Genomic DNA, 57671 nt, shown 5'->3' with positions numbered 1-57671 from the left:
GTAAAATTCCCTTGGGTGGTAAAGGTTAAATTATTACCTACTTGCAGGGCTTGATTTAAGGTAAAACTATCCGTGAGGTTGATTTCTGCATCGCCTTGGGTTTTGATTGTTCCTTCATGCTGTAAGGTTTTGGCGGTTAAGTTAAGCTGTTGCCCAGCTTCAATCGTACCATTTTGGTTATCGACCACTAAATGTCTATCAAGGGAGTCAATGTTGACAACTTGTCCTGCTAATAATTCACCAGATTGATTGTTGAGTTGTTGATTTACTGTTGTAGCAAGAGTATTCGTTGCGTAAATTCCCCCTTGTTGATTATTTAGTTCCGCTACATTGAGTTGAATATTTTTACCTTGTAATCCCTGAGTTGGTTTTGTACTGGTGGCAATGGTTTGCTGATTGTTAAGCTGTGTTGCAGTAATATTTAGTGTGTTTGTTGCAATAATTAAGGAGCCATTTTGCGCTGTGTTTTGATTATTTACCAAATTGGCGTTTAAATAAGTATCTCTTGCCAAAATTGTGCCAGCTTGGTTATTGATTTGTTCTGCTTGAATTAGAGCTTGTTGAGAGTTAAGTAACCCTTCATTATTGTTTAGAATTTCTGTATTTATGCTTAAATTTTTAGCAGAAATAATGGTACCTTGTGTATTCTCTATCTCTTTAGCATTAATATTAAAATTACCAGCAGTGCTAAATACTCCTCCTTGATTTTGTAGGTAGCGTAGCTTGAGCTTAAAGTCCGCAGTGCCATGTTGTTGCCATACTGCATTCTGTGTATTTAAATCTTGTTGTGCGGTTTGAATATGGTTTGCACTAAGCTGGCTATATTGGGTAGAAAGTGTTTTTGGGGTAGAAATTTTGAGATTTTCTACCGCACTTAATTGGCTTTTATTCGCATTGATATTACCCGTTTGCGCATTGACGACTATGTTATAAGCCTGATTTTTACTGTTGTCTAAATTAATGGATTGGGCGGTAACCGCTAATTCTCCACTGGCGATATTGTTACCAGCGAGTTGGGCTTGATTATTGGCTTGAATCACAATATCGGCACCTTGTGCTGAGGGTGTTTCTAATTGCTGAATTGCGCCATTGGTTGTTTGTGTAGTGGTTACGCCAGCCGCTAACAGAGAGGTTTGGCTAGTGCTTATATCTGTTGCTTTATAGTTAATTTTACCTTTGGCTATGCTTTCGCCACTTTGGCTTATATTTTGGGCTTGAGCATTGATTGCCCCAGTTTGGGCAATTAGGCTCCCTGTTTGATTGATATTCTCATTGGCATTTAACAGGATATCCTGAGTTTTATTTTCTATACGTCCTTGATTTTCAATAGATTGATGAGCGTTTAGGCTAATTTGTTGTTGAGCATTGATTATAGCTTGATTAACAATTTTTCCTTGTGAATCAATGGTTAATGTATCGGCACTTGCACCAATATGCCCAGCATTACGCACGCCCAAACCTTGTTCTGTTCCCACTAAATGAATTTTGCCTGCATACATACCACCAAGTTCGCTAACATCTAAGGCAAATACTGGGTTATTTTCATTGATATTTTCAGCAGAAATACGGGTAATTTGTAACTCATCATCAGCCTTTTCAAGATTGGCTTGTTTAATGGTATTTTTGCCCGTTACCACATTGAGTTTTTTATTTGTCCATATTCCAGCATTGATTTCCGTTTCTCGGGCAAGAATATCGGTATAATCTACTCGGCTATTATCTAAGCCTTTACCACTGACTTTAATTTTCCCTTTTTCTACTACAAAGCTATCGATTTGCCCCTCTTTAATTTGTGGTTTTCCTGTGGTCATTGTGGATCGAGAGGCGTTAATTGTGCCACACCCCTCACAATGTAAACCGTTAGGATTTGCAATAATCACTTCCGCTTTTCTACCTGCGACTTCAAGATAACCTTTGAGCTGGCTAGGATTATTTGAGGTTACTTCATTTAAAATTACTTTTGCTTCGCCTTTAGCAAGATAAGGATTACCTTGAATAAAGCCTGCTTGTTGAGTTTGTGTGGCTTTATGGCTATTGTTTAGAATTGCCCCTTTGTTATCTACATTAAAATCTTGATATTTATTATGGGAAAGCCCTTTGTTATTCGGTGTTTGAATATTAACTTGAGGAAGACCATTAGCGGTTTGTAACACAATAGGTTGTTGATTTCTTGGGGCATTAGGATCGGCTTTAATAATTAATGTATCAGCAAGTACAGGCGTAGAAAAGCTAACAAAACCTAAAGCACAGAATAAGTGTAAGCTCAGTGATGTTAATGTTGCAAAAATAGGCTTAAAATTGACCGCACTTTGTTTATTTGAGGTGGATTTATCTGATGATTTTGCCAGTTCTGATACCACCACTAAGCGTTGTAATGTTTTACTAAAAATTACTCGGAAACATTGTTTATTCATCATTTATCCCCTATATAAAAATAGACTCTAAGATTAAAATGTCATACCTATATTAAAGCCTGTAATGCTATTAGAGGCTCGAAATCCAGTAGGTTTGCTGATTGGACGACCAATAAAGAAGTCATAGTAAAAAAATTTCCAACCGCCTCGTATGCCGATAGCGGTGCCGATTAAATGATGTCCTAATCGCATTTCTTTATCACGCCCCATTACTCGACCACCGTCTAATGCCATATAAATCCATTGTCCTTTATTTGCCACATTCCAACTGATCTCATTACGCCATAGCCAGCCTCGTTCGCCAGAGAGCGTGAGTTCTCCATCAAATCCTCGTACGCTATAACGCCCACCGATACTAAAACGATCCTGTTGAATTAATGGGCGATTATTCCATTGTGCTGACCAAAATGTATTAAATGCCCAAGGTTGTTTACCAATGTTAAACGGCGTGTTTAGCTCAATAGAAGCGGTAATAATGCGTGGGCGAGATGTCCCTTCGCCCCAGTATTCTTCAGGTGCTTCAATAGAACGGCGAACCCCAGTTCCCCATTTAAAGCCAGTAGAAAGTTTTAATGTGCTTGCATTGATATATTCAGTATGTGTGAGATTAACTTGCCAACCTGCCATACGGCGGCGTTGTACATCAATTTCTGCTTTATCAATATAGTTTTGAGAGTGGCGTGACCAAAAACCGCCAGAAACGGTGGTTTTGCGTACCGCATCTCTATAGAGTAAATAAGACAGGTTTAGATTGGTATATTCGCTGCGACCTGAATAAAGGTAGTTATTATTGAAAGCGGCAAAGACTTCTTGATGATATTGATTTTTATAGAAAGAAGCAGAAAATGCCCAATAACCGAAAGGGATAGAATAATAAAAGCCATAATTTTGGCTTGCTCGTCTGCCATCATCATCGCTTTGACGTTTTAGGCTATGGGTAAAGCTGGTATAAAATAAATCATTGGCAGAAAAAATATTATCCCAAGAAAATACCGCCGTTCCTTGCCATTTACCTGTAGATTTAGAGCCTGAATCATCAAGGCTGAGATTTAAATGGAAAGGAAAGCCTTGTTGATAAGTGATTTTTATATCGCTTTCGCCTATTTGAGCTTGATCGTTTTCGGCAGGTAATATTTCAATATTGGCTTCTGCACTTGGTACCCGTTTTAGATTTTCTAAGGATTGTTCAATATCTCGTATATTTAGTAAATCCCCTTGTTTAAAGGTCGTCGCCGTTTTGGCTGTTAATTTGCTAAACCAAGGAATACGGCTAGCATCAGCGACCACTGTATGGCGAATTTTACCAGGAATAACAGTGAGATGAAGTGTGCCTTGGGTTAAATCTTGTTCTTCTGCGACAATGCGTGTGGTGATATAGCCTTTTTCAATGATCTTATTTTGTATTTGTTTCATCAATAGTGCTATTCCCTCACTACCAAAACAATGGGGTAATTTTAGCTTTAATTGCTGAGTCGTTTGATGTAATGCCCAATAAAATTGGCTAGATTGCGTTTGAGCATTCAAAGAATAATCAAGTAAAGTGATCTGATGAATAGGGTAACAAGGAGATTCATTTGACGGAAGAATAGAGGCTTTTTCGGTAGAGATATCCATTCGCACATCAGATTTCGCCTGAAATTGCTCTGATTGGTAATTTTGTTGTTCTTGTTGGCGTTGTTGTTGAATGGCATCAAGTTGATTTAATTCTCGACGCTGAGTTTCATTTATGGCATATAAATTAGAGGATATACCACATAATAGTAGAGCTAAAAGAAGAGATTTCATTATGCAAATGATCCAAAATAACGAATTGCTGACAAAAGTATAATAATGATAGATGTTGCTGTAAATATTTAAATAAAATTAATTATATAGTCGTCCCACTTTAAAATAATACAGCATTGGTATGCTCCGCCTCATTTTAAATTAAATCCACTATAAATATAGTATTAAACATAATAGAAATGATAAAAGAGCGGTCAAAAATTTTCTTATTTTTAACCGCTCTTTTTTAATAAATAACCACTTTAGATTTTACAAGCGCCACCAGCACAGCCGTCATCAGCAAGATCCTGTTGCTCATCATCAGCACCGTCTCTGGTGTTTTGATAATAAAGGGTTTTTAAACCGTATTTGTAAGCGGTTAATAAATCGCTTAATAAGCGTTTCATTGGAACTTTATCGCCGTCAAAGCGTTTTGGATCGTAATTGGTGTTAGCGGAAATGGCTTGATCCACAAATTTTTGCATAATGCCAACCAAATGAAGATAACCATCATTATTCGGTAAATCCCATAGTAATTCATAATTGTCGCCTAGTTGTTCATAGTCAGGCACAACCTGTTTAAGAATACCGTCTTTGGAGGCTTTAATGCTGATATGTCCTCGTGGTGGCTCAATACCGTTGGTGGCATTGGATATTTGTGATGACGTTTCTGACGGCATAAGAGCGGTTAATGTTGAATTGCGTAGTCCAAAGGTTTGGATTTGTTGGCGTAAGGTTTCCCAATCCAAATGGAGTGGTTCTTGGCTAAGGTTATCAATGTCTTTTTTATAAGTATCAATAGGAAGAATACCTTTTGCATAGGTGGTTTGCTGAAAATAGTCGCAAGGCCCTAATTCTTTAGCTAAGTTCATTGAGGCTTTGAGCAAATAATATTGGATTGCTTCAAAGGTGCGATGTGTTAGATCGTTGGCGGAGCCATCAGAATAACGCACGCCGTTTTTGGCGAGGTAATAAGCGTAGTTGATAACACCAATGCCTAATGAACGTCGTCCCATTGCGCCGTTTTTGGCGGCAATAATCGGATAATCTTGATAGTCTAGTAGGGCATCTAAGGCTCGTACCGCTAAATCTGCGAGTTCTTCCAATTCGGATAATTGTTCTATTTTGCCTAAATTAAAGGCGGATAATGTACAGAGTGCAATTTCGCCATTTTCATCGTGAATATGGTTTAGTGGCTTAGTGGGTAAAGCGATTTCTAGGCATAAATTAGATTGACGTATTGGGGCAACCGCAGGATCAAAAGGGGAGTGGGTGTTACAATGGTCTACATTTTGAATATAGATTCTGCCGGTTGAGGCACGTTCTTGCATCAATAACGAAAATAATTCCACCGCTTTGACTTGGCGTTTACGAATATGCGGATCTTGTTCATATTGTAGGTAAAGTTGCTCAAATTTAGCTTGATCCGCAAAAAAGGCTTCATATAATCCTGGGACATCAGAAGGGCTAAATAGGGTAATATTGCCGCCTTTGATTAAACGTTGATACATCATTTTATTGATTTGTACCCCATAATCCATATGGCGGACACGGTTTTCTTCCACACCACGATTATTTTTTAATACCATTAAACTTTCCGCTTCAAGATGCCAAATAGGGAAGTAAACAGTCGCCGCACCGCCTCGTACGCCACCTTGTGAACAGGATTTTACCGCCGTTTGGAAATGTTTATAAAAAGGGATACAACCTGTATGAAATGCCTCGCCATCACGAATTGGGCTACCTAAGGCACGGATTGCTCCGGCATTTATACCTATACCGGCACGTTGTGATACATATTTCACAATGGAAGCGGAGGTGGCGTTGATGGAGTCAAGACTATCGTCACATTCTATCAGTACACAAGAGCTGAATTGACGCGTAGGAGTGCGTACGCCCGCCATAATTGGGGTTGGCAAGGAAATTTTAAAGGTAGAAGTGGCATCATAAAAACGGCGAACATAGTCTAAACGTGTTTCTTTCGGATATTGAGAAAATAAACAAGCGGCGACTAATAAATATAAAAATTGTGCGGACTCATAGATTTCTCCCGTCACACGATTTTGCACCAAGTATTTGCCTTCTAATTGTTTTACTGCCGCATAGGAAAAGGTCATATCACGCCAATGATCAAGATAGCTGTTCATTTCGTCCCATTCCTCCGGGCTATAATCCTTTAATAAGGCTTGATCATATTTGCCTAAATGAACTAATTTTTTCACATGATCATATAAATGTGGTGGCTCAAATTGCCCATAGGCTTTTTTGCGTAAATGAAAAATGGCTAAGCGAGCGGCTAAATATTGATAATCAGGCGTTTCTTTACTGATTAAATCTGCGGCAGCTTTAATAATGGTTTCGTGAATATCTGAGGTGCGAATGCCTTCATAAAATTGGATATGGGAACGTAATTCTACTTGCGATACGGAAACATTATCTAAGCCTTCAGCTGCCCAAGTAATAACTCGATGGATTTTATCCAAGTTAATGGGTTCAAGTCGCCCATCACGTTTAGTAACCATTAATGCCTTATTCATTGTTATTTGACCTTTTGTGTTTGATGAAAAAAATACTAGATATAGGGGTTAAAAGAAATTGGGGTAACAAGATAATGGGTTGTAGAGGAAAATTCAAGTATAAAATTTAGAGAGGGAATATTGACTTTAACTAACTTATTCTTAGAGTTAATATTTTATTTGGGGTATGATAAATAAAGTGCGATGCTTTTTTATGCTCGTCTTATTTTAAAATCATACGGCGTTGGCACGCCTTGCTGTACTCTTTGTACTGTCTTCGGTATGTCGTTTAAATTGAAACAACTATACTTTATTCTGACTATAGAAAAGAAGAACCGCTCAGAGCAAAATGCCCTTGAGCGGTATTGAGATTATTGCACTAATAAATAAAAGTTAGTGCCATCACGCAAGATATTTAAAGCAATGGCAGAGGGTTTGCCGTCAAGGATTTTACGGAATTGCCCAATGTTTTCTATAGGATTGCGGTTAATGCCCACAATCACATCGCCTGCTCGCAAACCACGACGTTCAGCCATTGAACCATTTGCCACTTTGCTAATTTCTACCCCTTTAATGCCTTTACTATTATAGTTGCTTAATTCTGCACCTTCTAAGGCAGGGATAATGCTGGTGGCTGATGCCTGATTTTGTTCATCGGATTGTAAAACCACTTTTACTTCGTTTTCTTTGCCATCACGCAAATAGGTTAAACGAATTTCTTTACCAGCACCAGAGGTTGCCACTTTGGCTCTTAATTCTGCAAAACTACCAATACGTTGCCCATTAAAGCCAATGATCACATCGCCAGCTTTGATGCCTGCTTTCTCTGCTGCGGAACCACTGATAACTTCGCTGACAAAAGCCCCTTGTTTAGCGGTAACATTAAAGGCTTCCGCTAAATCAGCATTAAGCTCGCCACCTTTAATACCGAGCATACCACGGCGTACCTCACCAAATTCAATAATTTGTTGTACAAGGCTATGTGCCATATTGCTTGGAATGGCAAAAGCAATACCCGCATTACCGCCACTTGGCGAAATAATCGCTGTATTGATACCGATTAATTCTCCCTGTAAATTGATCAGAGGGCCACCTGAGTTACCACGATTTACCGCTGCATCGGTTTGAATATAATTTTCATAGGCAGAAGAATCCATGCCTGTTGAACGCCCTAAGGCTGAAACAATCCCTGAGGTTACGGTTTGTCCTAAACCAAAAGGGTTACCAATAGCCACTGTAAAATCGCCGACTTTTAATTTATCCGAATCAGCGAATTTAATGGCGGTAAGATTGGTCGGATTATCCACTTGAATTAATGCGACATCAGACATACTGTCAGTACCGATAACTTTTGCTTTGAATTCCCGCCCGTCTTCTAGTTTTACGGTAATTTTATCTGCGCCATCAATCACATGGTTATTAGTAATAATATAACCTTTGTCCGCATCAATAATCACACCAGAACCTAAGCCTTTAAACTGGCGAGGCGAACGGTCGCCAAATTGATCACCGAAGAAAAAGCGAAACTCTTCAGGAATATTACTGCGTTGATTAGATTTTTGTTGCCCTTCAACAGAAATGGAAACTACCGCAGGTAACACTTTTTCTAACATTGGGGCAAGGGTTGGGGTTTGTCCAAATTGTCCGAGAACAGGGACAGGGATACTTGCCTGACTTATTACTGGGGTTGCAATAACGCTTAATCCTAAAGCAATACTACTTAATACTAAATGTGTTTTCTTCATATTTTTTCCTAAATGATTAACATAATATGGCAAAAATGCCGATTAAGTTCGCAATAACTAAGACAAGAAAATTGTTGAAATGTTCATATTGGCGGATTTTTTTAAAAAATTTAATCAAATTTAGGAGAAAGAGCTTTAATAGATAAAGTGCGGTAGAAAATTAAAAAATTTTTTATTTTCCACCGCACTTTTTATGATGAATTAATTAGCAACAGGCTTTAACCGCTTGGGCGATTTGTTCGGCACAGTCTTGGGCGAGTTCGCCGTTTTCACATTCTACCATCACACGAATTAAAGGCTCGGTGCCTGATTTGCGTAATAATATGCGCCCTGTATTGGCTAAGCGTTGTTCCATTTGTTGGCTAATTTGTTTAACTTGCCCATGTTCTAATGGATTATGTTCGCCACTGAAACGCACATTAATAAGCACCTGTGGAAAGAGTTGAATGGCTTGAGTGAGTTCGTGTAGGGACAATTTTTGTTCTACCATCGCTTGTAATACCGCAAGGGAAGCTATGATGCCGTCGCCTGTGGTATTTTTATCGGCAATGATAATATGCCCAGAATTTTCACCGCCAAGTCCCCAGCCTTGTTCTTGCATTTTTTCTAATACATAGCGGTCGCCCACTTTGGCACGAATAAAGGGAATGGCGAGTTCTTTTAGGGCGAGTTCTAAACGCATATTGCTCATTAAGGTACCTACCACACCACCTTGTAATTTGCCTGCTCTCAGGGTTTCTCGTGCAATAATAAATAAAATTTGGTCGCCATCGACTTTGTTACCTTGGTGATCTACCATAATAATGCGATCGCCATCGCCGTCATAGGCAACGCCCACATCGGCTTTACATTCTCGTACTTTTTGTTGTAAGGCTTGAATATCGGTAGCACCGCATTTTTCGTTAATATTCATACCATTAGGGGCGGTGCCTAATTCAATCACTTCAGCGCCTAACTCTCGCATCACATTAGGGGCAATATGGTAAGTTGCTCCATTGGCACAATCCACCACAATTTTATAGCCCTCTAAGCTGAGATGAGCTGGAAAGGTGCTTTTGCAAAATTCAATATAGCGTCCTGCGGCATCATTAATTCGGCTTGCTCGCCCTAGTTGAGCGGAGTCCACACAATCCATAGGTTGTTCTAACATTGCCTCAATGGCAGATTCTAATTCATCAGGCAATTTTGTTCCTTGGGTGGAGAAAAATTTGATGCCATTATCATAGTAAGGATTATGCGAGGCGGAAATTACAATGCCAGCTTCCGCTCGAAACGTGCGAGTAAGGTAAGCAATAGCTGGGGTTGGCATTGGACCAACAAAGGCAGCGGATAAGCCAGCAGCGGCTAAGCCTGCTTCTAGGGCGGATTCCAACATATAGCCAGAAATGCGGGTATCTTTACCAATTAAGACTTGTCCTGTGCCTTGGGTGGCTAAGACTTTGCCTGCCGCCCAGCCTAATTTTAGGACAAAATCTGGCGTGATAGGTGCGTTGCCTACTTTGCCACGAATACCGTCTGTACCAAAATATTTACGTTCTTTCATAATATTTCCTTGTAAAAATGAGATTATTGATAGTCTTGGGTTGCTTGCCAAATTTTCAAAGCATCTGCGGTTTCAGCAACATCATGTACCCGTAGAATTTTTGCTCCATTTTGGGCAGCAATTAATGCTCCTGTTACACTAGCGATCAAACGTTGCTCAACGGGTTTATTTAATATGGCACCTAGCATAGATTTGCGTGATAAGCCGACTAATACTGGAAAGCCTAAGTCAGCGAATTCGGATAAATGGGCTAATAATTGATAGTTATGTTGTACATTTTTACCAAAACCAAAACCCGGATCAATCAGGATATGTTGAGGAGCAATACCCGCTTGGTAACATTGCTCAATTTTTTTTTGTAAAAATGACCGCACTTCTTGGACAACATCATTATATTGCGGAGCGGTTTGCATGGTGCGAGGTTGACCTTGCATATGCATAATGCAAACGGGTAAGTTGAGTTGAGCGGCTGTGTGTAGCGCATTGGGTTCGCTTAAGGCTCGAATATCATTGATCATATCCATACCCACTTCCGCCGCTTGTTGCATCACTTCCGCTTTTGAAGTATCCACAGAAATCCAGCAATCAAAGCGTTGATGAATGGCTTCCACCAACGGAATTACACGTTCGAGTTCTTGCTCTAAACTCACTTCTTCTGCCATTGGGCGAGTTGATTCGCCACCAATATCAATAATACTTGCTCCAGCGTTGAGCATTTTTTCGGCGTGATAGAGGGCTTTATCAAGTTGAAAAAATTGCCCACTATCAGAGAAAGAATCAGGGGTAAAATTGAGAATTCCCATAATTTGGGGGGTAGTGAGATCTAAGGTTTTTTCTCTTGCTTGTAATATCATAATTATCGTGTTATCTGGTTTAATGGGGCGATTATACTACAAGAGCATGGGGAAATAAAAAAGCCTTTTATAGTCGTCCCACTTTAAATTGAAACGACTATAATCTAAAAGGCTTTTTTGTTTAGGCTTTATTGGTGATTATCATCGTTGTTTTCAGGTTCAGCCTCTGTGCTATTTGGCTTAGCATTTTCAGAATTTTCAGCCTGAGTTTGCTTTTTCGGCTCTTCCCAACCTGGAGGAGGTGTTACCTCTTGACGTTTCATTAATTGCTCAATTTGTTCTTCTTCAATGGTTTCATATTTCATTAACGCATCTTTCATTGCGTGTAAAATATCCATATTATCCACTAAAAGCTGTCTTGAGCGTTCATAGTTTCTGGTAACTATTTTACGTACTTCCTCATCAATGGTATGAGCAGTTTCATCAGACATATGTTTGGCTTTTGCCATTGAACGTCCAAGGAACACTTCGCCCTCATCTTCTGAATAAAGAATAGGCCCCAATTTGTCAGAAAAGCCCCATTGTGTCACCATATTACGAGCGATATTGGTAGCGACTTTAATATCATTAGACGCCCCTGTTGAAATATTTTCCTCGCCGTAAATTAATTCTTCCGCTAAACGACCGGCATAAAGGGTAGAAAGTTTACTTTCTAATTGTTTTTGGCTCATGCTCACTTGATCGCCTTCAGGTAAGAAGAAGGTTACCCCTAAAGCACGACCACGAGGAATAATGGTTACCTTATGTACAGGATCATGTTCAGGAACAAGATAGCCAACAATAGCGTGCCCCGCTTCGTGATAAGCGGTGGATTCTTTTTGTTGTTCCGTCATCATCATGGTACGGCGTTCTGGGCCCATATTGATTTTGTCTTTTGCTTTTTCAAATTCAAGCATAGACACCACTTTTTTATTGGTACGAGCGGCAAAAAGGGCAGCCTCATTAACTAAATTCGCTAAATCTGCACCAGAATAGCCCGGTGTACCACGAGCAAGCACCATTGGGTCAACAGCAGGATCAATCGGCACTTTACGCATATGTACGCGTAAAATTTGTTCACGCCCACGCACATCAGGTAAACCAACAACGACTTGGCGGTCAAAACGTCCTGGACGTGTTAATGCCGGATCTAATACATCTGGGCGGTTAGTAGCAGCGATAACGATAACACCTTCTTTGCCCTCAAAGCCGTCCATTTCCACTAACATTTGGTTTAGGGTTTGTTCACGTTCATCATGTCCGCCACCAAGCCCAGCACCACGTTGACGACCTACGGCATCAATTTCATCAATAAAAATTAAGCAGGGTGCATTTTTCTTGGCTTGTTCAAACATATCACGCACACGAGAAGCCCCAACGCCCACAAACATTTCCACAAAGTCAGAACCAGAAATCGTGAAAAATGGCACTTTTGCCTCGCCAGCAATGGCTTTGGCAATTAAGGTTTTCCCTGTTCCTGGTGGGCCGACCATTAAAATACCTTTAGGAATTTTACCGCCTAATTTTTGGAATTTACCTGGGTCACGTAAGAAATCTACAATTTCACTGACTTCTTCTTTGGCTTCATCACAGCCTGCCACATCAGCAAAAGTCGTTTTTATTTGTTCTTTTGTCATCATTCTGGCTCGGCTTTTACCAAAGCTCATGGCTTTACCGCCACCGCCTTGCATTTGACGCATAAAGAATAACCAAACTCCAATTAATAACAGCATAGGGAACCAAGAAATAAAGATCTGAGATAATAATCCTCGTCTTTCTGGTGGCGTACCCTCTACTTTGACTTTTTTATTTAAAAGATCATTTAAAATATTTTCGTCAAGTAAAGGCATTACTGTCATATATTTGCTACCATCGGTTTTAGTAACAAAAATTTCATTATCATTAAAGCGTGCTTCTTTAACTTGGTTATTTCCCACATCTGAAACGAAAGTTGTATAATCAATGTTTCCTCCATTGGCATTGGAGTTAAACCCCTGATATGCGGTAATTAATATCACCGCCACAACTGTCCAGAGAATTAAATTTTTTACAATATCGTTCAAGGTTGACCTCATTTATTGGTTTTAGTTAATCAAGATGGTTGTATAAGCATAGATTACTATAATTTATAACCTGTTGCCACAATATATACTTCACGAGAACGCCCTCGTGAGGCTTCTGGTTTGCGAACTTTCACGTTGCTAAATAAAGAGCGGATTTCTTTCAAATACTGATCAAAACCTTCCCCTTGGAACACTTTCACCACAAAACTGCCTTTGGGGGCTAATACTTGGCGACACATATCAAGTGCAAGCTCTACTAAATACATCGCTCGTGGAATATCTACAGCAGGCATACCACTAAAATTAGGCGCCATATCGGACATGACAACATCCACTTTATCTTCGCCTACACGTTCTAATAGTGCATTCAATACATTTTCATCACGAAAATCGCCTTGTAAAAAATCCACGCCAACAATAGGATCCATTTCTAAAATATCACAAGCGATAACTCTCCCTTTAGCCCCAATTTGAGTGACCACATATTGGGACCAACCTCCGGGTGCAGCACCTAAATCTACCACCGTCATACCGGGTTTAAATAATCGATCCGTTTGCTGAATTTCATCAAGTTTGAAATAAGCACGAGAGCGTAATTTTTGCTTATGCGCTTTTTGTACAAAAGGATCTTTAAAGTGTTCATTTAGCCAACGGCTAGAACTTGCGGAACGTTTTCTGCCCATAAATTCTTATTTGCTTATTTTGTGTTTGAAAAATATGGGGCATTATACCTTTATTTCAATGGCTACGAGATAAATTTTTGACAATTAATTTAAAAGCACGCATTTAGCGTGCTTTCTTAAACAGAACAGACTACATCTTTTCTACGGTTTTAATCCCTAATAAATCTAATCCGAATTTTAAGGTTTTTTCCGTTAATGCTGCCAGTTTTAGACGACTGATTTTAACCCTTTCATCGGAATTATTTAAAATTGGGCAATGTTCATAGAATGAAGAAAAAATGCCTGCTAATTCATACAAATAAGCACATAAAATATGTGGCGATCCCTCTTTAGCAACCATTTGTACCGCTTCTTCAAATTGCAATAATTTAAGGGCTAATAAATGTTCTTTTTCCTCATTGAGTAAAATATTACCTTGTTGTAAGTCTTGTTCTGAAATTTGACTACGATTGAAAATAGAACGAATACGGGTATAGGCATATTGCATATAAGGGGCGGTATTGCCCTCAAAACTGAGCATATTATCCCAATCAAATACATAATCAGTGGTACGATTTTTAGAAAGATCGGCATATTTTACTGCTCCAATACCAACCGCCTCAATAACCGCTTGTTTTTCTTGTTCGGAGAGATTGGTTGATTTTTCATTAATTAATACGGAGGCGCGCTCTATGGCTTCATCAAGTAAATCAGCGAGTTTTACTGTGCCACCCGTACGCGTTTTAAAAGGCTTTCCATCTTTACCCAGCATCATACCAAAATTTTTATGTTCAAGACTAAAACTGTCAGGCACATAGCCTGCTTTACGGGTAATTAGCCAAGCCTGTTGCATATGTTGACTTTGTCTTGTATCCGAAAACACTAAAGCACGATCCGCTTTTAAGGTTTCATAACGGTATTTTGCGGCAGCAATATCGGTGGTGGTATAAAGAAATCCCCCATCTTTTTTCTGGACAATAACGCCCATAGGTTCGCCTTCTTTATTTTTAAATTCATCAAGATAGACAACCCAAGCACCATCATCTTCAACCGCCAAACCCTGCTGTTTTAAGTCCGCCACAATGTCAGGTAGCATTGGATTATAAAGGCTTTCGCCCATCACATCTTTACTGGTTAAGGTCACATTTAAACGATCGTAGTTATGTTGGTTTTGCTGCATCGTAATATCCACCAATTTACGCCACATAGCACGACAATAAGCATCGCCACTTTGCAGTTTTACCACATATTGACGAGATTTCTCGGCAAATTCGGCATCCTCATCATAATGCTTTTTCGCTTCACGATAAAAACTTTCAAGATCAGCTAATTCCATCGCTGAGGCTTGCTCATTTTCCATTTTCTCTAAATAAGCAATTAACATGCCAAATTGCGTTCCCCAATCGCCCACATGATTGGCACGGATAACATGATGTCCTAAAAACTCTAAAACACGAACAACAGAATCGCCAATAATGGTTGAACGCAAATGCCCAACGTGCATTTCTTTCGCCACATTTGGTGAAGAATAATCTACCACAATGGTTTGTTTAGCATCGCAAATAATGCCTAAGTTGTCTTTATCTAGTGCTTGTTGTGCTTGATGAGCTAACCAAGAATTGGCTAAGAAAATATTAATAAAGCCGGGACCTGCAATCTCTAATTTTTCAGCAATATCAGATAAATCAAGTTGTTGTAAAACCTGTTCCGCAACCTCTCGAGGATTTTTACCTAATTTTTTGGCTGCCGCCATAATGCCATTAGCTTGATAATCGCCAAATTGAGGCTTTGAGGATTGACGAACCAAAGCATCGGCGGATTGATCTGCCCCCGCTTTAATCATTGCTTGAGTAATTTTGTCTGATAGAATGGCTTGAATATTCACAACAATACCTTTGTTAATTTGATTAAACATCATAAAATGGCGATTATGATACTAAGGATTAAAGTGAGAGAAAAGAGAAGCCGATAAAAAATGCCAAATTTAAATAAAAATCATCCCTTGTTTGAACAAAATCCCCATTATCTTGAGAGATTTCAGCAATTTGAGCAAAAAATTTATCACCTAGCTCAACAAGCAAAGATTGTTTTAGCACAATATGAAATCGATCATCTTGCCATAAGAGTAAATCATTTATTAAATGCACAACAATGGCAACAGAGTCTAATAAAGTGCGGTCGGATTTTAAGTAAAAATTTTGTCAATGGGCGTCCCATCGTCCTGTTTGAATTAACGCAACCGCTGTTATTTGCGGAACAAAAAGTAAGCATTATTGAATTACCTTATCCTAAGGATAAACAATATCCGCAACAAGGCTGGGAACATATTGAAATCATTTTTCCTTTTTTGCCTAGAGAATCAACAGTTAATTGGTTAGAGCGGGTTGAAAAACAATTTTTATGGAACCAATCGTCACAATTAAAGGTCAAAATTTCTGAGCCTAAAGTAGAAGGAGAGCAATTAGCTAATCCTTCGGTTGCAGTAAGTTTAAAAGATAATACGGATAATCATTGCTGTATTAAGGTTCATCCTTATCATATTAAACAAATTATTGAGGTGTAATTATGAAAAAAATGACATTAGCATTAGCGGTACTTACATCAGTGAGTCTTGTGGGTTGTGCTAATACCGATATTTATAGCGGTAGCGTTTATGAAGGTAATCAGGCTAAAGAAACACGTTCAGTGAGCTATGGCACCATTGTAAGCGTTCGCCCAGTGAAAATACAGGCAGATAACCAAGGCATTATTGGTACCGTTGGTGGTGGTGCGTTAGGTGGCATTGCAGGTTCAACCATTGGCGGCGGAACAGGGCAAGCAATCGCAACAGCCGTAGGCGCCATTGCAGGTGCGGTGATTGGTAGCAAAGTAGAAGAAAAAGCCTCACAGGTAGATGCCCTTGAGCTAACAATTAGAAAGGACAATGGACAAGAAATTGTAGTTGTCCAAAAACAAGACCCAACCTTAACCGTTGGTCGTAAAGTACGTATTGTTGGCGGTTCAACGGTAAATGTGTCGGCGTTGTAAGGCTGGGATTTAATTAGGTAGGGGCTAAATTTTAGCCCCTAAATTTTATTATTTTAAGAGTGAGAAAACTCCCTCATAAACTCCTGTGCGGTTTCGACCATTTGTTTTGAGCCGATAAATAGAGGGACACGTTGGTGTAGTTCGGTGGGTTGAATATCTAAAATGCGTTGAAAACCGTCAGTGGCTAGGCCACCTGCTTGTTCGGCGAGAAATGCCATTGGATTGCCTTCATATAGTAAGCGTAGTTTCCCATTTGGGTAGTTGGTGGCATTAGGGTAGATATAAATGCCGCCTTTTAACATATTACGGTGGAAGTCAGATACCAAGGAGCCGATGTAGCGGGAAGTATAAGGACGTTGTGTGGCTTTATCTTCTTCTTGGCAGTATTTTATGTATTTTTTTACGCCCATAGGGAATTTTAAATACTGTCCTTCATTGATGGAGTAGATTTTGCCTTGTTCAGGAATTTTGATATTTTCGTGGGAGAGGCAGAATACACCTAAGGAGGGATCGTAGGTAAAGCCATTTACGCCGTTACCTGTGGTGTAGACTAACATGGTTGATGAACCATAAACCACATAACCCGCTGCCACTTGGCGATGACCGGGTTGCATAAAATCCTCTAAGGTTACAGGGCTTCCAATGGGGGAGATACGGCGATAAATGGAGAAAATGGTGCCGACAGCGACATTGACATCAATATTGGAAGAACCGTCTAGGGGGTCGGTAAGAATAACATATTTTGCATTGCGTCCTCGCTCGCTATCAAAGGCAACAAAATTTTCCTCTTCTTCCGATGCAATGCCAGCGACATCTTCCCTTGCCATTAGGGCTTTTTTGAAGGTTTCGTTGGCGAAAATATCTAATTTCATTTGCGTTTCGCCTTGCACATTTTCGCTATCGGCATTGCCAATAATATTATTGGTTAAACCCGCTTTATTAATATCACGATGGATAACTTTTGCCACTAATCGAATAGAGGAAAGAATACCACTAAGTTCACCTTTGGCATGGGGGTATTCTGCTTGTTTTTCTACAATAAATTCACCGAGAGTTTTCATTTTTTCGCCTTTAAGTAACAATTAATTAAGCCATAGTAAAAAGCCATACTATGGATTTACTGAAAGAATAAGTTGGATTATTATAGCAAGCGGATAAAGAGGCGATAAGCTATCAGTGAAATAGATTGTCTAGAATGTGATCTCGCCCATATTTTTATTTAATATTTGTATGAATTTAGGACAAGTTATGACAAAAAAACATATCCATATTTTGGGTATCTGTGGGACTTTTATGGGCGGTGTTGCCATTATTGCTAAGCAAATGGGCTATCATGTAACAGGCTCCGATACCAATGTTTATCCGCCAATGAGTACTTTTTTGGCAAAAAATAATATTGAAATCATACCGCACTTTGAGGTATCACAATTAGATCCTATGCCAGATATGGTCATTGTAGGTAATGCAATGAAACGTGGTAATCCTTGTGTCGAATATATTCTTGAACATAACGTTCCTTATACCTCGGGACCACAATGGTTACATGATAATTTATTGCGAGATCGTTGGGTGTTGGCTGTTTCGGGTACTCATGGTAAAACCACAACCACAGGAATTCTAACTTGGATTTTGGAGCAAACAGGGAAAAAACCGGGATTTTTAATTGGCGGGATTGCAGGGAATTTTGGTGTATCCGCTCGTTTTAGTGCCGATAGTCCTTATTTTGTGATTGAAGCCGATGAATATGATACGGCGTTTTTTGATAAGCGTTCCAAATTTGTGCATTATAATCCTCGTACCTTGATTATTAATAATCTTGGTTTTGATCATGCGGATATTTTTGACGATTTATCCGCCATTCAACGTCAATTTCATCATATGATTCGTATTATGCCTGCAACAGGCTTGATTTTATCTCATGCCCAAGAACAGTCTGTCCAAGAAACCTTATCAATGGGCTGTTGGTCGCAACAGCAATTTGTGGGGAAAGAACAGGATTGGTATGCGGAGCGGATAAGTAATGATTGCCAACAATTTCAGGTGTTTCACCAAGGGCGAGCAGTGGCGGAGGTAAATTGGTCAATCGTGGGGCAACATAATATGCATAATGCTTTAATGGCAATCGCTGCGGCACATCATATTGGTATTGATATTGAGCAGGCTTGTATGGCATTAGGTTCCTTTGTGAATGCAAATCGTCGTTTGGAAGTGAAAGGGCAAGTAAATGGCATTACGGTTTATGACGATTTTGCGCACCATCCTGCCGAAATTCTTGCAACATTGACCGCACTTCGTGATAAAGTCGGTGGCGGTGTACGTATTCTAGCGGTATTAGAACCAAGGTCAAACACCATGAAAATGGGAGTACATAAGGAAGATATCGCACCTGCTTTAGTCAGAGCGGATTATGTTTTTCTGCTACAACCAGAGCATATCCCTTGGGACGTGGTGGATATCGCTAAACATTGTATCCAGCCGGTAAAATGGAGTGCTGATTTAGATTTATTGGTAGATTTTATTGCACAGGAAGCTCAACCTAGCGATCATATTTTAATTATGAGTAATGGTAGTTTTGGTGGGATTCACCAAAAGTTATTAGCAAAATTGGCACAAGGCTAATTTAGCAATTTTGATGAACAAAATAAATATAAAGAGCGTAGATTATGGTGAGTGATGTTGCAAATCCCTTAGTTAGTGTGGTAACGCTATTAGCGGCGGCAGTTATTGCTGTACCTTTATTTAAAAAATTTGGATTAGGGGCAATTCTTGGTTATTTAGCCGCAGGCATTATTATTGGGCCTTTTGGTTTGGGATTATTTACCGATCCCGAGGGAATGATCAGTATCGCCGAATTGGGTGTGGTGATTTTTCTATTTGTGATTGGGTTAGAAATGAATCCTTCACATATTTGGGGGTTACGCCGTCATATCTTTTGTTTAGGTGCATTACAAATTTTTACCTGTATTGGGGCATTAATGGCCGTTGCCATTGCTTATGGTGTAAGCTGGCAAGTGGCATTTATTGCGGCGGCAGGTTTTGTGTTGACTTCCACTGCCATTGTGATTCAAGAATTAAGCGATCGTGGTAGCATTACCACACCATCAGGGCAAAAAATTGTGTCTATTTTATTATTTGAAGACTTATTAATTGTGCCTTTATTAGCCTTTGTGGCATTTCTCGCTCCAGAAAAAGTTGCCTCAAGCCAACCTTTATGGCTATCTCTAAGCATTGCGGGTGGAGCGTTATTATTGTTGGTGGTAGCAGGTTTATGGCTATTAAATCCATTGTTTAGAATATTGGCGAAAACCAAATCTCGAGAAGTGATGACTGCGGCAGCGTTATTGGTGGTCTTAGGGGCAGCCTTATTAATGGAGGAGGCGGGGCTTTCTATGGCAATGGGAGCCTTTGTTGCTGGAGTATTATTATCTGAATCTAGTTTCCGTCATCAACTTGAGGCGGATGTTGAACCCTTTCGTGGCTTGTTACTTGGGCTATTTTTCCTTGCGGTGGGAATGTCGTTAAATTTCTCGGTAGTCTTGCAAAACTGGCTACTGATTATTTCTGCCGTTATTGCCTTTATGTTAGTGAAAGGAATAGGTATTTATGTGGTAGCTCGTTTAACCAAACAAAATCATCTTGAGGCATTAGATCGTGCCATTATGATGGCACAAGGTGGCGAATTTGCTTTTGTGTTATTTACGGCTGCCGCCAATTATGCGGTAATTGATGCAAATACCCAAGCGAATGTTACCGCTATTGTGGTGTTATCTATGTTATTCACTCCTCTAGTTATGGTTATTTATAAGAAATTTATCTTGCCACAACTGAGCCAAAATGCTCCACAACCAGAAGATGATCCAATTGATGAACAAAATCCGATTATTTTGATTGGTATTGGGCGAGTTGGACAAATTGTTCATCATTTATTGGTGATGACAGGGCATAAACCAACGGTGATCGATCAAGATCCCACCTTAATTAAAGGTATGAAAAAATTAGGGGTAAAAACCTATTATGGTGATGCTACTAGAGCGGAATTATTAAAAGCGGCAGGGATTGATCAAGCGGGGTTATTAATTGTGGCACTAGATGATAAACATAAAGCTCTACAAATTGTCCGCCAAGCTCGTCAGTTAAATCCACAAATAAAAATCTTGGCACGTGCTTATGATCGCCGTCATGTATTTGATTTATATAATGCTGGAGCAGATATTCAAGTGCGAGAAACCTTTGATTCTTCGGTAAGATTAGGTAAAAAAGCCTTGCGTGCATTGGGTATGGACGCAGAAATGGTAAATGAAATTGGACGCACTTATTTTTATCGTGATCGTCATAGTATTAAATTAATGGCTGAAGCCTATGATCCTAAACTTTCTGCTTTTGAAAATGAGGAATTATTAAAGATTGCGTTAGAAGCAGATCAGCATACTACCCTTGAAATTCAGCAGATTATGAATAGGGAATAAGTGAAAAGCACACAGGTAGTAGCCTGTGTGCAAAAAGTTAGCCTTGCCAGCGTTTAAAAATTAATGAAGTATTTACCCCACCAAAAGCAAAGTTATTGTTCATAACATAATCGGTATAAATGGTTCGTCCTTCATATTGAATATAATCCAGTTGCCCGCAACGAGGATCAATATTATCAAGATTCAATGTTGGTGCAAACCAATTATCTCGCATCATTTCAATGGAAAACCAAGATTCTAATGCACCGCAAGCACCAAGGGTATGACCTAAATAACTTTTTTGCGAGCTAATGGCTATTTTGCCAAATAACGCTTCAGTCGCTAAGGTTTCGGCAATATCGCCTTGTTCTGTGGCAGTACCATGACCATTGACATAGCCTATTTGTGAGTGGGTTAAGTCAGCGTCTTTTAGGGCAAGCGCCATACAGGTTTGCATGGTTTCTTTTTGTGGGCGTGTAACATGGGCTCCATCGCTATTTGCTCCATAGCCAACAATTTCTGCAATAATAGGGGCATTCCTTGCTAGAGCGTGTTCTAGCTCTTCTAAGACAAACATACAAGCTCCTTCACCAATCACTAAGCCATCACGATCTCGGTCATAGGGACGTGGTGTTTGGTTTGGGTGATTATTATTGCGACTGGCGGCATATAATGAGTCAAAAACATAAACTTCTGAGGGACAAAACTCTTCACCGCCACCAGCTAACATCATTGGGATAAGACCATATTTAATGGCTTCATAGGCATAACCAATCCCCTGACTGCCTGATGAACAAGCACTTGAGGTAGGAATAATTCTTCCTGTTAAGCCGAAAAAAATACCTAGATTAGCCGCAGTGGTATGTGGCATCATACGGATATAGGTATTGGCATTAAAGTTATTGTCTAAACCGGACATCATTAGGCCTACATCTCTGGTGTCCTGTGTGCTTCCTGTAGATGAACCACAAGCAACCCCCATTCTGCCATCGCATAATTGTGGATCTATATGATTATCAATCCACAAACCAGCCTGTTGTAACGCACGTTCTGCTGCATCAACACAAAGTTGTGAAACCTTTCCCATACTGCGTAATTGTTTGCGTGTCCAATGTGTTGGTGGTTGATAATTGGAGATTGGGGCGGCAAGTTTTGCTTCAAGCTCGGGTAAATTATCCCATTGCATGGCTTTTACTGCATTTTTCTTGGCTTGAAAAGCGGTTTTAATGCTTTGCCAATGATTACCAAAGGCGGTAATACCGCCAATACCTGTAATGACTACACGTTTCATTTTTTATTCCTTAGCATAAACCGCCATTAACGGAGATGATTTGGCGAGTAATGTAGGCGGCATTCTCGTGCATAAGAAAATCCACCGTATGTGCAACCTCTTCTGGGCTACCCATGCGTTGCATTGGGATTGTTTTAAGAATCTCTTCCACAGGGACATTTTCATCAATAATATCGGTATCAATTAATCCTGGCGCAACACAGTTTACCGTAATTTTGCGTTTAGCTAACTCAACCGCCAATGCTTTTGCTGCTCCAATAATCCCTGCTTTGGAGGCACTATAATTGACCTGCCCACGATTACCGATTAAGCCAGATACTGAGGTAATACACACAATTCTACCAGCTTTACGTCGTCTAATCATTGGCATAATAATAGGATGTAAAACATGATAAAAGCCGTCTAAATTGGTACGTAATACACTATCCCAATCATTGTCGCTCAAAGCAGGAAAGGCATTATCCCGAGTTAATCCTGCATTCAGTACTACGCCATAATAGGCACCGTATTGTTCAATATCTTCATTGAGTTTATTGGCAGTATCTTGACGATCACTCACATCAAATTGTAATAATCTTGCTTGTTGCCCTAATGCTTTGATTTGCTCAATAACTGCTTGAGCCTGTTGTGTGCCTTGACGGCAATGAACAACAATATCAAAACCTGAACGGGCTAATTGTAAGGCAATGGCTTTACCAATACCACGATTTGATCCCGTGATAAGCACTGTTTTAGTCATTTTGTGTTTCTCTCTCTGGTTGCGGAGGGCTAAGTACATTAAGTATGCCCTCAATAATCACTTCATCATTGCTTTGATCGATTAATTGGCAGTCAAATACACCAAAACCTGTGCTGTCTTCAATAGACATTTTAATCTGAATTTTGAGTAATGTGCCTATGGCAATGTAATCACGATGTAAGGTTAATTTGCGTGAACCTAACCAAAAACCAAGTCCAATAGGGCGGTTAGCCAAAATTGCTTTACAACCACCCCAAGCAGCAATACCTTGTGCCATAATTTCTGCGCCAGCTAATGCGGTAAGTTGATTATTTTTGAGTAAGATATGATCTGGACGAATTTCAGCTTCGGCAATAAGATGATCCTCACTAAAATCAAGAATACGATCTAATAAAATCATTTCGCCACTATGGGGAATAAGTGGAGCAATATGTGTAATAGGGCAAGTTAAATCTATCATACTGATTCCCCCAAAATTAATACGGCATTATTGCCACCGAAAGCAAAAGAATTACTTAAACCTATGCGAGGGGAATTTGCCCAGTATTGATGATGATCAGTCAAGTTAATCGCAGGTAGTTCAGGATCTCGCTGTTTATCCCATAATTGAGCAGGGATCTGTCCTTGAGGATTGTATTGTTGGCTAATTATTCCCCATAATATTGCAGCTTCAATAGCGCCTGCCGCGGCGAGGGTATGTCCTGTATAAGGCTTGGTTGATGTACAAGGCACTTCAGTCCCTAGTACCTTGGCAACTGCAAGGCTTTCCATTTTGTCATTATGTAATGTGCCTGTGCCATGTAAGTTGACCCAACCAATTTGTTCTGCTGATAATTGTGCATTGGCTAATGCTTGTTGCATAGCAGCTATTGCACCTTCGCCCTCAGGGTGTGGTGAGGACATATGATAGGCATCACTACTTGCCCCATAACCTAATAATTCAATGGCATCATTTTGTAAGGGTTCTTTGGTCATGACAAAGATTGCTGAGCCTTCACCGAGATTAATCCCTGCTCGGTTAATAGAAAAAGGATTAGTTTGTTGAGCTGAGAGAACAGACAATGAGGCAAACCCACTGATTGTCAAGGGCGATAGGCTGTCTACACCACCACAAATAACCGCATCACAGAGATCATTTTTGAGTAATCGTGCTGCGGTCATTAAGGCTTTTGCTCCAGAAGTACAAGCAGTAGAAACACTATAACATAAGCCTGTTAAACCATATTGAGCGGCAACAAAATCCGCAGGGGCAGAAAAATATTGCTGTTGTTGTTTAAAGCTAGGTGTTGACCAATCATTAGACATTGCCCCTGCTTTGAATACGTCAATATTTTCATCCACCCCAGTGGTTGATGAACCAATAACTACCGCTACTCTGGCTTGACCAAATTGGTTTATGACATCGTCAATTTGATCTTCAATTTGTGCTAGGCAATGCCATAATAATTGATTGTTACGGCTACGATGGAGGGGGGATAATTGGTTGTCAAAAGCACGCAGTGGCGAGTTTACTTCGCCAAACATACCTGATTTTCCGTTTAGTTGATAACGGCGAAAAGGGGTATTCGATAAAGTAATAGGCGAGGAACGGTGGCTAAGTAACCATTGAATATGCTGTGCAATGCCTTCGCCTAAACTACTTAATATGGCAGGTTTGTTTAAAAATACTTTCACTGTTTCCTCTACTTTAATCTTTCTATATGCCAAATACTTTGATCTGCTAAGAAAAGCTGGTATTTAGGCGGTTGAGCTTCAATTTTCCACATTGCTTTTTGTTCAATTTGAAATTGTTGATATGTTCCTTGAAATTGCATATCAGGTAAAATAAAAGGCGGATTATGTGGATTTAAAGCAGTTGCCAATGCAGAAAATAACCATTTAGCTTGCGTATTGGGTGGAGCAAAGCCATCATTTTGCCAACCTGCTGTAGTTAGGCGTAAACGGGCTAAAGGTGTGCCTAATGGATCGCTCATAATCCAACGCCATTGCTCAGGCTCAATTTGCAACGTTAATAAGCTAGTTTGTGTAATTTGATTATATTGATCAAGTTGTTCTACTTTGAATAAGTACATTTGTTGCGGTTGTGAGGGTAAATTTGCCACAGGAGGTAAACCCTGACAACCCATTAAGATCAAGCTGAGAAGAAATAAAAAGTAGTTTATTGTACGCATAACTCCCCTTAATTATGATGTAAAGTATCGATAAAACTTTTGCAAAATCCACCGCACTTTATTTTTTCTGCCACAAAATAAATGTCAATATTATTCCAAAAATAATGCCAAGGCTTACGGTTAAACCAAAGCTAGCCACCACTGGGGTAGAGCTTGTTGCTAATAAGGCAAAAGAGATAAAGGTTGTTGTCGCTGCCAATGTTACTGCAATTTTTTTATTGAATAAAGGTTCTTTTGCGGTTTGTAGATAGACCGTATAATCAAGGGTAATGGCAGAAACGAGTAATAATCCAAACATTGCAAATAAACTTACTGGTAAATGTAGCCAACCAAGGGTGGCGAGAGTGCCTATTATAGCGAAGATTGGCACGCTTAGCATTTTTATTGTTTGTTTAATGCCAAACAAGTAACCCAGTAATAGACTGGCTAATGCGAGGGAAATAATTTTTAACCAAGCCGCTTGATTGCGTGTGATTTGAAAGATTTCACTAATATGGTTTGCTTTATCTTGCCAAAAAATATCTTGTTGATTTGCCAAATAAGCAAGATCTTGACCATTCTCTATTTTAATTATTGCTGCAACTTGATGAGGAGCAATTTCCCCTAAATATAAATGTTGCCAAGCCTGCCCGAAATTAGTGGCTAAAGCAGAGGATAAGGAAATGGTTGGCTGTTGTGCAAGCTGTTGAATAGATTGACTTATGGCATCAAGGGGAATATTTAAGACAGAGAGAATTTGATAGTCTTTAGGGGTAAGTTGTTGTAATTGCTGGATAACCGCTTTTTGTTGTGATTCGGAAATAAACCATTGACTTAAGGATTGAAAATGTTTGAGCTTTCCTTGTTGTTGAAGTTGGGTTAATTGTTCAGTTAAAAGAGCATCTTTAGTTAATAATTGCTGATCATTTTCTGCAATTAATAGCAAATATTGTTGGCTCAAATTGATTTCTGTTAATTTTCTTATTTGTTGGGCTTGTGCAAGTAATTGAGGAGATAAATTGACCCATTGGCGAATATTATCTTGCCATTGTGTTTGGTTTAGTCCGCCTACTATAAATACTAGCATTACCAAAATTTTAACTGGATAAAAACGGCAAGAAAAAAACAATGATAAAAACCACCGCACTTGTTTGGTTGGGAAAAATAATAAAGGTTGAGCGGGGGCAGAATAATGGCGAAAATGGTCAGGAAGTAACCAGAGGGTAGTAAAAATAGCAATGACTAATGCGACCGAAGAAAAGAGAGCGGTTTGTTGTAAAATAGGCAAATGGGTAAATCCTAATGTGATATAACCTAATAAGGTAACTAATAAACTTAGCATAAAAGTAAAACGCAAGTTTTTCATCGTATGTTCGGCTTGCCAGTGGCGATTACCCAGTGCGGAGGCGAGCCAGTGAACAGGGTAATCAAGTAATAATCCAATTAAACTTGTACCAATGACGAGGGTAAGTAAGTGAATTTGCCCGAAGAGCATAATGGTGCAGACGGTACCGATTAATAACCCTGCGAAAATAGGTAAAAATAACCAAAGCACTCGCCAATGACGAAAAACGCCTAGCAATAAGAATAGGGTTAAACTTATACCTAATAAACTAAGCCACTGACTTTCCTGTTCGGCTTGCAGTTTAGCTTGAGCGGAAAATAGCATTGCTCCCGTAGCGAGCAGTTGTGCCTGTTGCTGTTGTGCTAGATGTTCAGAAGATTCAAGCAAAGATAATAACTCAATAGGCGGATTGATACTGTTGCTGTTTGTCAGCTCTGCTCTTAGTAAACCCCATAGCTTATTTTCTTGCATTACATACAATAAGCCCGAAGTTGGATTCCATTGGACAGGAGATTGCCCTTGCGATTGTTGCAAGACAAACTGGCTAAAACCCAACCAATCCTGACTTAATGGGAGTAATGAATAACCCGCAAAGGGGTTAGCGAGCCGTTGAGCATATTCATTAAAATATTGAGCAGGATCGTTTTGTAACTGTTGACGTATTTGTACAGGTAAAGTTGCAATAGCTAACTCTTTTGCTTGTTGCTGTAATTGCTCAATATTAGGTTGATAAATACCATTGACCTGACTGAATAAACCCGATTGTTGCCATTGTTGGCTAATTTGTTCTATTAAATGTAATACTTGTTGTTCATCATTAATACCACCAATCAATGCAATGACTTGACGATTTAACTTCGCTTCTTGTTGTTTATCCGCAAGTTGTTGTATTCTTGACCAAGTTTTATCCTGAGGTAAAACAGCTTGCAGATCAGTTTGTAACCAATTTCCTTGAAAAATAAATAAAGCCAATAAGCCTAAATTAATCAGTAAAAAAATAGAATATAAACAGCGAAGTGCGGTATGTTTTGACATTATTTTATTTTCTAATTCTGTTGTTTTAACAAAGTAATAATATCTTTAAGTGTTTGTAGTTCTTGTTCTTTTTGTTTTAGTAATTCTTCTTTATGTTGTAGCATAAGTTTTAATTTCTCACATTCATTTGCAATGTCTTCACTATTACCATAATAATTGGCGCTATTATAATTACTGTTTTCATTTAATTGGAAAATAATACTTTTTTCATTCGTATTCATTAATTCAATAATATCCATATTAAAGATATGCGCAATTTTTTCTAACCTATCTAATTGTAATAGGGTTTCGCCACGCTCAATTTTGGCATAGCCACTTACAGACATTCCCATTTTATTAGCCATATCTTCTTGGGTTAAGTGGTGCACTTTACGCAATGTTTTGATTTTTTCATTAATATTCATGATAGTCTCACTTCTAGCGTTTTTTTCAGGTAAAATTCGGTTGGTTTTTGCGCTCTTAGTTACTGGATAAAAGCAATTTTCATAGATTATAATTCTTTGCGGTTATTTACATAACTTCGTGCGTTTTATTATACATTATAAGGGAAAATCTATGAAAAATCTTTTTAAAATCTCGTTGCTTTCTACTGTGTTACTGACTACGGGGTGTGCGACAATTGTCAGTAAACATCAATACCCTGTATCCATTAATTCTAATCCTGAAGGTATTGCGTATAGTATTACAAACCGAGCCGGGGAACAGATTGCTGAAGGCGTTACACCTGATAGTATAGAATTAGAAGCTGGGGCAGGGTATTTTAAAGCAGAACAATATACTATTGAGTTTAAGAAAAATGCAAAAGAAATACAAACTATTACATTAAATGCATCATTAGATGGATGGTATTTTGGTAATATTATTTTTGGTGGATTACTTGGACTATTAGTTATTGATCCTTTAACTGGTGCAATGTATAAATTGCCAACAGAAGCCTATGCTGATTTTAATCAACAAGCCTTAAATATTCTTTCTATTAATGATCTTAGTGATGATCAAAAGCTAAAATTAATTAGGTTAAACTAAGTATTCTAAATCTTAGCTTTTTAGTTTAGAGCTAAATGGCTAAGATTTCCTCTCTGTTGTAGAAAAATGGATTTATACAATGGCTATAAATATATTGTTTTTGTCATATTTCCCATTTTTTATGAACATTAGAATACATAATATAGAGAATTTAATAAAATCGAGTTTAGTATAAAAATAGCTATAATTCATGGGGGTTGAATTATAGCTAGTGTGGTAATGCTATCTGTTAATAGCGAAATCATTATATATTTTATTATATAATTAAGCAAGTGTTAGTATTGTGGTTTTTTGATTAGGGATAATATAAAAAGCAACGCGGCACTAATAACCACTGAGGGGCCTGCGGCGGTATCATACCATGCGGAGAGAAGTAGCCCCATAGAAACAGATAACATACTGATAAGAATGGCAATACTTGCCATTTTTTCTGGTGTATTTGCAAAACGCCGTGCTGTGGCAGCTGGAATAATAAGTAAAGAGGTAATAATTAACGCCCCAACAAATTTCATACTCAATGCGATGGTGAGGGCGGTAAGTAACATAAGGATAATTTGCATTTTTTTGATGTTGATACCTTCAACTTGTGCTAATTCAGGGCTGACGGTAACGGCAATAAGGGTATTCCAATAATAAAGTAAAATGGCAAACACCAATAATACCCCTAAGCCAATATACAGGAGATCTTGGGAGTTAATCGCCAGTAAATCGCCAAATAAGTACGCCATAAGATCAATACGCACATTTTGTAATAATCCCACAGTTACTACGCCTAGCGATAGACAACTATGAGCAATAATCCCCAGTATGGTGTCAACGGAGTATTGGTTATGGTTTTCTAACCATACCATAATGATCGCTAAAAGGAGTACCAGTATAAGAATGGCAATATAGGGATTGATTTGTAGAAAGATCCCAAGCGCCACGCCTAGTAATGCGGAATGGGCGAGGGTATCGCCAAAATAAGCCATTTTTCGCCATACCACAAATGCACCTAAGGGGGCTGTAATACAGGAAAGTGCAATTCCTGTGAGCCAAGCAGGAAAAAGAATATCAAACATATCAATTAACCTTTTTAGTTTGAGTTGTTATTTGATGAGTGCATTGTTGTGTATGCGAATGAGGCGTACAGCATACATTGCCATGTAAATCATGTTTATGATTATGATGATGAGTATAAACGGCAATATTTTTAGAAAATTGATCGCCGAAGATATGAATAAATTTGGGATCGTTGGAAATGGTTTCTGGGGTACCTGCACAGCAAATATGCTGGTTAATACATAATACTTCATTGGTATCCGCCATCACTAAATGTAAATCATGAGATACCATTAAAATCGCACAATCAAGGTGTTTTTGTGTTTGATGAATGAGTTGATAAAGTTCAATTTGCCCACTAATGTCTACCCCTTGTGTGGGTTCATCAAGTACTAATAGATTGGGCTTGTTTAGAATAGCGCGTGCCAACAATACCCGTTGCATTTCGCCACCTGATAAGCGTTGCATACTACTATTTGCTAGGTGGCTGATGGACAGTTGTGTGAGACTTTCTTGTATTTCTTTTTTTGTGCGTTTTTTATTCAGTGTTAAAAAACGCATAACTGTCATAGGGAGGGTAGGATCTATATGGATTTTTTGGGGAACATAGCCTATACGTAATTTTTTATGATGAATTACCTCTCCTGAAGTAGGCTTAATCAGTTTTAGCAAGACTTTTAATAATGTGGATTTTCCACCGCCATTAGGCCCAACAATGGTGGTAATGCTATTGGGATAGATACATAGATTAATATTTTGTAGTGCCGTTTTTTGCTGAAAGACAACATGAATATTTTTTAACTCCACTAAGGGAATTTTTATAGAATTTATATGCATTTTTCATCGCCTTTGACTAAAAGTGCGGTTAAAATAACTTATTTTTTTTCGATTAACAAGTTTATCTCTAAGAGTGATGATTATTTATTCATTTGTCTTTATAATTGTGAATTTTTATCAATTTTATTTGTCACATAAAGCAGCCCCTGAATAGGTAAGATAACGCAAAAGAGAAAACAGAAGATAAAATAAGGTGTTATTATTGTGCGACATGTTAAGTTAGCTCGAGATAGACGAAAAAGAAAAAAACAAATTAAATTTATTATTGTTTGTTTAGCATTATTGTCCATTATTTCAGGTATTTTATTAGGGGGAAATCAGCAGGATTTAACCGATGAAAATAATGAGATTAGCCTACAAAATAACGAGAAATCTTTTGCGGCAGAACCAGAAATTAATAATACAGCTTCAGAAAGTGCAACCTCTTATGATGATGAATTATTAGATGAAGATGATGAAGTGGATGCATTACCAGAAGATGCGTTAAGTGCCATTAATGATGTGTTTGATGTGGCGGATCAGGCATGGCGAATTAAGAATCAATTTAGTCATGTTGTGGTGAGTGGCGATACCTTGCAAGATATTTTAGCGTTATCAGGTTTAGATGAGGTAGCCAGTAGTAAACTCACCAGCCAATATCCTGAATTAAATAATTTAAAACCCGGACAGCAATTTTACTGGATCTTAAATAACCAAAATGAATTGGAATACATGAATTGGTTAGTTTCAGCCAATGAAGAACGGATTTATGAATTAGTTGATAATCAATATCAGCGTGAAATACTGGAAAAACAAAGTGTTTGGAAAAAAGACGTATTGAAGGGTGAAATTACCAATACGTTTGATCAAAGTTTACGAGCATTAGGATTAAATGGGCGCCAAATTAATCAATTATCAAATGCCTTACAATGGCAAGTTAATATGCGTCGTTTACGTAATGGCGATAAATTTGCGGTCTTAATTTCCCGAGAATATATTGAAGATAAATTGACAGGTCAAGGTAATGTAGAAGCTATTCATATTATTACCCAAGGTAAAAGTTATTATGCTATCCAAGCAGAAGATGGCCGCTATTATAATCGTAAGGGAGAAACGTTAGATAAAGGATTTGCACGCTATCCAATGCAACGACAAGCAAGAATATCTTCTCACTTTAACCCAAATCGCCGCCACCCTGTAACAGGGCGAATTGCACCACATAAAGGGGTAGATTTTGCTATGCCAATAGGCACGCCGATTATTGCACCTGCTGATGGTGTTGTTGAAAAAGTGGCGTACCAAGCTAATGGTGCGGGGCGTTATATTATTATTCGCCATTCAAGAGAATATAAAACAGTTTATATGCACCTTAGCCGCCCATTAGTGAAAGCAGGACAAACAGTGAAAAAGGGAGAGCGTATAGCATTATCTGGTAATACAGGTCGTTCAACAGGCCCTCATTTACATTATGAATTCCATATTAATGGTCGAGCAGTAAATCCGATGACGGTTAAATTGCCAGGAACAAGTAGTGGTTTGGCAACACAAGAACGGCGTAAATTCTTAGTTGTTGCGAAAAGTGTGGAAGATAAGTTGAAATTATAAGAAACAGAAAAAATGGTAGGAAATTTCCTACCATTTTAAATTGAAACGACTATATATAGATAGTTAGAGTGGTAATTGCTAAAGAAAGGAAAAATAATGCAATTTATTGAAACTAATGAAAATGACATCACATATATTTATACAGAATTTAACATTGAAAATGTTACTTATTTAGTGATTTTTTCAAAAGATGATGAAACATTGTCTTATTTTAATGATGATGTAGATATAGCGGAACACCTAATTAATCAGCAAACTTATTCTATAAAATTCTTAGTTAAAGATTACCTTGATGATGACAATAATAATGATTTATATTCTTCTCCTTTGGAACATAAGTTTGGTAAAAAACAAATTTCAGAATTAAAAAATAAACTTGAACAGGCGGTATATCAACATTACTTACTCTTTAAACCCGATTGTTATGTTTTTGTAGGGGAACGAGCATCATTAGTGAGAATGTACAAAAAATTATGTGCCAAACCAAGTAATTTTATGTTAGACTTCAAATCAATTACCGATTTAGGCAGTAACCAAGATTGTTTTATTGTGAAAACACCATCATATAAGGAGATACAGTATGACTAAAAAACTTACTGCTGCCGAAATGAAAAAGCAAGCAGCTCAAAATTTTAAAAAAGCTTATCAACAAGCTAAAAAGAATGGTACGTTAAAACCATTAGTGATGTAGTGATGAACAAACAAAAATAAAAATGGTAGGAAATTTCCTACCATTTTTATTTATAGCTTACAACACCATAGCAGCAATCCAGCCAAAAATTAGCAGTGGAATATTATAGTGAATAAATGTTGGGACAACAGAATCCCAAATATGATCGTGCTTACCGTCCACATTTAAGCCTGATGTAGGACCTAAAGTAGAATCTGAGGCAGGAGATCCAGCATCTCCCAATGCAGCGGCGACACCAACAATCGAGACCGTCGCTAAAGGTGAAAAACCAAAGGAAATACATAAAGGCACATAAATTGAGGTAATAATAGGTACCGTAGAGAAAGATGAGCCTATTCCCATTGTGATTAATAGACCAATGAAAAGCATTAAAAATGCAGCTAATCCTTTACTATGCCCCAGGTTTTGGCTAAAACTTTGGACAAGATCATTCACGCCTCCTGTTGCATTAATCACATTCGCAAATCCCGAAGCTGCTATCATCACAAATCCAATCATAGCCATTAAACGCAAACCTTGCTGGAATAAATCATTGCTTTCTTTTAATTTAAATACCCCACCTAAAGCAAAAATAATTAACCCTGCTAAACCGCCAATAATGGTTGAGCTAGTAAATAATTGCAAGGTAAAGGTCGCCACAATCGCAATAATGCTTACCCAAATGTAATAAGGTTTAATTTGAGCAATATGCGCTTCAATATCGGCAGTGGTAGGCTCAGGGCTAGCTACTTGATAAACACGAGGTTTACGATAGCTAATAAATACCGCAGTTAATAAGCCTAAGATCATACCAATAACAGGAATAAGCATTGCTAATGAAATTTGTGCCACATTGGTTTGTAAACCGAAAGCCTCGCCTGCTTGATTAATATTTTTCATTAAAATGCTTTCAATAAAGATTTTTCCAAATCCTACGGGCAATAACATATAGGTGGCGGTTAATCCGAAAGTCAGTACACAAGCCACTGCTCGGCGGTCTATTTTGAGTTTATTGAAAATACTGAGTAGTGGCGGTACGACTATTGGAATAAAGGCAATATGTACAGGTAAAAGATTTTGTGACGAAATGGAGAAAAGCAATAAAATTGCTAAAATAAAATATTTGAACCAAAATAAGGTGCGACTATTTGGTGTGTTTCCAAGTTTTTTTATCACTTTATAGGCAAGTAAATCCGTAATACCCGATTTAGAAATTGCCACAGCAAATGCTCCTAAAATGGCGTAGTTCATTGCCACTTCCGCACCGCCACCTAATCCCCCTGTAAAGGTTTTAATGGTATCAGATAGTCCTAAGTTACCACATAATCCAGCGACTAATGCAGAAATAATCAACGAAATCACGACATTAATGCGTAGCAAGCTGAGTATGAGTAATACAATAATGGATATCACCACTTCATTGGTGAATAACATAAATTTCTCCTGCTCAAGGTTATTGATAAATGAAAGGTTATCCAATTTACCGAAAATTATTGGATTGTCTAGTTGTTTGTGCAATTTTTATTATTTTATTGTTATCAAGAGTAGATAAAATTTTTCTAAAAGAAACCGCACTTTATCATTTATTGTCACAAAGGAAACCCACCTAAGGCTTTTAAACGATTTACCATATAACAAAAGAGTTCCGTTGTACGCTCTGTGTCATAGAGAGCGGAATGTGCTTGTTTGCCATCAAAGACAATATTGGCAGCTTGACAGGCTTTGACTAATACGGTTTGCCCAAACATAAAACCGCTTAATGTTGCCGTATCAAAGGTGGCAAAAGGGTGGAAAGGATTGCGTTTTACACCTGTTCTTTCTACTGCAGCCATAAGAAAGCTCTGATCAAAGGCGGCATTATGGGCAACAATGATCGAACGTTGACATTCTGCGTCTTTTTGTGCTCGGCGTACCATTTTAAAGAGTTCAGTGATGGCTTGTTGTTCTGGTACTGCGCCACGCAAGGGATTATGAATATCAATACCATTGACTTTTAAGGATTCAGGATTGATATTTGCCCCTTCAAAGGGCTGGATATGGAAATGACATTTTTTATCAGGTTGAAGTAAGCCATTTTCGTCCATTTTGACCGTAATCGCTGCTAATTCTAATAACGCATCGGTTTGGGCATTTAAGCCTGAGGTTTCTACATCAATAATAACAGGTAAATAGCCACGAAAACGGTTTTTGAGAAGTTTGAAATCCGTTGTTTGTTCTTTTGTCATAATTTGGTCATACATTAAGGAATTGCTAATCGATGGTGTTTAGTCGTTTAATCGATTAACAATTCCACGTTATCAATAAAAAGAGATCAATTATCTACCGCACTTTTATGGGATCTTAATTGCCCAAGCCTGCCTTGGCACTTTTATTTTCAATAAATTCGATCTTATAACCATCAGGATCTTCCACAAAGGCAATCACTGTTGATCCCCCTTTGACTGGGCCCGGCTCACGTGTCACCTTGCCGCCTGCTTGGCGAACTGCTTCACAAGTGGCATAAATATCATCACAGCCGATAGCAATATGCCCATAACCAGAACCTAAATCATATTCCGTTACGCCCCAGTTATAAGTTAATTCAAGCACAGAGGCTTTATCTTCATCGTCATAGCCTAAAAAAGCTAACGAATATTTGTATTCAGGGTTTTCACTGGTACGCAATAAACGCATTCCTAACACATCACGATAAAAGTCGATAGAACGTTGTAAATCTCCAACACGAATCATAGTATGTAATAGTCTCATCATAATTTCCTTTTTTCATTAGCGTTAAGTATAGTCGTTCCACTTTAAAATAATATGGCGTTGGCACGCCTCGTTGTACGCTTTGCACTGTTTTCGGAGTGCCGTCTTGTCTTATTTTTAATTGAAACAACTAAATGAAAGGAAATTATGGCATAATCTGCCTTATAAATCATTTATTATTGGATAAATTATGTCAGAACAAAAAACTTTTTTATTTTCAACCGCACTTTATGCCTTACTTCCCCTGCTATTTTTATTGACAATTGATATGGTCGCAATGTTTGAGGGATACAGTTTTTTCCGTGCGATCTCTCACTTTAGCTTTGCCATCTTTATTGCACAATTTGTGTGTCAAATCGTGTATTTACGCGGTGAAATTTGTCCGGGACAACGTGGACGATTGGTACAGCTTAATTTTATTTTCGCCTTGTTTTGGGGAATTTGGTTTTGCCTAAGTTTATTTTCTAATTATCATTATATTCTTATGGATATTATGGCCATTTGTGGCATGATTGCCTGTATTAGCGTCTGGGGACAACCACAACAAGAAAAACTACGGCATAGTTTGCTTTTTATCGGGGTTATTGCACTTGGTCTAGGGGGAATAATTTATTTTTGGTTGTTAAGCTATTTGCCTAGGGTAACTTGGCTACAATTTAGCCCATTTAGCCAACTTGGCATAGGGATTATTTTGGCTTATTTTTTACTCATATTAAGTAAAAATCGTTTGCAAAATTTTATTGCATTATTGCCCCTAATCGCAATTTTTGCTCTTATTGTTAATGCCATATTTGCATTGGTTATGTTATGGCTCTATCAAAATGAATTCGCTGATGTGATGTTATATTATGCTCTTTATTTTATTTTACATTTGGTGTTGTTGGTATTCTGGGCGTACCCTATTTGGTATAAAAAACGATTAAATAATATTGCATTATTGCTTATGTTAGAAATCAGTGTTTGTTTGCCGATATTGGCGATGGTTTAATTGAAAGATTAATGAGTATAATAGATAAAAAAACACCGCACATCAAAGTGCGGTGGTTTTTAGAAAAATTTTTATTTTGCTTTTTCAGCTAATTCTGCTCTTAATTTTTTGGTTACTGAGACCATATTTTCTAGTGCGGCTAGGGTTTCAGGCCATGCACGAGTTTTTAAGCCACAGTCTGGGTTGACCCATAGGCGTTCTGCTGGGATAACGTCAAGGGCTTTACGCAGTAAATGCTCGATTTCGCTTTGTTCTGGTACACGTGGGCTGTGAATATCGTAAACCCCTGGACCAATATCGTTTGGATATTTGAAGTCAGCGAATGCGGTTAATAATTCCATATCTGAACGTGAAGTTTCAATGGTAATTACGTCAGCATCTAAATCGGCGATAGCAGGTAAAATATCGTTAAATTCAGAGTAACACATATGTGTATGGATTTGTGTGGTGTCCGCACAGCCGTAAGAAGATAAACGAAATGCTTCGCCAGCCCATTTCAAATAGCTTGCCCAATCTGCACGTTTAAGCGGTAAGCCTTCACGAATCGCAGGTTCGTCAATTTGAATCACTTTAATGCCTGCTTTTTCAAGGTCTAAGACTTCATCATTTAAAGCTAACGCAATTTGTTTACAGACGGTTTCACGACTGATGTCGTTACGCACAAATGACCATTGGAGAATGGTAACAGGCCCTGTCAACATACCTTTCATTACTTTGTTGGTAAGGCTTTGGGCATAAGTTGACCAAGCGACTGTCATCGGTTCTGGACGAGTTACATTACCGAAAATTACTGGTGGTTTAACGCAACGTGAGCCATAGCTTTGTACCCAACCAAATTTGGTGAAGGCAAAACCGTCAAGTAATTCACCGAAGTATTCCACCATATCGTTACGTTCTGCTTCGCCATGCACTAACACATCTAAATCTAATTCTTCTTGTTTTTTCACCACATAAGCAATTTCTTTTTTCATTGCAGTTTCATAGTCAGCGGCTGAAAGATCGCCTTTTTTGAATTTGGCACGAGCTTGGCGAATTTCTAAGGTTTGTGGGAAAGAACCAATGTTGGTAGTTGGTAATAATGGTAATTTTAACCAATCGTGTTGTACTTTGATACGTTCTGCATAAGGGGATTGACGTTGATCCGCATTCGCAGGCAGGTTGGCTAAACGTGTTGCCACCTCTGGTTTATGGATTACTTTGCTATTGGCACGAGAATCAGCTGCGGCTTGGCTTGCATCTAATTCTGCTTGCACTGCTGAACGCCCTTGATCTAAGGCTGTTTTTAATAAACGAAGCTCGTCTGCTTTTTGTAAGGTAAAGGCTAACCAAGAGTATAAATCTGGATTATTGGCTTGTAACTGGGTTTCAACGCTTAAATCGTATGGCGAATGTAATAATGAACAAGAGCTTGAAATCCATAATCTGTCGCCGAGTTGGGCTTTTAATGGCTCAAGAACGTCTAAAACTTTATTTAAATTTGCACGCCAAATATTACGTCCATCAATCACACCAACAGAAAGCACTTTATCGTAATCTTTAAATTGGGCAAGTTGCTCAGGAGCACGCACTAAATCAATATGTAAGCCGTCAACAGGTAAAGATTTTAATAAATCAGCGTGTTCTGCCACTGAACCAAAGTAAGTCGCGAAAAGCAAGTTAGCCTTAACGGCTTGTTTTAATTGAGCATAGGTATCCGCATAAGCATTTAACCATTCTTGTGGTAAATCTAGGGCTAAGGCAGGTTCATCAATTTGAATCCAAGTTGCTCCTTGGTTAGCTAAGGCGTTAAGGATTTCCACATAAACAGGGATTAATTTATTTAAGAGGCTTAAACGGTCAAAAGTTGAGCCTTTTTCTTTCCCTAACCAGAGGAAAGTTAATGGGCCGACAATCGTAGGCTTGGCTTGATGACCTTGCGCTTGTGCTTCTTTAAGTTGGTTCACATAATGGGTTGGATTAGCTTTAAATTCTGTATCTACTGCAAACTCAGGTACTAAATAATGGTAGTTAGTGTCAAACCATTTCGTCATTTCAATGGCAAATTGGGTTTTGTTACCACGAGCTAATTGGAAATATTGATCAAGGGTTAATTGTTGGCTATCAAAGCCAAAACGAGCAGGGATTGCCCCTGTTGCCACTTGTAAATCAAGGATATGATCATAGAAAGTGAAATCGCCCACGGCGACGAAATCGGCATTGGCTTCTGCCTGATGACGCCAATTTTTTTCACGTAATGCTTTGGCAATATCTAATAAATCTTGTTCTGCCACTTCGCCACGCCAATAACGTTCTTGGGCAAATTTTAATTCACGTTTAGCACCAACACGAGGAAAACCAGAAAAATGTAATGTTGTCATAGGTACACTCCTTATAAAACGTTAATACATTGATTGTTCAGTCTAGCCATTTAGACGGCTATTTGTTTTGTTGGCAACAGAATGACTGATTTAAGCTAATTATGCAATCTCATTATTTTCACGTTTTCTATGAATTTTTTTAATATTCTCATGGTAAAGCCGTACAGTTCCCTTGATGACTAGGGTATAATAGTGCCAAATTTGAATTATTTTCCCAATCATTGACCTTTATGAAACCCATTTTCTTAGAATTAAGACATTTAAAAACCTTGGTCGCGTTAAAAGAAACAGGCAGTGTTTCTTTAGCGGCGAAGCGTGTTTACCTCACCCAATCCGCACTTTCTCACCAAATCAAATTATTAGAAGATCAATATGGTTTAACCCTGTTTGAACGCAAAACCCAGCCTTTGCGTTTTACCGCAGCAGGGGAGCGGTTGATCCAATTAGCTTATGATATTTTGCCGAAAGTGATCGAGGCTGAACGTGATTTAACTCGGGTAAAACAAGGCGAAGCGGGCGAATTACGCATTGCGGTGGAATGTCATACCTGTTTTGATTGGTTAATGCCTGCGATGGATTCTTTTCGTCAGCATTGGCCATTAGTGGAATTAGATATTGTTTCAGGGTTTCATACGGATACCTTAGGATTATTATTAACTTATCGTGCTGATTGGGCAGTGGTTGCGGAGATTGAAGAAACCGCAGGCATTGTGCATAAGCCTTTGTTTTCTTATGAAATGGTGGGAATTTGTTCTAAGGATCATCCTTTGGCACAAAAAGAGATTTGGCAAGCAGAAGATTTTATTGACGAAACCTTAATTACTTATCCTGTGCCTGATGATATGTTGGATCTATTGCGTAAAGTTTTGCACCCTAAAGGGATTAATCCTACAAGGCGAACTAGCGAATTAACCATTGCTATAATCCAATTGGTTGCCAGTAAACGTGGTGTTGCGGCTTTGCCTTATTGGGCGGTAAAACCCTATTTGGAGCGAGGTTATGTGGTCGCCAGAAAAATTACAGAGCAAGGGTTATACAGTAACTTATACGCAGCTTTTCGTGAAATTGATGCCGAGATTGCCTTTATTGAGGATTTTTATCAAACGGTAAAATCGCAAAGTTTTTCAACATTGCCTGATTTATTACCCCTTTCTTAGCCCCGAATATAAGCACCAAGTGCGGTGCTTTTTTGCCAAATTTTTTTAGCTTATTTTAAATTAATGTGATGATATTTTAGTCAGTCTAATTAATTTTTTCTGTAAAATAATTATAAAATAGTGATGTTGTTCACAGAATTGATCATTAATTATTGAATATAAAATTAACTTCATATAAATTTCATAATGTGAGTTTTACTTCATTTTAGTGGGAAAAATGTAAGTATAAATGGCTTACAATGAATGAATATTATATGTTCTTTTGCTCATTGTTGGTTTTATCGTAATCAAGGCGTGATTTTTTCAGTGAGATATTCGTATCGAGCCGTTATTCCTAAAAGAATACGATATAAAGCAGGTTGTCATACTGTTATACGTTAATATTGCTACGATTGGCTATTATTATTCGGTATAGGTTTTTCTTATAGTTATAGTAATTTTGCTTACTTCCCTCTCAAGCTCATTGAGCGATCTTTGGTTTCAAATGAAGTGGCTTACATTGTTAATCTGATGTTTTATTTTAATCATCTAAATTTATGTCATATTTGTGTTTAATATGACAACAATTAAGGTGTTAGCAATGCTTACTAAAACAAAATTATCCGTTGCTGTGGCTACTGTACTTGCGACGACCTCAGGGACGGTTTATGGCGATAATGTCAAAGACAAAGGAACAGCGACCAATGTGGCGTTTAACCAGTCTTTTGTGCCAACAGAATATAGTCTCAAAGGCAAGCCAAACATCATTCTTATTTCTGTTGATGATTTAGGTTATGGTCAGCTTAACTATGACGATGCACAATTCAACAAAGAAGTATTAAAAGATCGTGAAGTGCCTGAACGTTATCAAGTCGCCCTTGACAAAGCCATTGATGCGGCGAAAAAATCCACCCCAACCTTGCGTAGTTTACAAGACAATGGCGTGAAATTATCACAAGGTTTCGTGGCTCACGGTGTGAGTGGCCCATCAAGAGCGGCAATGATGAGTTCACGTTTCCCTGCACGTTATGGTATTTATAGTAATGATGACGCACAGGACGGTGTATCTGCTGATGAAACCTTCTTAGCAGAATTATTCCAAGATTATGGCTATGAAACCTCAGCTATTGGTAAATGGCATTTATGCCGTATTACTAACGTGCCTGTGCCAAAAGAAAAACAAACCCGTGATTATCACGATAACTTTACCACTTATTGTGATGCACCATTCCAACCTCAAGCTCGTGGTTTTGATTACTTCTTTGGTTTCCACGCCTCAGGGGTTTCTTATTATGATTCACCATCATTATTTGAAAATCGTGAAAGAACCCCTGCGGTGGGCTATGTCACGGATCAATTCACTGACAAAGCCATTGAACGCTTAAAAGAAGCTGGCGATAAACCAGCCTTTATTTATCTTGCTTATAACGCACCACATATTCCATTAGAACAACCTGCACCAAAAGAATATCAAATCTTTAACACAGGTAATTCAGAAGTGGATAACTACTACGCTTCTGTCTATGCGGTGGATCAAGGGGTAAAACGTATCCTAGAAGAATTGAAAAAACAAGGTAAAGATCAAAATACCTTAATTTTCTTCACTTCAGACAACGGAGCGGTAGTGGATTCGCCAATGCCGATGAACGGTGTGTTAAAAGGTTATAAAGGCGAAACGCAACAAGGCGGTGTACGCACCCCAATGTTTGCAAGCTGGCCAGCTCAATTCAAACCACAAGACTATAACAAAATGGTTTCTGCCACAGACTTTATGGTAACCGCACTTGCTGCGGCTGAAATTCCTGTGCCAGAAGAATTGAGCAAAAAACTTGATGGGGTAAACCTTATTCCATTTATTAAAGGCGAAGATAAAGGCGAACCACACCCATATCTTTATTGGGCACAACCTCGTGCATTCCACTGGGATCCAGTGAATATCCCATTCTGGCACAATTACTTCAAATATATCACCAGTAAATCCGATGATTATCCAGATAACCCATATATGGAAAAATTATCTAAATTTACTTGGACAGTGCGTGATAAAGACTGGACATTACATTACTGGATTGGCGATCAAAAAATTGAATTATTCAAAAACAGCGATGTTGGCGAATTAAAAGAAGTGTCTAAAGACAATCCAGAAGTGGTAAAACGTCTTAAAGCGAAAATGAATGAATATTTACGCACCGCACAAAAACCAAATACGGATAATAACGTGCCTAAATATGAAGCATTATTAAAAGCAACAGAATAATCGTTGCCAAATAAAAGAGAGGCAAGGTTGCCTCTCTTAATTTATAGTCGCACACTTTAAAATAATACAGCGTTGGCACGCCTCGCCGTACTACTTGTACTGTCTTCAGCGTGCCGCCTTGTCTTATTTTAAATTGAAACGACTATATTGTTTATGGCTTTGAGTAAAGGAAGAAAACTATGCTAAGTTTTATGCTAAAACCCACCAGTTTTAAATGTAATATAAAATGCGATTACTGTTTCTATTTAGAAAAAGAATCCTTTATGGCACCCGATCATCAGAAAGTGGGCAATATGTCCCTTGAAACGGCTCGCCATTTTATTGAACAGCATATCTCACAAACTCAAAGTCAAGATGTATTCTTTACTTGGCAAGGGGGCGAGCCGCTTATGGCTGGTTTGGATTTTTATCAACAAGTGATTGAGATCCAAAAATATTTTGCCGAAAAGTACCAAAAAAAGATCCATAACGCCATTCAAACCAACGGCATTTTAATTAATGAAAAATGGGCTGAATTTTTTCATCAACATCATATCTTAATCGGCATTTCCATTGACGGCGATGAAGAATTACATAATACCTTTCGGGTCAATAACCGAGGTAATGGCACGTTTGAACAAGTTAAGCGTGGTATCGAATTATTACGCCGTTATGAAGTGGAATTTAACACCCTTACCGTTGTAAATAACATTAATGCCCAATATCCATTACGGGTATATAGTTTCCTAAAATCCCTTGGCAGTAAATTTATGCAATTTATTCCTGTGGTAGAAACCCTAGAAGTGGACGACAAATTTAAGCCAAAATGGTTAAGTCAACCTGCTATTTTGCCAGTAACAAGCTCTTTTTCTGTGACGGCTAACCAATATGCTAACTTTATGATCAAAATTTTTGATGAATGGTTAAGCAAAGATGTGGGCGAGATTTCTGTACAACTTTTTGAATCCATTTTTGCTCGCTTTTGCGGTTTTGAAGCCTCAATGTGTATTTACCGAGAACGTTGTGGCGGCGAGAACTTAGCTCTTGAAGCCAATGGCGATGTGTATTCTTGCGATCATTTTGTTTATCCTGATTATAAAATTGGCAATATCAAGCAACTTTCCGAGTCAGAAATTGCCCTGAAAGTAATGAATTTATCTGAACAAAAACAAAATCTTAATACCGAATGTCGCCAATGCCAGTGGAAAGAACTTTGCTACGGTGGTTGTCCAAAACATCGCTTTATCACTAACCGCTATGGCGAACAGCACAATTATTTTTGTGCCGCTTACCAACAAATCTTTGCTCATCTCACCCCTGCAATGAATTTTATGGTTACTTTAAAAGAACATAATGTGCCAGTAGAATTAGTGAAACAATATAAGCAACAAATTTATGCTTAATTGCCCTTTCAATAGAAAAAGGGCGGTTTGTTTTGAAATAATTTTCTTGTTATCTCTACTCTTTGGTTAATGATTTTGTCCCTTTGTAAAAAAGCGAAATGCGTTAGTCAGAAAGTAAATGTAAAAAATAATTGCAAAACTCATCGCACTTTAAATTGAGACAATAAAAATACTCTTCTAATCATCTTTTAAAGCGAGACGATTATAAAGAACTAAACCTAATGAGTTTTTTATTTCTACTTAGGAGGATATAATACAGATTTTTTGATTCTCATTAAGGAAAATCCTCAATATGCTACATTTTGAAAACGATTATAATCGCGGTGTACACCCTGTTTTACTGAATGCTTTACAACAAACCAATGACGAATGTTTAGCGGGGTATGGTGCTGATCCTTACTGTGCAAGTGCAAAAGCAAAAATTAAATCCGCTTGTCATTGCCCACATGCCGAAGTAGATTTTTTAGTAGGTGGTACGCAAACCAATCAAGTGGTCATCGCCAGTTTATTACGCCCTTATCAAGGCGTAATCGCCGTGGAAACAGGGCATATTAGTGTGCATGAAGCTGGTGCGATTGAATACAGCGGACATAAAGTGCTGACTTTGCCTGCTCATCAAGGCAAAATGTGTCCCCAAGAACTGAGCCAATATTTACATGATTTTTACGCAGATGGCAATCATGAACATATGGTCTTCCCGGGAATGGTATATATTTCCCATCCGACTGAATACGGTACGCTTTATAGCGAAAGCGAACTTGCCCAATTAGCGCAAATTTGCCAACAATATCAAATTCCCTTATTTTTAGATGGGGCAAGATTAGGCTATGCTTTGGCGGTAGAAGGCTCTCCAGATTTAGCGACCATTGCCCGCTATGTGGACGTGTTTTACATTGGCGGCACAAAAATGGGAGCATTAGCAGGGGAAGCGGTGGTATTTACCAAAGGTAATCGCCCAGCCCATTTTATGACGATGATCAAACAGCATGGCGCGTTATTAGCTAAAGGGCGTTTGCTTGGCGTGCAGTTTGATTGCTTATTTAGCAACAATTTATATCAACAATTAGGTCGCCATGCGATTGAAATGGCACAGCGTTTAAAAGCTGTATTGCAACAAAAAGGCTACCGTTTTTATTTGGATTCACCGACCAATCAACAATTTGTCATTGTGGATAATCAGAAACTTGCCCAATTAGCGGAAAATGTGTGTTATGGTTTTTGGGAAAAATACGATGAAAACCATACCGTTATCCGCTTTGCCACCAGTTGGTCAACTCGTCCTGAAGAAGTAGAGGCGTTGGCGGAGATTTTATAAGCAAAAGTGCGGTGAGTTTTTGGAGGGTTTTCATTTTATAGTTAGGCGAGTTATAACAACTTCAATTGGTATTTGCAGAACCAAAATTATGTTTATAAAGGATTTATAGCTAGTAATATGACATAAAATAATTAGAACCCACACTTTTGTCTACTTGGAAGAAAAATGGACAAAATCCCACATTTTTGTCCATTACACTGAATTATTTTCCCCCCAACTCCGCAATAGCAACAATAACCTCTACGGCACTTAACATTCCTTCTAGCGTAATTAATTCATGTTTACTGTGGAAATTATAGCCGCCAGTAAAAAGATTTGGGCAGGCAATACCAAGCTCAGCTAATTTCGCGCCGTCAGTTCCTCCCCTAATGGCTTTATGAATAGGGGTAATACCGCAATGACGCATAGCTTGATCCGCTAATTTAATGGCTTGGGGGACAGTTTGTACTTTTTCATACATATTGATGTAGCTGTCTTTGATCTGTACTTGTATGGCTTGAGGTAGCTGTTTTTGTTGGTTAAATTGCGCAACAAGTTTTTCTATATATTGTTTTCTTGCGGTAAAGTTCGTTTTATCAAAATCTCTAATAAGGTAATGTAATTCGACTTTTTCAATATCGCCAATAAATTGTTCTAAATGAAAAAAACCTTGCTTTTCTTCGGTATTTTCAGGGGTTTCAGCTTGGGGAAAGCCTTGTTGTAGTTCACAAGCTAAGGCGAGGGCATTGATGAGTTTTCCTTTGGCATAGCCTGTATGAATGGCTCTGCCATAAATGGTAATAATGGCTTGTGCAGCATAAAAGTTTTCATATTCTAAACTTCCCACTTCGCCACCATCAATAGTATAAGCGAAATCACAGGGGAATTGTTCAACAGGGAAAAAATTCATACCTAAGCCAATTTCTTCGTCAGGCGTAAAGGCTATGCGTAGATTAGCTCGAGGTTTATTGCTGGTGATTAAATAAGAAAGTGCGGTCATAATTTCAGCAATTCCTGCTTTGTTATCTGCACCGAGTAAGGTTGTTCCATCGGTGACAATTAATGTTTTGCCAATTAATCCTTGTAAAAAGGGGAAATAAACGGGGCTGATAAATTCATCGCCGATGCCTAATGCGATATCTCCACCACGGTAATTTTCAATAATTTCAGGTTTGATATTTTTACCACTCATTTGTGGTGAGGTATCTAAATGTGCTAATAGACCAATGGTTGGGGCTTGTTTTTGGTTGGAAGGTAAATAAGCGGTAACAATACCTTGTTCAGTGATATTCACTTGTTGTAAACCAAGTGCGGTCAATTCTTGCATTAAATATTTGGCTAATTTGAGTTGTCCTTGGCTACTTGGTGATTGTTTGGCACCGGGTTTAGATTGGGTATCAATACTGACATAGTTTAAAAATCGTTCTAGTAATAAGGCTTTTTGTTGTTGCACTTGCATAGGTCTTTCTCAAATTCGGTCAATTTCTAAAAATCCTAGCACTTTTTCAGAAAAAATGCGATTAATCCCTTTTCATTATGGGCTAATCACTATATCATTTAGCATTTGAAATTTTAGGTAGCAAATAAAACTTTTCTCTATTTTATTTGCATTTTGTTGATCTTAATCACAGTATTGTGATAACTGAGGGAGAAAACCAAAGCTAGTGGAAAATTTAGTTCAAAACAAGCCAATTATTGAGCTTCGTTCCATAAAAAAAACCTATGGCAATAAAACGGTGGTAAATAATATTGATTTAACCATTAACCATGGTGAGTTTTTAACCATTCTTGGGCCTTCTGGTTGTGGTAAAACGACCATTTTACGTTTAATTGCTGGCTTTGAAGAGTTAGATGGCGGTCAAATTATTCTTGATGGTGAAGATGTTACCGATATTCCAGCAGAACAGCGTCATGTTAATACGGTATTCCAAAGCTATGCGCTTTTTCCACATATGACCATTTTTGATAATGTGGCATTTGGTTTGCGTATGCAAAAGGTGCCTAGTGCTGAAATTAAGCCTCGTGTTATGGAAGCCTTGCGTATGGTGCAGCTTGAGGAATATGCTGATAGCAAGCCTGCTCAGTTATCTGGGGGACAACAACAACGTATTGCTATCGCGCGTGCTGTCGTCAATAAACCTAAAGTCTTATTACTTGATGAATCTCTTTCGGCTTTAGATTATAAATTGCGTAAACAAATGCAAAATGAGCTAAAAGCCTTACAACGTCAACTTGGTATTACCTTTATTTTCGTTACTCACGATCAGGAAGAAGCATTGACAATGTCTGATCGGATTATTGTGTTGCGTGGCGGGAATATTCAGCAAGATGGTTCACCACGAGAAATTTATGAAGAACCTAAAAATTTATTTGTGGCGAAATTTATTGGTGAAATCAATATTTTTAACGGTACGATGCTTGAGCGTATTGATGAAGAGCGTATTCGTGCTGATATTGAAGGACGTATTTGTGAAATTTATTCTCATCTTGCCCTCAATGCGGGCGATAAAATTCATGTTTTACTTCGCCCAGAAGATATTTTATTAGAAGAGCTTGATGAAAATGAACAGTCGCCAAATGGTTTTATTGGACATATTCGTGAACGTAATTATAAAGGTATGACCTTAGAATCGACGGTTGAGCTTAATAATGGTAAAACTGTATTAGTTAGCGAGTTCTTTAATGAAGATGACCCTAATATTGATCATTCTTTAGATCAGAAAGTAGGGGTAACTTGGATTGATAAATGGGAAGTGGTACTAAAAGATGAAAATGACAACGCGTAAATTTCAAAATATTACCGTTGCTATTATTTTCGCTTGGTTAATTTTCTTTGTATTCATACCTAATTTGCTCGTGCTTATCACGAGCTTTTTGACCCGAGATAGTAGCAATTTTATTGAGTTCACCTTTTCACTGGACAGTTATAAGCGTTTATTTGAACCCTTATATGCTAAAGTGATGTGGAACTCGCTTTATATGTCTGGTATAGCGACCATTATCTGTTTGATTATTGGTTACCCTTTTGCCTTTATGATCACTAAAATTAACCGTAAATATCGCCCATTTTTGTTATTTTTAGTGATTTTGCCGTTTTGGACAAACTCATTAATCCGTATTTACGGTATGAAAATTTTTCTTGGGGTAAAGGGTATTCTAAATAATAGCTTAATTGCCTTAGGGATCATTGATGAACCTATTCGTATTTTAAATACAGAAATTGCGGTAATTATTGGTTTAGTTTATATCCTATTGCCTTTTATGATTTTGCCTCTCTATGCCACTATTGAAAAACTGGATTTACGTCTATTAGAAGCGGCAAAAGATTTAGGAGCAAATGCAATACAACGCTTTATTCATGTGATTATTCCTTTAACTATGCCTGGTATTGTAGCAGGTTGCTTATTGGTATTATTGCCTGCAATGGGTATGTTCTATGTAGCTGATTTACTCGGTGGGGCAAAAGTCTTGTTAGTGGGGAATGTCATTAAGAGCGAATTCTTGATTTCTCGTAACTGGCCATTTGGCTCAGCGATTAGTATTGCTTTAACCTTGTTAATGGCATTATTGATTTTTATCTACTATCGTGCCAATAAATTATTAAACAAAAAAATGGAGTTAGAATAGATGATAGGTCGTTTACTGCGTAATATTTTTATGTTTGTGGTATATGCCTATTTATATATCCCAATCATTATTTTGGTGGTGAATTCTTTCAATTCAGATCGATATGGCTTAACTTGGAAAGGATTTAGCTGGAATTGGTATGAGCGTTTATTTAATAACGATACCCTAATCCAATCGGCAATTCATTCTGTTACCATTGCCTTTTTTGCTGCCACCTTAGCAACCATTATTGGTGGTTTAACGGCTATCGCACTTTATCGCTATCGTTTTCGTGGCAAGCAAGCCGTTGGGGGAATGTTATTTATTGTGATGATGTCGCCTGATATTGTGATGGCCGTTTCTTTACTAGCCTTATTTATGCTCGTGGGCATTTCATTAGGTTTCTGGTCATTATTATTTGCCCATGTTACCTTCTGCTTACCTTACGTGGTTGTAGCTGTATTCTCCCGTTTACAAGGCTTTGACGTAAAAATGCTTGAAGCGGCGAAAGATCTTGGTGCAGGTGAATTTACCATTTTGCGTAAAATTATTTTACCACTTGCCTTACCCGCGGTCGTATCGGGTTGGTTACTCAGCTTTACGGTTTCCCTTGATGATGTTGTGGTATCGTCTTTCGTCACAGGGGTTAGCTATGAGATTTTACCACTGAAAATCTTCTCTCTAGTGAAAACTGGAGTAACACCTGAAGTTAATGCCTTAGCAACGATAATGATTGTTGCCTCATTGATTTTAGTGATCCTTAGTCAACTTGTTGCAAGAAAAGGTAAATAATTACTTCACAAATGATTGAATACCACATACAATACGCCTTGACGCTGTCAAGGCGTTTTTTTGTTCTTTTCTAAAAGATAGAAAAGGTAATTTTTCCCCTAACAGGAGATGATAGAATGAAAAAATTAGCAGGTCTTTTTGCAGCAAGCCTTGTGGCTGTTGCCGTCACAGGTTGTAACGACAAAGACACAAAAACCGCTGAAAACTCAGCACCGGCTCCAGCAAATGATACTGTGTATCTCTATACTTGGACAGAGTATGTACCAGAAGGTTTACTTGAAGAATTTACCAAAGAAACAGGTATTAAAGTTATCGTTTCAAGTTTAGAATCAAACGAAACCATGTATGCGAAATTAAAAACCCAAGGGGCAAATGGTGGTTATGATGTTATTGCACCATCCAACTATTTCGTATCAAAAATGGCTCGTGAAGGCATGCTAATGGAATTGGATCATAGCAAACTCCCTGTCATTGCAGAGCTTGATCCAAATATGTTGGATAAGCCTTATGATAAAGGCAATAAATATTCATTACCACAATTATTAGGTGCACCAGGTATTGCATTTAATACCAATGTTTATGGCGATGGTAGTGAATTTACTTCATGGGGAGATTTCTGGAAACCAGAATTTGCTGGAAAAATCCAATTATTAGACGATGCTCGTGAAGTCTTTAATATCGCTTTATTAAAATTAGGTCAAGATCCAAACACAAAAGATCCTGAAGTGATTAAACAGGCTTATGAAGAATTATTAAAACTTCGTCCAAACATTTTATCTTTCACCTCAGATAACCCAGCAAATACCTTTATTTCTGGTGAAACAGATCTTGGACAATTATGGAATGGTTCTGTGCGTATTGCGAAAAAAGAGCACGCACCAATTAATATGGTCTTCCCGAAAGAAGGGCCAGTATTATGGGTAGATACCCTCGCTATTCCAGCAACATCTAAAAACCCAGATGGTGCTCATAAACTAATTAACTATATGCTTGGTAAAGATACTGCGGCAAAATTGACCCTAGAAATCGGTTACCCGACCTCAAATAAAGAGGCGTTAGCATTATTACCAAAAGAAATCACAGAAGATCCCGCTATTTACCCAACAGCTGATGTACTAAATAACAGTTATTGGCAAGACGATGTTGGCGATGCAGTTGAAATCTATGAAAATTATTATCAACAGCTAAAAGCGGCAAAATAATCCCAATAAACTCCTCTCAATGAGGAGTTTTTTTATTATAAGGAATGAAAAATGCCACAATGCCTTAAAGATAAAATTCAGCAAGCACTTATCCAATTTCCTAATCAATCTCTTGCAAGAACGCTATGGCTACTATTTTCAAAACAACAATTTTCTGCCGTATTAAATAAAAATCATATCATTGAACTCTGTCAACAATATAAACTCACTCCTATAACCCTAAATTTACAATTACTTCCTATTGCTGCTTGCTATGCAACAGCACCTATTTCCCAATTTCATGTAGGTGCAATAGTAACAAGTCATCAAGGTGATATTTATTTTGGGGCTAACCAAGAATTTTGTGGAACAAATATTCAACAAACTATTCATGCTGAACAAAGTGCTATTACTCACGCTTGGATGCGAGGGGTAACACAAATTACAGATATTACGATTAATTATAGCCCTTGTGGGCATTGTCGGCAGTTTCTTAATGAACTAAATAAAGCGGATCAGTTAGCTATTCATCTTCCTCATCAACAAAATTTATCGTTACAACATTATTTACCTAATGCCTTCGGTCCTCAAGATCTTGCCATAACACAGCGATTACTCTTACCTAGCCTAAAATCTTACAAATTACCTGGGCAACCACAGGAAAATCCTGCAATATTGACCGCACTTCAGGCACTCAATTTATCTCATAGTCCATACTCACAAAATTGCCACAGTATAGTTATTGAAACTAAGGACAAGCAATATTATATGGGAAGCTATGCCGAAAACGCCGCTTTCAATCCGAGTTTACCAGCATTACAGGTCGCACTAAATCATCTTCTATTACAAGGTAAGGACTTCTCTCAAATCTCCAAAGTTTATATGCTAGAAAAAAGCACACAGATTTCTTATCGTAATATGGCAGAAGAACTTTTATCTACAGTTAGTACAGCAAAATTGCATTATTTATCGATTGAATAACGAAAATAAAAAGTGGCTATTAAAGCCACTTGAAAAACGAAACTCCCTATTTCTTCTCCAACATCGGAGCTAAAAATCTTGCTGTATGAGATCCCCTGATTTTCGCTACTTGTTCTGGTGTACCTGTAGCGATAATTTGTCCGCCACCACTACCGCCTTCTGGTCCAAGATCTACAATCCAGTCAGCGGTTTTAATCACATCAAGATTATGCTCAATAACAACAATAGTATTACCTTGATCACGTAAACGATGTAATACCTCTAGTAATTGTTTAATATCGGCAAAATGTAGTCCTGTTGTAGGTTCGTCAAGAATATAGAGGGTTTTTCCTGTATCTCGTTTAGAAAGTTCTGTCGCCAATTTCACACGCTGTGCTTCTCCCCCAGATAAGGTGGTTGAGGATTGCCCTAAACGAATATAAGACAAACCAACATCAATCAACGTTTGTAATTTGCGAGCAATTGCAGGAATCGCATCAAAAAATTCTCTCGCTTCTTCAACCGTCATATTTAAGACTTGATCAATGGTTTTTCCTTTATAACGAATATCTAAGGTTTCTCGGTTATAACGTTTGCCTTTACATTGATCACAAGGTACATAAACATCAGGTAAAAAATGCATTTCTACTTTGATAACGCCATCGCCTTGACAAGCCTCGCAACGCCCGCCTCGTACATTAAAACTAAAACGGCCTGGATTATATCCTCTTGCCCTCGCCTCAGGTACGCCAGCAAATAATTCACGAATAGGGGTAAATAACCCTGTATAAGTGGCTGGATTGGAACGAGGCGTACGTCCAATGGGACTTTGATTAATATCAATCACTTTATCAAAAAACTCTAAGCCTTTAATCTCTTTATAAGGTGCTGATTGCCCTTGCTCCGCACGATTTAGCTTATGTTGAGCTAAAGGAAATAAAGTATCATTAATTAAAGTAGATTTTCCTGAACCAGAAACGCCTGTTACGCAGGTAAATAATCCTACTGGAATTTCAAGATTGACTCCTTTTAAATTATTACCTGTTGCGCCAATCAGTTTTAGCATTTTCTTTTTATCAAGTGCGGTGCGTTTTTCAGGAATTTCAATTTTTTCTTTACCTGATAAAAATTTTCCTGTTAATGAGGCTGGATTTTGCATAATTTCTTGTGCATTACCTTGTGCAACAACAGAGCCGCCATGCACACCAGCACCAGGACCAATATCAATAATATGATCAGCGGCTAAAATCGCATCTTCATCATGTTCAACCACAATAACGGTATTGCCCAAATCACGCAAATGAATCAAGGTTTTTAATAACCTCTCGTTATCACGTTGGTGTAAGCCAATAGAAGGTTCATCTAACACATACATTACTCCAACAAGTCCCGCCCCAATTTGACTAGCAAGACGAATACGCTGTGCCTCTCCCCCTGATAGGGTTTCCGCGGAACGAGATAAAGATAAATAATTAAGACCAACATTGACCAAAAATGCCAAACGTTCACGAATTTCTTTCAAGATTTTATCCGCAATTCTGGCTCGTTGTCCCTCTAAACTTAACGCCCCAAAAAAGTCCAATGCGCCACCAATACTCATCTCCGCAATGGCAGGTAAATTGATTTGATTAATAAATACATTACGCGCTTCTGGACGTAAACGAGATCCTAAACAATCTGCGCAAGGACGAGTGCTAATATTTTTCGCCAATTCCTCTCGCACCGACATAGATTCCGTTTCTTTATAACGACGAGCCATATTATTCAAAATGCCTTCAAAACTATGGCGACGCAACACCACATCACCACGATCATTCACATATTGAAACTCAATTTCTTCCTTACCCGAGCCTTGCAAAATCACTTGCTGAATTTTCTTAGGAAGTGCCTCAAAAGGTGTTTCAATATCAAAGTGATAATGTTTTGCTAAGGAAGTTAGCATTTGATAATAATAAAAATTACGTCGATCCCAACCTTTTATTGCCCCATTTGCCAAAGAAATAGAGGGATTTTGCACCACTCTTTCCTCATCAAAATATTGCTCAACTCCCAAGCCATCACAAGTCGGACAAGCACCAGCAGGATTATTAAAAGAAAACAAACGAGGTTCAAGTTCTGGCACAGAATACCCACAATGCGGACAAGCAAAATTGGCCGAAAAGACTAACTCTTCCTCTTGAGGATTATCCATACTCGCCACGATTGCCGTTCCCCCAGAAAGCTCTAAAGCCGTTTCAAAAGACTCGGCTAAACGTTGTGCTAAATCAGACCGCACTTTAAAACGATCAACCACCACCTCAATAGTATGCTTTTTATGTAATTCTAATTTCGGCGGATCTGATAAATCACAAATTTCCCCATCAATTCTTGCACGAACATATCCCTGCGAAGCAATTTGTTCTAATAATTTAACATGCTCCCCTTTACGTGCTTTAACCACAGGGGCAAGTAACATCATTTTACTGTCCTCAGGCAAAGTAAGTACATTATCCACCATTTGGCTTACTGTCTGAGCGGTTAATGGAATATGATGATGAGGACAACGCGGCTCACCAACCCGAGCAAATAACAAACGTAAATAATCATAGATTTCCGTAATAGTCCCCACCGTAGAACGAGGATTATGCGATGTGGATTTTTGCTCAATAGAAATCGCTGGTGAAAGCCCTTCAATATGATCAACATCGGGCTTTTCCATTAAAGATAAAAACTGACGAGCATAGGCAGACAAAGACTCCACATAACGCCGCTGCCCTTCCGCATATAACGTATCAAAAGCCAATGAAGACTTCCCTGATCCCGATAACCCAGTAATTACAATTAACTTATCTCTTGGAATAGTTAAATTAATATTTTTTAAATTATGTGTTCTCGCCCCACGAATCTCAATTTTATCCATTTTCAGCTAAACCTTTTGACAAAAAAAGTTAAAAATTGGAATAATTATCGCATTTTTGCAACGACTGTTCAAATATCCAGTGGATTTTAATAGATCTTTTTTTCTTTTTCAGGCAAAATAGCGAAATTATATTAACTTCCAAATAAAGAGGATATTATGGCTGGAGTAAATAAAGTTATTATTGTAGGAAATTTAGGCAACGACCCAGAAATTAGAACAATGCCAAACGGCGAAGCTGTTGCAAATATCAGTGTTGCTACCAGTGAAAGTTGGACAGATAAAAACACAGGAGAACGCCGAGAAATCACAGAATGGCATAGAATTGTATTCTATCGCCGTCAAGCCGAAATCGTAGGCGAATATTTACGCAAAGGTTCTAAAGTTTATGTAGAAGGACGTTTAAGAACAAGAAAATGGCAAGATCAAAATGGACAAGATCGCTACACCACAGAAATTCAAGGCGATGTGTTACAAATGTTAGATAGTCGCAACGACAGATCACAATCAGGTTATGCTCCACAGCAATCATCGCCACAACCAAGTTATCAAGCACAACCAACTAGATCAGCACCTCAAAAACAATCTACACCAGCTGAACCAGATATGAATGGTTTTGATGATGATATTCCGTTCTGAATTCTATATACATAAATTCTGTAAAAATACATTATAAAACTCAAAGAGAAACATTATAAAATAAAGTTTCTCTTTTTTGGTGTAATGGACAAAAATGTGGGAAAAAGTGGGTTAAGGCCTTATACTACCGGTATTATGTAGCAGTTGCACAAAGACCAATTAGCTCAATTCTCCTATAATTCTCGTGAGTTTTTTCAACCACGAGAATTTTTATTTATGGTAAAGGTAAATGGTGCAACTGCTATTCGGCAGAAAATTACAGAGTTTAATCAGCAAATCACACATTTTGAACAATGTATTTGTCTAACGAAACTCAATATTGATACATTACAGAACGCTTTAGTGGTACTAGAATTCGATCCGATTTCATTATTAATGCAGAAACAAAAGGGCAAAATGAAATCTAAAGCAGTCAAAAATCACAAGGTAACTGCCGCAAAATCCCCTCATTATCCCAGCCAATTTATTGTGAAAGTGTTCAAAGATTTTCCCAATGAATGGTTATCTGCAAAAGACATCACAGATAAAGCGATTAAAATTGCAAAATATACGCTTACTGAAACAGATATTCAGACGATGACAAGGGGTATTAGCCAGAGATTAAGACGATTACATAATCGTGGAATTGTAGAAAGAAAAACGATGTTAATCGAGAAAACAAAACGCTCCGTCATTCAATGGCGTTTAAAATCCATTGAGCAAGTTGAAGAATTATCAAATTACGATGACTTATTGTGATGTGGTTTCCATTGCCATTGGATAATTTTATGCTTTTTTACCACAATACGGTTGACAATGCCTTTATTGACTAAGCGTATCATCGCACTGCCAATATTCTTTAAATGATATTCTGACACAGGGGTATGAGGCTGTTTATCGGCAATCAGCACCGCTTCTGCCAGTTCTAAGGCTCGCCAATGGCGTTCAGGCTCTGCTTTCATTACTTGCTGAATCAGTTGGCTTATTTTGCCGTTAAATTGCTTGCGATAAACACGATATTGGTAGTTTTCAGTATCATATTGTTGAACTTCAGAAGTATCGGTATTCATTACCTCTAAAGCCTGTTGGAGTAACAAAATACGGCGTTCCACTAAAGCAAGGTGGGCTAACACTTGCGCTTTTTCTCGTTCAAGTTGCGTGATTTTCTGTTGAATTTGTGTGTGATAAATGGGGTCTGCCATTACATTATTAGCCTTTCAGTTTGTCTGTGATTGCCTTGCCAGTAACCTTTCCAATCATTATCGCTAGAAATCGCAAGACATTTCATAACCACATCATCAAAGATATGTTGATTATCCAGTTTTCGGGTATCTTCACGATAGGCAATTTCATTCGCATAGTTATCAAGATAGATATTATTCATTTTATGCACTTGTCCGTAATACATACGTTTGAAACGTGAGAAGTAACTTTCAGCGAGATTGTTAGTAATACCCTCATCGCTACAGTATTCACGTTGATGGTTCACTCTTTTGAGGTCGTGATGGGTGATAAGGTCATCGTAAGCTGAATTTTCATCAGCATGAATACGGCTGTTTGGTGCAATATATGTCGTTGCTAGAGTGTTTATGGTGGTCGCATTTTCTGACAGGATAGGAAAAGTTAGCGTTTTCTTTGCGCCTACGAGATTTGGGTTATTCAAGGTATCTTGTTCAGAATAACGCTCACGCATGACGAATACGGCCCGTTTATTCGGATTGGCATTGGCTTTTAAACGTCTATCCACTCGGTCGGTTTTCTTATTTTTAGGACGAGGGGCAGAATGGATATAAGTGGCATCAATATGCACTTCGCCTGATAATGGAGAGTGTTCGGATTGTTGTATTAAGCTCTCACGAATTTTATGAGCGAGAGTAAAAGCGGTTTTATACTGTACATTTAAATCACGAGAAAGCTGACAAGCAGAAATCCCTTTTACTGCATTAACGAATAAAGCGATAGCGAATAAATAAATTTGAATAGGTAACTTATGATTGGCAAAAATCGTGCCAGAGGTCACAGAAAACGTATGCCCACAATGTTTACAACGCCATTGTTTGCGAGTAGAAATAAAATAGGCTTGATGTTGTACGCCACATTTAGGGCAAACTACATTTTTTTCACTTCCTCAGCGTAATTGGCAAAGCATTGAAAACGCTTCCTCATCAGATAGGCGAGCTATCTTGATAGGGGAAAGCGTGCGAGCTTTGCTGGATAAGAGGAAGTGTTGAGGCATTATAGATTATTCCTATAGATATGTTATAATGTGCATAACTTGGTAGTCTAAGTTCTATTATTTAGATTTATTATGCCATATTGTGTTTAATTTGTCAATAATGGTGTGTCAAAATGTGCATATACGAAAGGCTTAATCAATTAATTGATGAGTCAAAAATGACGATTAAAGATTTTTCTAAAGTTACGAATATTCCCTATCGTTCTCTACAAAGTTATATGAGAATGGAAAGAGAATTAAGTATTGATGCTGCGATAAAAATTGCTAATAAATTAAGCGTGAATTTAAATTGGTTGTTATTAGGAATAAATGAGAGATATTTAAGTAATTTAAATGAGTTATCGTTAAGTCCAGATGAAATAGAGTTATTGGATTTATACCGTTCGACTAACGATTTAGGAAAACGCATTTTACAAGCAACAAGCAAAACTATTTTAGACGAACTAAAATAAAACTTGACAAATAGAAAGGAAAATTCAATGCTAATACA

General features: G+C 38.2%; 46 protein-coding genes and 1 pseudogene (1 of these 47 only partly in view). 20 read left to right on the top strand and 27 right to left on the bottom strand.

All coding sequences use genetic code 11. The features are described from left to right. The 9 genes from EV694_RS02460 to argS form a co-directional block, all read right to left on the bottom strand. Window positions 1–2414, bottom strand: the beginning of a protein-coding gene (locus EV694_RS02460) for a two-partner secretion domain-containing protein (protein ID WP_132689205.1). 5479 nt of this gene lie to the left of the window's left edge; the window shows 2414 of its 7893 coding nt (coding positions 1–2414); it begins with the start codon at window positions 2412–2414; its stop codon lies beyond the left edge, outside the window. A gap of 33 nt (window positions 2415–2447) precedes the next feature. After that, window positions 2448–4199: a ShlB/FhaC/HecB family hemolysin secretion/activation protein gene (locus EV694_RS02455; protein ID WP_132688767.1), complete on the bottom strand. Its 1752-nt coding sequence runs from the start codon at window positions 4197–4199 to the stop codon at window positions 2448–2450. A 242-nt stretch (window positions 4200–4441) separates the two neighbouring features. Beyond that, entirely contained in the window at window positions 4442–6715 is a 2274-nt protein-coding gene (gene nrdA / locus EV694_RS02450; RefSeq protein WP_132688764.1) for a class 1a ribonucleoside-diphosphate reductase subunit alpha, read from the bottom strand. 350 nt (window positions 6716–7065) lie between these two features. Next, window positions 7066–8439, bottom strand: a complete 1374-nt coding sequence (locus tag EV694_RS02445; RefSeq protein ID WP_132688762.1) for a DegQ family serine endoprotease — start codon at window positions 8437–8439, stop codon at window positions 7066–7068. A 205-nt stretch (window positions 8440–8644) separates the two neighbouring features. After that, window positions 8645–9982, bottom strand: a complete 1338-nt coding sequence (gene glmM, locus EV694_RS02440) for a phosphoglucosamine mutase (RefSeq protein WP_132688760.1) — start codon at window positions 9980–9982, stop codon at window positions 8645–8647. Between the two features lie 23 nt (window positions 9983–10005). Then, a complete protein-coding gene (folP, locus tag EV694_RS02435) occupies window positions 10006–10836 on the bottom strand; it encodes a dihydropteroate synthase (protein ID WP_132688758.1) in 831 nt (276 codons plus the stop codon). Between the two features lie 128 nt (window positions 10837–10964). Beyond that, on the bottom strand, window positions 10965–12869 hold the full coding sequence (gene ftsH / locus EV694_RS02430; protein ID WP_132689202.1) for an ATP-dependent zinc metalloprotease FtsH: 1905 nt from the start codon (window positions 12867–12869) through the stop codon (window positions 10965–10967). A 65-nt stretch (window positions 12870–12934) separates the two neighbouring features. Beyond that, window positions 12935–13561, bottom strand: coding sequence for a 23S rRNA (uridine(2552)-2'-O)-methyltransferase RlmE (gene rlmE / locus EV694_RS02425; protein WP_132688756.1), 627 nt, complete (start codon window positions 13559–13561; stop codon window positions 12935–12937). 130 nt (window positions 13562–13691) lie between these two features. Beyond that, window positions 13692–15425 (bottom strand): arginine--tRNA ligase, encoded by a 1734-nt coding sequence (argS, locus tag EV694_RS02420; RefSeq protein WP_132689200.1) that lies wholly within the window; start codon window positions 15423–15425, stop codon window positions 13692–13694. 90 nt (window positions 15426–15515) lie between these two features. Between argS and EV694_RS02415 the strand changes: the two genes are divergently transcribed. Next, window positions 15516–16103 (top strand): VOC family protein, encoded by a 588-nt coding sequence (locus EV694_RS02415; protein ID WP_132688754.1) that lies wholly within the window; start codon window positions 15516–15518, stop codon window positions 16101–16103. 2 nt (window positions 16104–16105) lie between these two features. Then, window positions 16106–16567, top strand: coding sequence for an outer membrane lipoprotein (locus tag EV694_RS02410; protein WP_132688752.1), 462 nt, complete (start codon window positions 16106–16108; stop codon window positions 16565–16567). A 53-nt stretch (window positions 16568–16620) separates the two neighbouring features. Here EV694_RS02410 and fbp read toward each other — a convergent pair whose 3' ends face one another. Beyond that, on the bottom strand, window positions 16621–17628 hold the full coding sequence (fbp, locus tag EV694_RS02405) for a class 1 fructose-bisphosphatase (protein ID WP_132688750.1): 1008 nt from the start codon (window positions 17626–17628) through the stop codon (window positions 16621–16623). 187 nt (window positions 17629–17815) lie between these two features. Between fbp and mpl the strand changes: the two genes are divergently transcribed. Beyond that, complete coding sequence (mpl, locus tag EV694_RS02400; protein ID WP_132688748.1) at window positions 17816–19186, top strand: UDP-N-acetylmuramate:L-alanyl-gamma-D-glutamyl-meso-diaminopimelate ligase; 1371 nt, start codon at window positions 17816–17818, stop codon at window positions 19184–19186. A gap of 44 nt (window positions 19187–19230) precedes the next feature. Then, entirely contained in the window at window positions 19231–21033 is a 1803-nt protein-coding gene (locus tag EV694_RS02395; protein ID WP_132688746.1) for a monovalent cation:proton antiporter-2 (CPA2) family protein, read from the top strand. A gap of 37 nt (window positions 21034–21070) precedes the next feature. Here EV694_RS02395 and EV694_RS02390 read toward each other — a convergent pair whose 3' ends face one another. From EV694_RS02390 to EV694_RS02360, 7 genes are read right to left on the bottom strand one after another with little or no spacing between them, the layout of a single operon-like run. Next, window positions 21071–22303 carry a beta-ketoacyl-ACP synthase gene (locus EV694_RS02390; RefSeq protein ID WP_132688744.1) on the bottom strand — a complete coding sequence of 411 codons (1233 nt, stop codon included), beginning with the start codon at window positions 22301–22303 and terminating at the stop codon, window positions 21071–21073. Window positions 22304–22313: 10 nt separating this feature from the next. Continuing rightward, on the bottom strand, window positions 22314–23042 hold the full coding sequence (gene fabG, locus EV694_RS02385) for a 3-oxoacyl-ACP reductase FabG (RefSeq protein WP_132688742.1): 729 nt from the start codon (window positions 23040–23042) through the stop codon (window positions 22314–22316). Beyond that, a complete protein-coding gene (locus tag EV694_RS02380; protein ID WP_132688740.1) occupies window positions 23035–23502 on the bottom strand; it encodes a hotdog family protein in 468 nt (155 codons plus the stop codon). The genes fabG and EV694_RS02380 overlap by 8 nt, the downstream gene beginning before the upstream one ends. Further along, window positions 23499–24716 carry a beta-ketoacyl-ACP synthase gene (locus EV694_RS02375; RefSeq protein WP_132688737.1) on the bottom strand — a complete coding sequence of 406 codons (1218 nt, stop codon included), beginning with the start codon at window positions 24714–24716 and terminating at the stop codon, window positions 23499–23501. The genes EV694_RS02380 and EV694_RS02375 overlap by 4 nt, the downstream gene beginning before the upstream one ends. An 8-nt stretch (window positions 24717–24724) precedes the next feature. After that, a complete protein-coding gene (locus EV694_RS02370; protein ID WP_243645951.1) occupies window positions 24725–25213 on the bottom strand; it encodes a hypothetical protein in 489 nt (162 codons plus the stop codon). 58 nt (window positions 25214–25271) lie between these two features. After that, window positions 25272–27572 carry an MMPL family transporter gene (locus tag EV694_RS02365; protein ID WP_132688734.1) on the bottom strand — a complete coding sequence of 767 codons (2301 nt, stop codon included), beginning with the start codon at window positions 27570–27572 and terminating at the stop codon, window positions 25272–25274. 11 nt (window positions 27573–27583) lie between these two features. Beyond that, on the bottom strand, window positions 27584–27976 hold the full coding sequence (locus tag EV694_RS02360) for a helix-turn-helix domain-containing protein (protein WP_132688732.1): 393 nt from the start codon (window positions 27974–27976) through the stop codon (window positions 27584–27586). A gap of 151 nt (window positions 27977–28127) precedes the next feature. Here EV694_RS02360 and EV694_RS02355 point away from each other — a divergent pair, with 151 nt between their 5' ends. After that, window positions 28128–28598 (top strand): hypothetical protein, encoded by a 471-nt coding sequence (locus EV694_RS02355; protein WP_132688729.1) that lies wholly within the window; start codon window positions 28128–28130, stop codon window positions 28596–28598. 275 nt (window positions 28599–28873) lie between these two features. On the opposite strand, the gene znuB is transcribed toward EV694_RS02355, so the two are convergent. Both znuB and znuC read right to left on the bottom strand, forming a co-directional pair. Continuing rightward, window positions 28874–29659 carry a zinc ABC transporter permease subunit ZnuB gene (gene znuB / locus EV694_RS02350; protein WP_132688727.1) on the bottom strand — a complete coding sequence of 262 codons (786 nt, stop codon included), beginning with the start codon at window positions 29657–29659 and terminating at the stop codon, window positions 28874–28876. A gap of 1 nt (window position 29660) precedes the next feature. After that, entirely contained in the window at window positions 29661–30476 is an 816-nt protein-coding gene (gene znuC / locus EV694_RS02345; RefSeq protein WP_132688725.1) for a zinc ABC transporter ATP-binding protein ZnuC, read from the bottom strand. Window positions 30477–30680: 204 nt separating this feature from the next. On the opposite strand from znuC, the gene mepM reads away from it, so the two are divergent. Continuing rightward, complete coding sequence (gene mepM, locus EV694_RS02340) at window positions 30681–32060, top strand: murein DD-endopeptidase MepM (protein WP_132688722.1); 1380 nt, start codon at window positions 30681–30683, stop codon at window positions 32058–32060. Window positions 32061–32156: 96 nt separating this feature from the next. Continuing rightward, the gene (locus EV694_RS02335) at window positions 32157–32648 is read left to right on the top strand and encodes a helicase (protein ID WP_132688720.1); all 492 of its coding nucleotides are present in this window, start codon (window positions 32157–32159) and stop codon (window positions 32646–32648) included. Between the two features lie 160 nt (window positions 32649–32808). Here EV694_RS02335 and EV694_RS02330 read toward each other — a convergent pair whose 3' ends face one another. The 3 genes from EV694_RS02330 to gloA all read right to left on the bottom strand — a co-directional run bounded on the left by EV694_RS02330 (window position 32809) and on the right by gloA (window position 35478). Next, a complete protein-coding gene (locus tag EV694_RS02330; RefSeq protein ID WP_132688718.1) occupies window positions 32809–34164 on the bottom strand; it encodes a Na+/H+ antiporter family protein in 1356 nt (451 codons plus the stop codon). A gap of 155 nt (window positions 34165–34319) precedes the next feature. Further along, a complete protein-coding gene (gene rnt, locus EV694_RS02325; RefSeq protein ID WP_132688715.1) occupies window positions 34320–34955 on the bottom strand; it encodes a ribonuclease T in 636 nt (211 codons plus the stop codon). Between the two features lie 115 nt (window positions 34956–35070). Next, window positions 35071–35478 carry a lactoylglutathione lyase gene (gene gloA, locus EV694_RS02320; RefSeq protein ID WP_132689195.1) on the bottom strand — a complete coding sequence of 136 codons (408 nt, stop codon included), beginning with the start codon at window positions 35476–35478 and terminating at the stop codon, window positions 35071–35073. 190 nt (window positions 35479–35668) lie between these two features. On the opposite strand from gloA, the gene EV694_RS02315 reads away from it, so the two are divergent. Continuing rightward, on the top strand, window positions 35669–36466 hold the full coding sequence (locus EV694_RS02315) for a hypothetical protein (RefSeq protein WP_132688712.1): 798 nt from the start codon (window positions 35669–35671) through the stop codon (window positions 36464–36466). A gap of 71 nt (window positions 36467–36537) precedes the next feature. Here EV694_RS02315 and metE read toward each other — a convergent pair whose 3' ends face one another. Beyond that, on the bottom strand, window positions 36538–38823 hold the full coding sequence (gene metE, locus EV694_RS02310; RefSeq protein WP_132688710.1) for a 5-methyltetrahydropteroyltriglutamate--homocysteine S-methyltransferase: 2286 nt from the start codon (window positions 38821–38823) through the stop codon (window positions 36538–36540). A 230-nt stretch (window positions 38824–39053) separates the two neighbouring features. On the opposite strand from metE, the gene EV694_RS02305 reads away from it, so the two are divergent. From EV694_RS02305 to EV694_RS02290, 4 genes are all read left to right on the top strand, one after another. Next, complete coding sequence (locus EV694_RS02305; RefSeq protein WP_132688707.1) at window positions 39054–39980, top strand: LysR family transcriptional regulator; 927 nt, start codon at window positions 39054–39056, stop codon at window positions 39978–39980. Between the two features lie 556 nt (window positions 39981–40536). Beyond that, window positions 40537–42216 (top strand): sulfatase-like hydrolase/transferase, encoded by a 1680-nt coding sequence (locus EV694_RS02300; RefSeq protein ID WP_207859773.1) that lies wholly within the window; start codon window positions 40537–40539, stop codon window positions 42214–42216. 179 nt (window positions 42217–42395) lie between these two features. After that, window positions 42396–43598, top strand: coding sequence for an anaerobic sulfatase maturase (locus tag EV694_RS02295; protein ID WP_207859772.1), 1203 nt, complete (start codon window positions 42396–42398; stop codon window positions 43596–43598). Window positions 43599–43890: 292 nt separating this feature from the next. Beyond that, window positions 43891–44913, top strand: a complete 1023-nt coding sequence (locus tag EV694_RS02290; protein ID WP_132688651.1) for a threonine aldolase family protein — start codon at window positions 43891–43893, stop codon at window positions 44911–44913. 202 nt (window positions 44914–45115) lie between these two features. On the opposite strand, the gene pepT is transcribed toward EV694_RS02290, so the two are convergent. Beyond that, entirely contained in the window at window positions 45116–46351 is a 1236-nt protein-coding gene (pepT, locus tag EV694_RS02285) for a peptidase T (protein ID WP_132688648.1), read from the bottom strand. Window positions 46352–46556: 205 nt separating this feature from the next. Between pepT and potA the strand changes: the two genes are divergently transcribed. The 5 genes from potA (at window position 46557) to cdd (ending at window position 51452) form a co-directional block, all read left to right on the top strand. Further along, window positions 46557–47678, top strand: a complete 1122-nt coding sequence (potA, locus tag EV694_RS02280) for a spermidine/putrescine ABC transporter ATP-binding protein PotA (protein ID WP_132688645.1) — start codon at window positions 46557–46559, stop codon at window positions 47676–47678. Further along, complete coding sequence (potB, locus tag EV694_RS02275) at window positions 47659–48519, top strand: spermidine/putrescine ABC transporter permease PotB (RefSeq protein ID WP_132688642.1); 861 nt, start codon at window positions 47659–47661, stop codon at window positions 48517–48519. Before potA ends, potB begins: the two co-directional genes overlap by 20 nt. 3 nt (window positions 48520–48522) lie before the next feature. Further along, window positions 48523–49290, top strand: coding sequence for a spermidine/putrescine ABC transporter permease PotC (potC, locus tag EV694_RS02270; protein ID WP_165865490.1), 768 nt, complete (start codon window positions 48523–48525; stop codon window positions 49288–49290). A gap of 116 nt (window positions 49291–49406) precedes the next feature. Continuing rightward, complete coding sequence (locus EV694_RS02265) at window positions 49407–50492, top strand: extracellular solute-binding protein (RefSeq protein WP_132688636.1); 1086 nt, start codon at window positions 49407–49409, stop codon at window positions 50490–50492. Between the two features lie 51 nt (window positions 50493–50543). After that, a complete protein-coding gene (cdd, locus tag EV694_RS02260) occupies window positions 50544–51452 on the top strand; it encodes a cytidine deaminase (protein ID WP_132688633.1) in 909 nt (302 codons plus the stop codon). A gap of 46 nt (window positions 51453–51498) precedes the next feature. Here cdd and uvrA read toward each other — a convergent pair whose 3' ends face one another. Continuing rightward, window positions 51499–54330, bottom strand: a complete 2832-nt coding sequence (uvrA, locus tag EV694_RS02255) for an excinuclease ABC subunit UvrA (RefSeq protein WP_132688630.1) — start codon at window positions 54328–54330, stop codon at window positions 51499–51501. A 156-nt stretch (window positions 54331–54486) separates the two neighbouring features. Between uvrA and EV694_RS02250 the strand changes: the two genes are divergently transcribed. Continuing rightward, complete coding sequence (locus tag EV694_RS02250) at window positions 54487–54966, top strand: single-stranded DNA-binding protein (protein ID WP_132688627.1); 480 nt, start codon at window positions 54487–54489, stop codon at window positions 54964–54966. A 216-nt stretch (window positions 54967–55182) separates the two neighbouring features. Next, window positions 55183–55704: a protein kinase family protein gene (locus EV694_RS02245; RefSeq protein ID WP_132688624.1), complete on the top strand. Its 522-nt coding sequence runs from the start codon at window positions 55183–55185 to the stop codon at window positions 55702–55704. Here the strand turns inward: EV694_RS02245 and EV694_RS02240 are convergent. Then, window positions 55686–56147: a hypothetical protein gene (locus EV694_RS02240; RefSeq protein ID WP_132688621.1), complete on the bottom strand. Its 462-nt coding sequence runs from the start codon at window positions 56145–56147 to the stop codon at window positions 55686–55688. The two genes, EV694_RS02245 and EV694_RS02240, sit on opposite strands and share 19 nt — an antisense overlap. After that, window positions 56147–57181, bottom strand: a pseudogene (locus EV694_RS02235) (IS1595 family transposase). Before EV694_RS02235 ends, EV694_RS02240 begins: the two are co-directional and overlap by 1 nt. Window positions 57182–57294: 113 nt before the next feature. Between EV694_RS02235 and EV694_RS02230 the strand changes: the two are divergent. After that, complete coding sequence (locus EV694_RS02230) at window positions 57295–57633, top strand: helix-turn-helix domain-containing protein (protein ID WP_132688618.1); 339 nt, start codon at window positions 57295–57297, stop codon at window positions 57631–57633. The last annotated feature ends 38 nt before the right edge of the window (window positions 57634–57671 follow it).

The organism is Volucribacter psittacicida (genome assembly GCF_004339025.1).
Taxonomy (GTDB): Bacteria; Pseudomonadota; Gammaproteobacteria; order Enterobacterales; family Pasteurellaceae; genus Volucribacter; species Volucribacter psittacicida.
This window is presented reverse-complemented; position numbering and strand designations above follow the sequence as displayed.

Bases quoted from the DNA above. Each gene is read 5' to 3' on its own strand.
- EV694_RS02455 (WP_132688767.1), bottom strand. From the start codon at position 4,199: ATGAAATCTCTTCTTTTAGCTCTACTATTATGTGGTATATCCTCTAAT.
- nrdA (WP_132688764.1), bottom strand. From the start codon at position 6,715: ATGAATAAGGCATTAATGGTTACTAAACGTGATGGGCGACTTGAACCC.
- EV694_RS02445 (WP_132688762.1), bottom strand. From the start codon at position 8,439: ATGAAGAAAACACATTTAGTATTAAGTAGTATTGCTTTAGGATTAAGC.
- glmM (WP_132688760.1), bottom strand. From the start codon at position 9,982: ATGAAAGAACGTAAATATTTTGGTACAGACGGTATTCGTGGCAAAGTA.
- folP (WP_132688758.1), bottom strand. From the start codon at position 10,836: ATGATATTACAAGCAAGAGAAAAAACCTTAGATCTCACTACCCCCCAA.
- rlmE (WP_132688756.1), bottom strand. From the start codon at position 13,561: ATGGGCAGAAAACGTTCCGCAAGTTCTAGCCGTTGGCTAAATGAACAC.
- EV694_RS02415 (WP_132688754.1), top strand. From the start codon at position 15,516: ATGCCAAATTTAAATAAAAATCATCCCTTGTTTGAACAAAATCCCCAT.
- EV694_RS02410 (WP_132688752.1), top strand. From the start codon at position 16,106: ATGAAAAAAATGACATTAGCATTAGCGGTACTTACATCAGTGAGTCTT.
- fbp (WP_132688750.1), bottom strand. From the start codon at position 17,628: ATGAAAACTCTCGGTGAATTTATTGTAGAAAAACAAGCAGAATACCCC.
- mpl (WP_132688748.1), top strand. From the start codon at position 17,816: ATGACAAAAAAACATATCCATATTTTGGGTATCTGTGGGACTTTTATG.
- EV694_RS02395 (WP_132688746.1), top strand. From the start codon at position 19,231: ATGGTGAGTGATGTTGCAAATCCCTTAGTTAGTGTGGTAACGCTATTA.
- EV694_RS02390 (WP_132688744.1), bottom strand. From the start codon at position 22,303: ATGAAACGTGTAGTCATTACAGGTATTGGCGGTATTACCGCCTTTGGT.
- fabG (WP_132688742.1), bottom strand. From the start codon at position 23,042: ATGACTAAAACAGTGCTTATCACGGGATCAAATCGTGGTATTGGTAAA.
- EV694_RS02380 (WP_132688740.1), bottom strand. From the start codon at position 23,502: ATGATAGATTTAACTTGCCCTATTACACATATTGCTCCACTTATTCCC.
- EV694_RS02370 (WP_243645951.1), bottom strand. From the start codon at position 25,213: ATGCGTACAATAAACTACTTTTTATTTCTTCTCAGCTTGATCTTAATG.
- EV694_RS02365 (WP_132688734.1), bottom strand. From the start codon at position 27,572: ATGTCAAAACATACCGCACTTCGCTGTTTATATTCTATTTTTTTACTG.
- EV694_RS02360 (WP_132688732.1), bottom strand. From the start codon at position 27,976: ATGAATATTAATGAAAAAATCAAAACATTGCGTAAAGTGCACCACTTA.
- EV694_RS02355 (WP_132688729.1), top strand. From the start codon at position 28,128: ATGAAAAATCTTTTTAAAATCTCGTTGCTTTCTACTGTGTTACTGACT.
- znuB (WP_132688727.1), bottom strand. From the start codon at position 29,659: ATGTTTGATATTCTTTTTCCTGCTTGGCTCACAGGAATTGCACTTTCC.
- znuC (WP_132688725.1), bottom strand. From the start codon at position 30,476: ATGCATATAAATTCTATAAAAATTCCCTTAGTGGAGTTAAAAAATATT.
- EV694_RS02335 (WP_132688720.1), top strand. From the start codon at position 32,157: ATGCAATTTATTGAAACTAATGAAAATGACATCACATATATTTATACA.
- EV694_RS02330 (WP_132688718.1), bottom strand. From the start codon at position 34,164: ATGTTATTCACCAATGAAGTGGTGATATCCATTATTGTATTACTCATA.
- rnt (WP_132688715.1), bottom strand. From the start codon at position 34,955: ATGACAAAAGAACAAACAACGGATTTCAAACTTCTCAAAAACCGTTTT.
- gloA (WP_132689195.1), bottom strand. From the start codon at position 35,478: ATGAGACTATTACATACTATGATTCGTGTTGGAGATTTACAACGTTCT.
- EV694_RS02315 (WP_132688712.1), top strand. From the start codon at position 35,669: ATGTCAGAACAAAAAACTTTTTTATTTTCAACCGCACTTTATGCCTTA.
- metE (WP_132688710.1), bottom strand. From the start codon at position 38,823: ATGACAACATTACATTTTTCTGGTTTTCCTCGTGTTGGTGCTAAACGT.
- EV694_RS02305 (WP_132688707.1), top strand. From the start codon at position 39,054: ATGAAACCCATTTTCTTAGAATTAAGACATTTAAAAACCTTGGTCGCG.
- EV694_RS02300 (WP_207859773.1), top strand. From the start codon at position 40,537: ATGACAACAATTAAGGTGTTAGCAATGCTTACTAAAACAAAATTATCC.
- EV694_RS02295 (WP_207859772.1), top strand. From the start codon at position 42,396: ATGCTAAGTTTTATGCTAAAACCCACCAGTTTTAAATGTAATATAAAA.
- EV694_RS02290 (WP_132688651.1), top strand. From the start codon at position 43,891: ATGCTACATTTTGAAAACGATTATAATCGCGGTGTACACCCTGTTTTA.
- pepT (WP_132688648.1), bottom strand. From the start codon at position 46,351: ATGCAAGTGCAACAACAAAAAGCCTTATTACTAGAACGATTTTTAAAC.
- potB (WP_132688642.1), top strand. From the start codon at position 47,659: ATGAAAATGACAACGCGTAAATTTCAAAATATTACCGTTGCTATTATT.
- EV694_RS02265 (WP_132688636.1), top strand. From the start codon at position 49,407: ATGAAAAAATTAGCAGGTCTTTTTGCAGCAAGCCTTGTGGCTGTTGCC.
- cdd (WP_132688633.1), top strand. From the start codon at position 50,544: ATGCCACAATGCCTTAAAGATAAAATTCAGCAAGCACTTATCCAATTT.
- uvrA (WP_132688630.1), bottom strand. From the start codon at position 54,330: ATGGATAAAATTGAGATTCGTGGGGCGAGAACACATAATTTAAAAAAT.
- EV694_RS02250 (WP_132688627.1), top strand. From the start codon at position 54,487: ATGGCTGGAGTAAATAAAGTTATTATTGTAGGAAATTTAGGCAACGAC.
- EV694_RS02245 (WP_132688624.1), top strand. From the start codon at position 55,183: ATGGTAAAGGTAAATGGTGCAACTGCTATTCGGCAGAAAATTACAGAG.
- EV694_RS02240 (WP_132688621.1), bottom strand. From the start codon at position 56,147: ATGGCAGACCCCATTTATCACACACAAATTCAACAGAAAATCACGCAA.
- EV694_RS02230 (WP_132688618.1), top strand. From the start codon at position 57,295: ATGTGCATATACGAAAGGCTTAATCAATTAATTGATGAGTCAAAAATG.